The 57671-nt window shown below is 65.4% G+C and carries 52 protein-coding genes (1 of these 52 running past the window's edge); 20 read left to right on the forward strand and 32 right to left on the reverse strand.

Annotated features, from left to right (window positions below):
* Positions 1–575 (reverse strand): amidase family protein (locus E3T47_RS13480; RefSeq protein WP_134556575.1); only part of this gene is annotated, 575 nt, incomplete at its 3' end.
* A 77-nt stretch (positions 576–652) separates the two neighbouring features.
* On the opposite strand from E3T47_RS13480, the gene E3T47_RS13485 reads away from it, so the two are divergent.
* Positions 653–1468: an SDR family NAD(P)-dependent oxidoreductase gene (locus E3T47_RS13485; protein WP_134556576.1), complete on the forward strand. Its 816-nt coding sequence runs from the start codon at positions 653–655 to the stop codon at positions 1466–1468.
* Between the two features lie 65 nt (positions 1469–1533).
* Here the strand turns inward: E3T47_RS13485 and E3T47_RS13490 are convergent, their stop codons facing one another.
* From E3T47_RS13490 to E3T47_RS13525, 8 genes are all read right to left on the reverse strand, one after another.
* Complete coding sequence (locus E3T47_RS13490; RefSeq protein WP_174844681.1) at positions 1534–2112, reverse strand: GNAT family N-acetyltransferase; 579 nt, start codon at positions 2110–2112, stop codon at positions 1534–1536.
* Entirely contained in the window at positions 2105–2827 is a 723-nt protein-coding gene (locus E3T47_RS13495) for a uracil-DNA glycosylase (protein WP_134556577.1), read from the reverse strand. Before E3T47_RS13495 ends, E3T47_RS13490 begins: the two co-directional genes overlap by 8 nt.
* A 93-nt stretch (positions 2828–2920) precedes the next feature.
* Positions 2921–3628 (reverse strand): Type 1 glutamine amidotransferase-like domain-containing protein, encoded by a 708-nt coding sequence (locus E3T47_RS13500; protein ID WP_134556578.1) that lies wholly within the window; start codon positions 3626–3628, stop codon positions 2921–2923.
* Positions 3625–4200 carry a phosphoribosyltransferase gene (locus E3T47_RS13505; protein ID WP_134556579.1) on the reverse strand — a complete coding sequence of 192 codons (576 nt, stop codon included), beginning with the start codon at positions 4198–4200 and terminating at the stop codon, positions 3625–3627. The genes E3T47_RS13500 and E3T47_RS13505 overlap by 4 nt, the downstream gene beginning before the upstream one ends.
* Positions 4201–4288: 88 nt before the next feature.
* Positions 4289–5428 carry a bifunctional 2-methylcitrate synthase/citrate synthase gene (locus E3T47_RS13510; protein ID WP_134556580.1) on the reverse strand — a complete coding sequence of 380 codons (1140 nt, stop codon included), beginning with the start codon at positions 5426–5428 and terminating at the stop codon, positions 4289–4291.
* A gap of 8 nt (positions 5429–5436) precedes the next feature.
* Positions 5437–6366, reverse strand: a complete 930-nt coding sequence (prpB, locus tag E3T47_RS13515) for a methylisocitrate lyase (protein WP_134556581.1) — start codon at positions 6364–6366, stop codon at positions 5437–5439.
* A complete protein-coding gene (locus E3T47_RS13520) occupies positions 6366–7901 on the reverse strand; it encodes an MmgE/PrpD family protein (protein ID WP_134556582.1) in 1536 nt (511 codons plus the stop codon). Before E3T47_RS13520 ends, prpB begins: the two co-directional genes overlap by 1 nt.
* A gap of 14 nt (positions 7902–7915) precedes the next feature.
* Positions 7916–8611 (reverse strand): GntR family transcriptional regulator, encoded by a 696-nt coding sequence (locus tag E3T47_RS13525; RefSeq protein WP_134556583.1) that lies wholly within the window; start codon positions 8609–8611, stop codon positions 7916–7918.
* Between the two features lie 106 nt (positions 8612–8717).
* On the opposite strand from E3T47_RS13525, the gene E3T47_RS13530 reads away from it, so the two are divergent.
* From E3T47_RS13530 to E3T47_RS13540, 3 genes are all read left to right on the forward strand, one after another.
* Positions 8718–10643 (forward strand): AMP-binding protein, encoded by a 1926-nt coding sequence (locus tag E3T47_RS13530; protein ID WP_134556584.1) that lies wholly within the window; start codon positions 8718–8720, stop codon positions 10641–10643.
* 85 nt (positions 10644–10728) lie between these two features.
* Positions 10729–11076: a DUF485 domain-containing protein gene (locus E3T47_RS13535; RefSeq protein WP_134556585.1), complete on the forward strand. Its 348-nt coding sequence runs from the start codon at positions 10729–10731 to the stop codon at positions 11074–11076.
* Entirely contained in the window at positions 11073–12689 is a 1617-nt protein-coding gene (locus tag E3T47_RS13540; RefSeq protein ID WP_134556586.1) for a solute symporter family protein, read from the forward strand. Before E3T47_RS13535 ends, E3T47_RS13540 begins: the two co-directional genes overlap by 4 nt.
* Before the next feature lie 68 nt (positions 12690–12757).
* On the opposite strand, the gene E3T47_RS13545 is transcribed toward E3T47_RS13540, so the two are convergent.
* Positions 12758–13537, reverse strand: coding sequence for an SDR family NAD(P)-dependent oxidoreductase (locus E3T47_RS13545; RefSeq protein WP_174844682.1), 780 nt, complete (start codon positions 13535–13537; stop codon positions 12758–12760).
* 29 nt (positions 13538–13566) lie between these two features.
* On the opposite strand from E3T47_RS13545, the gene E3T47_RS13550 reads away from it, so the two are divergent.
* The 6 genes from E3T47_RS13550 to E3T47_RS13575 all read left to right on the forward strand — a co-directional run bounded on the left by E3T47_RS13550 (position 13567) and on the right by E3T47_RS13575 (position 20692).
* On the forward strand, positions 13567–14697 hold the full coding sequence (locus E3T47_RS13550) for an acyltransferase family protein (RefSeq protein ID WP_241982273.1): 1131 nt from the start codon (positions 13567–13569) through the stop codon (positions 14695–14697).
* A gap of 112 nt (positions 14698–14809) precedes the next feature.
* Positions 14810–16141 (forward strand): bifunctional o-acetylhomoserine/o-acetylserine sulfhydrylase, encoded by a 1332-nt coding sequence (locus tag E3T47_RS13555; protein WP_241982274.1) that lies wholly within the window; start codon positions 14810–14812, stop codon positions 16139–16141.
* A 72-nt stretch (positions 16142–16213) separates the two neighbouring features.
* Positions 16214–17416 (forward strand): homoserine O-acetyltransferase MetX, encoded by a 1203-nt coding sequence (metX, locus tag E3T47_RS13560; RefSeq protein WP_134556588.1) that lies wholly within the window; start codon positions 16214–16216, stop codon positions 17414–17416.
* A 70-nt stretch (positions 17417–17486) separates the two neighbouring features.
* Positions 17487–18656 carry a sensor histidine kinase gene (locus E3T47_RS13565; protein WP_134556589.1) on the forward strand — a complete coding sequence of 390 codons (1170 nt, stop codon included), beginning with the start codon at positions 17487–17489 and terminating at the stop codon, positions 18654–18656.
* The gene (locus E3T47_RS13570; RefSeq protein ID WP_134556590.1) at positions 18653–19990 is read left to right on the forward strand and encodes a hypothetical protein; all 1338 of its coding nucleotides are present in this window, start codon (positions 18653–18655) and stop codon (positions 19988–19990) included. The genes E3T47_RS13565 and E3T47_RS13570 overlap by 4 nt, the downstream gene beginning before the upstream one ends.
* 45 nt (positions 19991–20035) lie before the next feature.
* On the forward strand, positions 20036–20692 hold the full coding sequence (locus E3T47_RS13575) for a response regulator transcription factor (protein ID WP_092111590.1): 657 nt from the start codon (positions 20036–20038) through the stop codon (positions 20690–20692).
* A gap of 57 nt (positions 20693–20749) precedes the next feature.
* Here the strand turns inward: E3T47_RS13575 and E3T47_RS13580 are convergent, their stop codons facing one another.
* Entirely contained in the window at positions 20750–22027 is a 1278-nt protein-coding gene (locus E3T47_RS13580; RefSeq protein WP_134556591.1) for an MFS transporter, read from the reverse strand.
* Positions 22028–22215: 188 nt separating this feature from the next.
* A complete protein-coding gene (locus E3T47_RS13585; RefSeq protein WP_134556592.1) occupies positions 22216–22500 on the reverse strand; it encodes a helix-turn-helix transcriptional regulator in 285 nt (94 codons plus the stop codon).
* Positions 22501–22640: 140 nt separating this feature from the next.
* On the opposite strand from E3T47_RS13585, the gene E3T47_RS13590 reads away from it, so the two are divergent.
* Entirely contained in the window at positions 22641–23585 is a 945-nt protein-coding gene (locus E3T47_RS13590) for a sodium-dependent bicarbonate transport family permease (protein WP_134556593.1), read from the forward strand.
* A gap of 29 nt (positions 23586–23614) precedes the next feature.
* On the forward strand, positions 23615–23893 hold the full coding sequence (locus E3T47_RS13595; protein WP_241982275.1) for a P-II family nitrogen regulator: 279 nt from the start codon (positions 23615–23617) through the stop codon (positions 23891–23893).
* A gap of 103 nt (positions 23894–23996) precedes the next feature.
* Here the strand turns inward: E3T47_RS13595 and E3T47_RS13600 are convergent, their stop codons facing one another.
* Entirely contained in the window at positions 23997–24497 is a 501-nt protein-coding gene (locus tag E3T47_RS13600) for a universal stress protein (RefSeq protein WP_241982276.1), read from the reverse strand.
* 205 nt (positions 24498–24702) lie between these two features.
* Here E3T47_RS13600 and E3T47_RS13605 point away from each other — a divergent pair, with 205 nt between their 5' ends.
* Entirely contained in the window at positions 24703–25707 is a 1005-nt protein-coding gene (locus E3T47_RS13605; RefSeq protein ID WP_134556595.1) for a TerC/Alx family metal homeostasis membrane protein, read from the forward strand.
* A 37-nt stretch (positions 25708–25744) separates the two neighbouring features.
* Here the strand turns inward: E3T47_RS13605 and E3T47_RS13610 are convergent, their stop codons facing one another.
* The 7 genes from E3T47_RS13610 to guaB1 form a co-directional block, all read right to left on the reverse strand.
* Complete coding sequence (locus E3T47_RS13610) at positions 25745–26059, reverse strand: thiamine-binding protein (RefSeq protein WP_134556596.1); 315 nt, start codon at positions 26057–26059, stop codon at positions 25745–25747.
* Positions 26060–26106: 47 nt separating this feature from the next.
* Complete coding sequence (locus tag E3T47_RS13615; RefSeq protein WP_134556597.1) at positions 26107–28905, reverse strand: cation-translocating P-type ATPase; 2799 nt, start codon at positions 28903–28905, stop codon at positions 26107–26109.
* Complete coding sequence (locus E3T47_RS13620; RefSeq protein ID WP_198416640.1) at positions 28902–30140, reverse strand: glycosyltransferase 87 family protein; 1239 nt, start codon at positions 30138–30140, stop codon at positions 28902–28904. Before E3T47_RS13620 ends, E3T47_RS13615 begins: the two co-directional genes overlap by 4 nt.
* 162 nt (positions 30141–30302) lie before the next feature.
* Positions 30303–31178, reverse strand: a complete 876-nt coding sequence (locus E3T47_RS13625; RefSeq protein WP_134556598.1) for an ADP-dependent NAD(P)H-hydrate dehydratase — start codon at positions 31176–31178, stop codon at positions 30303–30305.
* Between the two features lie 133 nt (positions 31179–31311).
* Positions 31312–32382 carry a hemolysin family protein gene (locus E3T47_RS13630; RefSeq protein WP_134556599.1) on the reverse strand — a complete coding sequence of 357 codons (1071 nt, stop codon included), beginning with the start codon at positions 32380–32382 and terminating at the stop codon, positions 31312–31314.
* Entirely contained in the window at positions 32379–33716 is a 1338-nt protein-coding gene (locus E3T47_RS13635) for a hemolysin family protein (RefSeq protein WP_134556628.1), read from the reverse strand. Before E3T47_RS13635 ends, E3T47_RS13630 begins: the two co-directional genes overlap by 4 nt.
* Positions 33717–33902: 186 nt before the next feature.
* Positions 33903–35342, reverse strand: a complete 1440-nt coding sequence (gene guaB1, locus E3T47_RS13640) for a GMP reductase (protein WP_134556600.1) — start codon at positions 35340–35342, stop codon at positions 33903–33905.
* Positions 35343–35523: 181 nt separating this feature from the next.
* On the opposite strand from guaB1, the gene E3T47_RS13645 reads away from it, so the two are divergent.
* Both E3T47_RS13645 and E3T47_RS13650 read left to right on the forward strand, forming a co-directional pair.
* A complete protein-coding gene (locus E3T47_RS13645) occupies positions 35524–39252 on the forward strand; it encodes a multifunctional oxoglutarate decarboxylase/oxoglutarate dehydrogenase thiamine pyrophosphate-binding subunit/dihydrolipoyllysine-residue succinyltransferase subunit (protein WP_134556629.1) in 3729 nt (1242 codons plus the stop codon).
* A 163-nt stretch (positions 39253–39415) separates the two neighbouring features.
* Positions 39416–40198, forward strand: a complete 783-nt coding sequence (locus E3T47_RS13650) for a VOC family protein (RefSeq protein ID WP_134556601.1) — start codon at positions 39416–39418, stop codon at positions 40196–40198.
* A gap of 22 nt (positions 40199–40220) precedes the next feature.
* On the opposite strand, the gene E3T47_RS13655 is transcribed toward E3T47_RS13650, so the two are convergent.
* Both E3T47_RS13655 and E3T47_RS13660 read right to left on the reverse strand, forming a co-directional pair.
* Positions 40221–40463, reverse strand: coding sequence for a zf-HC2 domain-containing protein (locus E3T47_RS13655; RefSeq protein ID WP_134556602.1), 243 nt, complete (start codon positions 40461–40463; stop codon positions 40221–40223).
* Positions 40460–41140, reverse strand: a complete 681-nt coding sequence (locus E3T47_RS13660; protein ID WP_134556630.1) for a sigma-70 family RNA polymerase sigma factor — start codon at positions 41138–41140, stop codon at positions 40460–40462. Before E3T47_RS13660 ends, E3T47_RS13655 begins: the two co-directional genes overlap by 4 nt.
* 105 nt (positions 41141–41245) lie before the next feature.
* Between E3T47_RS13660 and aroA the strand changes: the two genes are divergently transcribed.
* From aroA to bcp, 3 genes are read left to right on the forward strand one after another with little or no spacing between them, the layout of a single operon-like run.
* Positions 41246–42607, forward strand: coding sequence for a 3-phosphoshikimate 1-carboxyvinyltransferase (aroA, locus tag E3T47_RS13665; protein WP_134556603.1), 1362 nt, complete (start codon positions 41246–41248; stop codon positions 42605–42607).
* Positions 42608–43804, forward strand: coding sequence for a ribosome small subunit-dependent GTPase A (gene rsgA, locus E3T47_RS13670; protein ID WP_134556604.1), 1197 nt, complete (start codon positions 42608–42610; stop codon positions 43802–43804). It begins immediately after the preceding gene.
* A 37-nt stretch (positions 43805–43841) separates the two neighbouring features.
* The gene (gene bcp / locus E3T47_RS13675) at positions 43842–44321 is read left to right on the forward strand and encodes a thioredoxin-dependent thiol peroxidase (protein ID WP_134556605.1); all 480 of its coding nucleotides are present in this window, start codon (positions 43842–43844) and stop codon (positions 44319–44321) included.
* 66 nt (positions 44322–44387) lie between these two features.
* Here bcp and E3T47_RS13680 read toward each other — a convergent pair whose 3' ends face one another.
* Positions 44388–44837, reverse strand: a complete 450-nt coding sequence (locus E3T47_RS13680) for a hypothetical protein (protein WP_134556606.1) — start codon at positions 44835–44837, stop codon at positions 44388–44390.
* Positions 44838–45030: 193 nt separating this feature from the next.
* Between E3T47_RS13680 and E3T47_RS13685 the strand changes: the two genes are divergently transcribed.
* Positions 45031–45279, forward strand: a complete 249-nt coding sequence (locus tag E3T47_RS13685) for a WhiB family transcriptional regulator (protein ID WP_035837005.1) — start codon at positions 45031–45033, stop codon at positions 45277–45279.
* 200 nt (positions 45280–45479) lie between these two features.
* Here the strand turns inward: E3T47_RS13685 and E3T47_RS13690 are convergent, their stop codons facing one another.
* From E3T47_RS13690 to E3T47_RS13705, 4 genes are all read right to left on the reverse strand, one after another.
* Positions 45480–46973 (reverse strand): sensor histidine kinase, encoded by a 1494-nt coding sequence (locus tag E3T47_RS13690; protein WP_134556607.1) that lies wholly within the window; start codon positions 46971–46973, stop codon positions 45480–45482.
* A gap of 446 nt (positions 46974–47419) precedes the next feature.
* Positions 47420–48346 (reverse strand): regulator, encoded by a 927-nt coding sequence (locus E3T47_RS13695; protein ID WP_134556608.1) that lies wholly within the window; start codon positions 48344–48346, stop codon positions 47420–47422.
* Entirely contained in the window at positions 48343–48978 is a 636-nt protein-coding gene (locus tag E3T47_RS13700; protein ID WP_134556609.1) for a hypothetical protein, read from the reverse strand. The genes E3T47_RS13695 and E3T47_RS13700 overlap by 4 nt, the downstream gene beginning before the upstream one ends.
* 51 nt (positions 48979–49029) lie before the next feature.
* Positions 49030–49629: a hypothetical protein gene (locus E3T47_RS13705; RefSeq protein WP_134556610.1), complete on the reverse strand. Its 600-nt coding sequence runs from the start codon at positions 49627–49629 to the stop codon at positions 49030–49032.
* 132 nt (positions 49630–49761) lie between these two features.
* Here E3T47_RS13705 and E3T47_RS13710 point away from each other — a divergent pair, with 132 nt between their 5' ends.
* Positions 49762–50190 (forward strand): Rv3235 family protein, encoded by a 429-nt coding sequence (locus E3T47_RS13710; RefSeq protein ID WP_134556611.1) that lies wholly within the window; start codon positions 49762–49764, stop codon positions 50188–50190.
* A gap of 93 nt (positions 50191–50283) precedes the next feature.
* Here the strand turns inward: E3T47_RS13710 and secA are convergent, their stop codons facing one another.
* The 5 genes from secA to mtrB form a co-directional block, all read right to left on the reverse strand.
* Positions 50284–53091: a preprotein translocase subunit SecA gene (secA, locus tag E3T47_RS13715; protein ID WP_134556612.1), complete on the reverse strand. Its 2808-nt coding sequence runs from the start codon at positions 53089–53091 to the stop codon at positions 50284–50286.
* 137 nt (positions 53092–53228) lie between these two features.
* A complete protein-coding gene (gene hpf / locus E3T47_RS13720; protein ID WP_134556613.1) occupies positions 53229–53933 on the reverse strand; it encodes a ribosome hibernation-promoting factor, HPF/YfiA family in 705 nt (234 codons plus the stop codon).
* 122 nt (positions 53934–54055) lie between these two features.
* Positions 54056–54730: a ComF family protein gene (locus E3T47_RS13725; RefSeq protein ID WP_134556614.1), complete on the reverse strand. Its 675-nt coding sequence runs from the start codon at positions 54728–54730 to the stop codon at positions 54056–54058.
* 96 nt (positions 54731–54826) lie between these two features.
* Positions 54827–56521 carry an LpqB family beta-propeller domain-containing protein gene (locus tag E3T47_RS13730; protein WP_134556615.1) on the reverse strand — a complete coding sequence of 565 codons (1695 nt, stop codon included), beginning with the start codon at positions 56519–56521 and terminating at the stop codon, positions 54827–54829.
* Positions 56514–57671 carry the 3' portion of an MtrAB system histidine kinase MtrB gene (gene mtrB, locus E3T47_RS13735; RefSeq protein ID WP_174844683.1) on the reverse strand. It continues 483 nt past the right edge of the window, so the window shows 1158 of its 1641 coding nt (coding positions 484–1641); its start codon lies beyond the right edge, outside the window; the stop codon is at positions 56514–56516. The genes E3T47_RS13730 and mtrB overlap by 8 nt, the downstream gene beginning before the upstream one ends.

Raw genomic sequence — 57671 nt, forward strand, 5'->3', positions numbered from 1 at the left:
CTGGGCTTGAGCCCGACGAGCCCGCAGGCGGCCGCGGGAATGCGGATGGACCCCCCGCCGTCAGAGCCCGGCGCGAACGGCAGGAGCCGGGCGGCGACCGCCGCTGCGGCGCCGCCGCTCGATCCGCCGGCCCCGAGCGCGAGGTTCCACGGAGTACGAGCGGGCGGCGAGGCGTGGCTTTCGGTGTAGGAGGCGAGCCCGAATTCGGGGGTGTTGGTTTTGCCGAGGCTGACTCCCCCGGCATCGTCGAGGGCCTGCACGAGGTCGTCCGACTCATTGGGCACGTAGTCGGTGAACAGGCGCGACCCGAACCCGGCGCGGACCCCGGCGCGCAGGTGCAGGTCTTTGTCGGCGAACGGGAGGCCCCAGAGCGGCGCGGTACGCGGCATCCGCTCTTCAACAGAGCGGGCCCGGGCGCGGGCGGCATCGGCGGTCACGGTCACGAAAGCGCCCAGTGCCGGGTTGAATTTCTCGATGCGGGCGAGGTAGTGATCCGCGAGCTCGATCGGGCTGATCTCGCGGTTCTGCAGGGCCTGCCATTGTTCCAGGGCAGTCAGTTCGTGTGGATCAGCCATATCCCGAGCCTAGTTCGACCGGGCCAGGCCACCGGCCACCTCTGGTGATGCCGGCCCTGGGAGGCTAGCCTCGAGCCATGGCCAGTGCTTTGTACAATCCCATCGGCACCACCGCGCTCATCACCGGTGCGTCGAGCGGACTCGGGGTCGGGTACGCCCACGAGCTCGCCCAGCGCGGCGCGGATCTCGTGCTCGTCGCCCGCCGGCAGGCCCGCCTCGAAGCCCTCGCGGTGGACCTGGCTGAGAAATACGGAACGGTCTCGACCGTCATCCCCCTCGACCTCAGCAAAGCGGATGCCGTTCTCGAGCTGGTCAGCGACCTGCGCGAGCGGGCGATCACCATCGGCACCCTCGTGAACAACGCGGGCTTTGCGACGTTCGGTACCGTGCTTGACTCCGACGAGGAGCGGGAACGGGAGCAGGTTGCCCTCAACGTGCATGCTTTGACCGCGCTGACCCACGCCTTTCTGCCCGACCTGGTCGAGACCGCGTCACTGCAGCCGCACACCGCGGCGCTCGTGAACCTCGCGAGCACGGCGGCGTTCCAGCCGGTGCCGCGCATGGCGGTCTACGGCGCGACGAAGGCCTATGTGCTCAGCTACACCGAAGCGGTGAGCTACGAAACCCGGGCGAGCGGCCTCAAGGTGACGGCGATCTGCCCGGGCCCGGTTGATACCGAGTTTTTCGAGGTCGCCCAGACCAGCGGCGGCAAGAAGGGCACGCCGCTCACGGTCGAGGAGGTCATGCGGGCGTCCTTCGCTGCGCTCGACCGGTCGGTGACGCCCTCCGTCGTTCTGGTCGGCGCCCGCAACGCACTGCTAGCCCGGTTCGCGAGCATCTTTCCCCGCCGGGCCGTGTTGAACGCCGTAGGCCGCCTAAACACCCCCCGATGAGCGCGAGAGCGCAAAAAGTGCCCGTTTGACGGTGTCAAACGGGCACTTTTTGCGCTCTCGCGTGGTTACTTGAGGCTTTTTTGGAGCAGAATGGTGCCGAGCCAACGCTCGAACTTGAACCCGACCTTGCCCATGCGGCCGATCTCCTCAAACCCGAAGTCGCGGTGCAGCTTGATCGAGGCATCCGCTCCCTGGTCGGCGATGACGGCGATGATCTCCTTCAGGCCGGCCGTTTTGGACCGTTTGATCAGCTCGGCGAGCAGCTCACGCCCGAGTCCCTTGCCGGTCGACGCGGCGCCGAGATAGATCGAATTCTCCACCGTAAATCGGTAAGCCTTCTTCTGCTTCCACGGGCTGACCAAGGCATAGCCGAGAATCTGACCGGCCGGCGACACGGCCACGATGAAGGGCATGCCCTGCTTATTCAGGTAATAGAACTTGTCGCGCCACTCGGTGAGCGTCATAGCATCTTCGTCAAAAGTTACGGTGCTGTTGGCAACGTAGTAGTTGTAGATCTCGCGAATGTGCGGCAGGTCGGTTGCCCGCACCTCGCGCATCTCGTATTCGAACGGCGCCTCGGCCGCGATCTCCGGCCGTAGGTGGCGGGGCAGCCGACGACGAGGCTCGTATTCTTCCTCAAGCACCGGGCACTCCCCTTTCTGGTTGATTCCAGATTACCGGAAGCGCCCAGTCAACCGGCGCAGCCCCCTGCTCGGTCAGCAGCCGGTTGGCCCGGCTGAACGGCGCCGATCCGAAGAATCCGCGGCGGGCCGAGAGCGGGCTCGGGTGCGCCGACTCAAGCACGGGTGTGTCGCCGAGCAGGGGCTTCAGCGCGCCGGCGTCCTTGCCCCAGAGAATCGCCACGAGCGGATGCTGCCGCTGCACCAGCGCACGAATCGCCTGGTCGGTCACGGCTTCCCAGCCGTGCCGTCGATGCGATCCGGGCGCGCCAGCGCGCACGCTGAGCACCCGGTTGAGCAGCAGCACGCCCTGCTCGGACCAGGCCGAGAGGTCGCCGTGCTCGGGGCGCAGCAGTGCGAGGTCGACGCCCAATTCGGTGTAGATGTTGCCGAGGCTGCGCGGCAGCGGCCGCACGTCGGCGTTGACCGCGAAGGCCAGGCCGATCGGATGCCCCGGGGTCGGGTAGGGATCCTGTCCGACGATGAGCACCCGCACGGCGTCGAACGGCTGGCGAAACGCGCGCAACAGGTGCTCCGGCGCGGGCAACACTGTGTGCCCGGCCGCCCGTTCGATGGCCAGGAACTCGCCGACCCTGGCCAGGTCACTGGCCACCGGGGCGAGTGCGGCGGCCCAGCCCTGATCGATCTCGCCACTGGCGGCGAGGGCATCGAGGTTCACGCAGTCACCAACCGAAATATGCCGGGGCGGCGGCACGCAACACCACGCGATAGCGCGTGCGGCGGCATCCGTTCAGTGGCTGTCACGGGCAGGTCAGGCGCCGATGGTGCTCACGAGCACGCCGCCATCGGCCTGGCTGACCCGCCAGACGCTGCCGGCGCCGAGCACGCGCAGTGCACCCTCGCCGACCACGAGCACGGTGTTCTCGTCGATGGCCAGGCCGCCGTCGACAAGGCCGGCCTCGGTCGCGGCGATCAGCCGGGACAGGCTGCCGGACTGGGCGGCGTGCACGTCAACCGTCACATCGAGCAGGCCGATGCCTTGGGCGAGGGTGATCTCGTCGAGCCCCTCAGAGACGTGCTCGGGCGTGACCTCGACGCCGCCGATGCGCCAACCGCCGATCAGGGCGCGTTCGGCCGCGATCATGGCCCCGGCCGAGAAGCCGAGGTAGGGCACGCCAGCCGAGACCTGGCGGCGAATCTCACCGGCGATCGAAAGCAGGGCGGCAAGGTAGTCGGGCGTCACTCCGCCACCGATGATGATGCCGTCGACCGCGCCCAAAGCGGTCAGGGCGGCCGTGTCGCCGGGCGCGAGCACGGTGCGGCGGGTCTGCACGCCGGCGCCGAGCGATGTGGCGAGCTCTTCGGCGTGCGCACTGCCCGGGCCGACGGTGATGATCGACACGATCGGTTCATCGCGGCCGGCCTGGCCGGCATGAGCGGTCACCTCGGACCGGAAGCTCGCGAAGACCGGAATGTCGTGTGCGAGGTCTCCCCCACCGCCGACGAGGTGCACGCTCACGCTGCAACCTCAGCCGTCACGTCGGCAGGCAGATCGGCGAGCGCCTCGGGCGCGATGTTCTCTGGCGAGCCCGGCACCGGCGGCAGCGCCGACCAGGGAAACACGATCCACTTGTCGGTTTCACGCCAGGTGAAATCGGGCACGTGCACGGTGCGCGGCTTGGTGTAGAGCGTCGCGGTGCGCACCTCCATCGCGGTCTCGCCGAGCAGGCGCATGACCAGCGCGAGGGTGTGGCCGGAATCGGAGACATCGTCGACGAGCAGCACCCGCTTGCCGGCGAGGGCCGGGGCGTCGAGCATCGGCGCCGACAGAACGGGCTCGGGCAGGCGTTCGTCGATGCCGGTGTAGAACTCCACGTTGATGGAGCCGCAGTTCTTGGTGCCGAGCGCGTACGACACGGCGCCGGCCAGCAGCAGCCCACCGCGGGCGATGGCGATCACGACATCAGGGTGAAAATCGCTCGCCCGAACGCGTACGGCCAACTCGCGCGACGCCGCGGCGAAGTCGGTCCACTGCAGAATCTCGCGATCGGTCACGGATGGTGTGGGCAAAGCCTCGGCATCAAGTGTCATCCGTCAATGCTAGCGACGATCCACACGGCACAAAACGGATGCTGCGCAGGCAGCTGGCCGCGCGGCATCCGCTCGCACGGAAAGAACGCTATGGAACCTGGCGCTGGTCGACGCCATTGTAGGCCGACAGCGGACGAATGAGCGCGTTGCTCTTCTTCTGCTCGATGATGTGCGCGGTCCACCCGGTGATGCGCGCCGCAACGAAGATCGGCGTGAACGTGAGGGTGTCGAACCCCATCAGGTGATAGGCCGGGCCCGAGGGGTAGTCGAGGTTCGGCAGGATGGCCTTGCGCGTGGTCATCGCCGTCTCGAGGGCCTCGTAGAGTTCGAGCAGTTCCGGCTTCTGGTAGTGCTCCGTCAGGGTGACGAGCGAGGCACGCATCGTCGGTACCCGCGAGTCCCCGCTCTTGTACACGCGGTGGCCGAAGCCCATGATCTTGCGCTTGTCGGCGAGCGCCTGCTCGAGCCACGGCTCGGCCCGCGCGGCCGAGCCGGCTTCGAGGCCGATCTCGGTGAAGGTGTGCATGACGGCTTCATTGGCGCCGCCGTGCAGGGCTCCCTTGAGCGCCCCGACCGCGCCGGTCACCGCCGAATACAGGTCGGACAGGGTCGAGGTGATGACCCGAGCGGCAAACGTCGACGCATTGAAGGAGTGCTCTGCATAGAGGATCATCGACACGTCGAAGGCGTTGACGACGACGAGCTCCGGCACCTCGCCGAAGGCCATATGCAGAAAATTCGCGGAGTAGCCGAGGTCGTCGCGCGGTTCGACCAGGTCGAGTCCGTGACGGCGACGCTGGTCGTAGGAGACGATCGCGGGCAGCTGGGCGTACAGGCGAATCGACTTGGCGAGGTCGGATTTCGCCGAGGGGTTCTCGGCCTCCGGATCGCTCGCGCCGATAACGCTCACCGCGGTGCGCACGACGTCCATCGGGTGGGCGGTCAGCGGCAGCTCGTCGATGATGCGCTTGATCACCGGGCTGAGGTGACGCAATGAGCGTTCGAGGGCTTCGAAGTCGGCGAGCTGCTGGTCATCGGGAAGTTCGCCGTGCCAGAGCAGGTAGGCGACCTCTTCGAAGCTCTTCTTCGCGGCGAGCTCCTGCACCGGATAGCCCCGGTAGAGCAGGGAGTTGGTCTCCGGGTTGACCTTGGAGACCGCGGTCGTGTCGACGACGACGCCGGTGAGACCTTTATACACGTGGGGTTCCACAGTTTGGGTGTCAGACATAGTGCTCCTTAGACCTGCGTCGAACTGGGCGTCGAAATGTGCGGGTGCAACGTGAAGTCGAAGATACCCGAATCGAACTGGCTGTACGACTCATAATCGAGCAGTTCGTACAGGTCGGCCCGGTGCTGCATCTCGGGCAGCATCGTGGCGAGCGAACCGTGCTGTTCGATCGCGTCGAGTCCGCGTGCCGCCGAGCCCATCGCGAGGCGCAGCAGCGACACCGGAAAGATCACCAGGTTCATACCCACGTTCTCGAGCTGATGCACGGTGTACAGCTCGCCCTTACCGAACTCGGTCATGTTCGCCAAGATCGGCACCGACACGGCCGCCCGAATCGCCTCGAACTCGGCCAGGCTGCCCATCGCCTCGGGGAAGATCGCGTCGGCCCCGGCGTCCTGCAACTGCTTGGCGCGCGTCACAGCGGCGTCCAGCCCGTCAACGGCACGGATGTCCGTGCGCGCCATCACGAGAAAGTTAGAGTCGCGGCGCGCGTCGACGGCCGCGCGGATGCGCTTGATCGCGGTGTCGGCATCCACTACCTGCTTGCCGTCGAGGTGGCCGCAGCGTTTCGGGTTGACCTGGTCCTCGATGTGCATGCCCGCCAGGCCGGCATCCTCGAGGGTCTGGATCGTGCGTGCGACGTTCATCGGCTCCCCGAAACCGGTGTCGGCGTCGACGATCGCCGGCAGATTGGTCATGCGGGCGATCTGCTGCGACCGACCGGCCACCTCGGTGAGGGTGGTCAAGCCGATATCGGGCAGGCCGAGGTCGGCCGAGAGCACGGCGCCTGAAATATAGACCCCCTCGAACCCCTTCTGCTCGATGAGCTTGGCCGAGAGCGGGTTGAACGCGCCCGGGTAGCGCAGGATCTTGCCGCTCGACAGGCCGGCCCGCAGGGCAATGCGCTTGGCGGCGGCGGTCGTGCCGGCGTACAGCATTAGAAGATGCCGTTCGGGGTAGCGATCGACGCGAGCAGTCCAGGCTTTGCCACGATGGTCAGGCCGCCGAGGTCGGCGGGCCTGAGCTCCGGCAGGCGCTGGGCCAGGGCGAGGAAGCGTTCGATCTCTGCCTCCTCCATCACCGGTGCGGCTAGGGTGCGGAACTTGTTGATGTACTCGGCGCGGGCGAACGGGCGAGCGCCAAGCGGATGCGCGTCGGCCACGGCGATCTCGTCGACCAGGCGGGTTCCGTTGGCCAGCTCGATTTCCACGCGACCACCGAAGGCTTTCTCGGCCGGGTCGAGGGAGTGGTAGCGACGCGTCCACTCCTGATCTTCGGTCGTGGTGACGGTATTCCACAGGGCGATGGTGTCGGGGCGGCCGGCACGCTCGGGGCTGTAAGAGTCGACGTGGTTCCACGTACCGTCCTGCAGGGCCACCGTGAAGATGTATGGAATGGAGTGATCGAGGGTTTCGCGACTCGCGGTGGGGTCGTACTTCTGCGGGTCGTTGGCGCCCGAGCCGATCACGTAGTGCGTGTGGTGGCTGGTGTGGATGACGATGCTCGTGATTGCACCGGCCACCAGCAGTTCAGGGTGTTCGTTGTGCAGCTTGCGCGCGAGGTCGATCCAGGCCTGCGCCTGGTACTCGGCCGAGTGCTCCTTGGTATAGCTGTCGAGGATGGCGCGCTTAACGCTGCCGGCGGCCGGCAGTGACACGTCGTAGGAACCGTCTGGCCCGTCGAGCAGCCAGGCGATGACGCCGTCCTCGCCCTCGTAGATCGGGGTCGGGCTGGTCTCGCCGCGCAGCGCCCGGTCAACGGCTTCGACCGCCATCTTGCCGGCGAACGCCGGGGCGTGGGCCTTCCAGCTGGAGATTTCGCCCTTCCGCGACTGGCGGGTCGCGGTCGTGGTGTGCAGCGCCTGGCCGACGGCCTGAAAGATGGTCTCCTTGTCGAGGCCGAGCAGGGTTCCGATGCCGGCGGCGACCGACGGGCCGAGGTGGGCGACGTGGTCGATCTTGTGGGCGTGCAGGCTGATCGATTTCACGAGATCGATCTGAATCTCATAGCCGGTGGCGATGCCGCGAATCAGGGCGCTGCCGGTCAGGCCGCGCGACGCCGCGAGATGCTGGGCGACGGCGGTGATCGGCGGAATATTGTCACCGGGGTGCGAGTATTCCGCGGCAAGGAAGGTGTCGTGGTAGTCGAGTTCACGCACGGCAACACCGTTGGCCCAGGCCGCCCACTCCGGCGACACCCGGCGGGCCGGCGCGAGACCAAACACGGTCGCGCCGTCGCCACCGTTGGATCGCGGGTGCGCGAGCGCCTGGGATCGTGCGGCGATCACCGGGCGCCGGGTCAGGCTCGCCGCGGCCACGGAGGCGTTGTCGATCACACGGTTGATGACCATCTCGGTCACTTCCTCGGAGACTAGGGCGGGGTCGGCGGCGACCTCGGCGATCTTCCAGGCCAGCTGGTCCTCGCGGGCCAGATTCTCGTCGCTCTTGTGAACTCGAACGTGGTGAAGCTGCACTGTGGATCCCTTCGTTAGTCGGCCGTAGTCGTTGATCGACTAGTCGCCGAGCCCGCATCGATCGCCGCAAGGACGCTCAGTAGGCTTTGGTGAAGATGAATATGGGTGGCATGGCCGGCCAGCAACGGATCGCCGGCGATGATGGCATCGATGATCAACAGGTGCTCCCCCGCTGCGGCACGCAGACGCAGCGGATTCCTCCGGGCGAGCCGACGGATCCGAGCCAGGTGGGTGCGTACGGCGTGCAGGGCGCCGACGAGAAAGGGGTTCTCGACGGCAGCATCGACAGCGTCCTCGAGCTCGTCTATCAGCACGTAGTAGCGGTGCACGCCGATGTCGCCCTGGTCCAGAAGATCCGGCGCGGTAAGAAAAGCGTCGCGCAGCTTTAGGAAAGGTGCGGGATCACGCCGAGTCGCGGCCAGGCGACTGGCCTGTACCTCGAGCGCCTGCCGCAACTCGTACAGCTCGGAGATGCTGTCAACGGAGATGTCGGTCACTTCGAAGCCGCGCCCACGACGGCCGACGACGAGTCCGTCGGCGATCAATCGGGCTACCGCTTCCCGCAGCGGGGTGCGGGACACGCCGATGCGCTCCGCCTGTTCCACTTCGAGCAGGGCGGCGCCCGGGGCGAGGAGTCCGTTGAGGATCTCCCCGCGCAGTTGACGGTACGCCCGCTCACTGGCGCGGAGCGGTACGTCTAACCCCAACATTGCGGTTTCTGTATACACAATAGCGATCCTATTCCACGGTGCCGGGTTATATGCAATACTTCAACCACTCTTTGTATACAGAGACTCTTCGATGGAGAAGGTAGACATGAACGGCGAATCAGGTGGGGGCTATCGGGAGGCCTGGCGACGCAGCATTTCGTCGCCCGATGACTTCTGGCTGGAAGCAGCCGAGGGCATTGACTGGGTCGTCCCGCCCGTGTCGGCGCTGGACCCGGCCGGTCCGGCTACCGGCAGCTGGTTTCCGGGAGGGCGGCTCAACACGAGCTACAACGCCCTCGACCGGCATGTTCTCGCCGGCCGCGGCGCCCAGACCGCGCTGATCTACGACTCTGCAATGACCGGCACCCGGGTTCAGCTGAGCTACCTCGACCTGCTGGGGCGCGTCGCCAAGTTTGCCGGAGCACTGCGAGCCAACGGCGTCGGCACCGGCGACCGCGTCATCATCTACCTGCCCATGATTCCCGAAGCCGTCGTCGCTATGCTCGCCTGCGCGCGCATCGGCGCGGTGCACTCGGTCGTATTCGGAGGTTTCGCGGCCGCGGAGCTGGCCGTGCGCATCGATGACGCCCAACCGAGTGTCATCGTCACGGCATCCGGTGGGCTCGAACCGGGTCGAGCCGTCGAGTATCTGCCGCTCGTCGACAAGGCCATCACCCTCAGTCAGGGGTCGGTGCACACCGTCATCGTGCGCGATCGGGACAGTATTCCGGGGTCAGCGGCCGACTACCAGGACCGCTCCACCGACACGGTCTGGCTGGACTGGGCCGACGAAGAAGCCAAAGCCGCGCCCGCCGACCCGGTTGCCCTCCGTTCCGACGACCCGCTGTACATCCTCTACACCTCCGGCACGACCGGCAAACCCAAAGGCATCATCCGTGACAATGGCGGCCACGCCGTCGCGCTGAACTGGTCGATGCGCCACGTCTACGACGTAGGGCCGGGTGACGTTTACTGGGCCGCCTCGGACGTCGGCTGGGTGGTCGGGCACTCCTATATCGTCTACGCACCGCTGTTGGCCGGGGCGACCACGATCATTTACGAGGGCAAGCCGATCGGAACCCCGGATGCCGGCGCGTTCTGGCGCGTCGTGGATGACTACAAGGTCAAGGTGCTGTTCACCGCGCCGACCGCCATTCGCGCGATCCGCCGCGTCGACCCAGACCTGCTCGAACTGAAGAATCACGACGTGTCGAGCCTGACCAGCCTGTTCCTGGCCGGCGAACGCCTCGACCCCGAAACCTTCCACTGGGCCAACGACGGGCTCCACTGCCCGGTGGTCGACCACTGGTGGCAGACCGAGACCGGTTGGGCCATCTGCGCCAACTTGCTCGGCATCGAGGAGTTGCCGACCAAGCCGGGCTCGGCCACCGTTCCGGTGCCCGGGTATGACATTGCCATCCTGGATTCCAGGGGCAAACCGATCGACAAGGTCGACAGGGACGGCAACATCGCTATTCGGCTTCCGTTGCCACCGGGAACCCTGCTCGGGGTCTGGGGCAGCACGGAACGATTCACTAGTTCCTACCTCACCGCGTTTCCCGGCTACTATGCCACCGGAGACTCCGGCCATTTCGACGCCGACGGCTACCTCTTCGTGATGGGCCGCACCGACGACGTCATCAACGTGGCCGGGCACCGCTTGTCGACCGGCTCGCTCGAAGAGGTCCTCACGCTGCATCCGGCAGTCGCCGAGTGTGCGGTGCTCGGCGTGCACGACCCGGTCAAAGGTCAGCGTGCCGCTGGTTTCGTCACCCTCAAAGCCGGTAGCAACGTTGACCGCAACGTTCTCGCCGCAGAACTCGTCGCCCTCGTCCGGGAGCATGTCGGCCCGGTTGCAGCATTTCGCGACGTCACAATACTCGACCGACTGCCCAAAACGCGGTCGGGCAAGATTCTTCGCAAAACCATTCGGCAGATCGTCGACGGAGAAGAACATACCGTTCCCCCCACCATCGAGGACCCCACCGTTCTCGACGACCTGAAACGGGCGCTGTCAACATCCGTTTCTTAACCCGGTCGAGACCACGCCTTACCCGACCGCGCACCCAAATTTTTCTTGACACCCCTATTTTTCGTCCCTGAGGCAAGGAGGCCCCATGAGTGAAGCAGTGAAAGACGCCCCACCGAACTCCCGTATTGATTACGAGGCGTATGAGAAGACGCCTCAGTTCTTGCACATGAAGAAGACCCGCAACCGTTTCGTGGTGCCGCTCTCGATCTTCTTCCTGGTTTGGTACATCGCCTACGTTCTCGCCGCAGCGTACCTGCGCGATTTCATGGCGACGCCGGTCTTCGGCAGCATCAATATCGGTCTGCTTCTCGGCCTCGGGCAGTTCGTCACCACCTTCGTCATCACGATGAGCTACGTGACCTTCGCCAACCGCAAGATCGATCCCCTGACCGAAGAACTTCGCGGCGAACTTGAGCGGATGGAACAGCGATGAACGCTTTGCAGATTCTGGCCGAAACGGTCAAGCCGGTCGAGAACAACCCGGTATTGAACATCTCGATCTTCCTCGCCTTCGTGGCGGTGACGCTGATCATCGTGATCCGTTCGGGGCGCAACAACAAGACCGCCGCAGACTACTACGCGGGCGGCCGCTCCTTCACCGGGCCGCAGAACGGCTTCGCCATTGCCGGCGACTACCTGTCGGCGGCGTCGTTCCTCGGTATCGTCGGCGCGATCGCCGTCACCGGCTATGACGGTTTCATGTACTCCATCGGATTCCTCGTTGCGTGGCTCGTGGCCCTGCTCCTGGTCGCCGAGCTGATGCGCAACACGGCCAAGTTCACCATGGCCGATGTGCTCTCCTTCCGGCTGAAGCAGGGCCCCGTGCGCATGGCAGCAGCCACGACCACACTGGCCGTCTGCTTCTTCTACCTGCTCGCCCAGATGGCTGGTGCCGGCGGACTCGTCTCACTGCTCCTCGGCATCAACGACAAGCTCGGCCAGTCCATCGTGGTCACCGTCGTCGGTGGACTGATGATCGTCTACGTACTCGTGGGAGGCATGAAGGGCACCACCTGGGTGCAGATTGTCAAGGCATTCCTACTCATCATCGGTGCGTTCGCCATGACCATCTGGGTACTCGCGATCAACGGCTTCAGCCTGTCGAGCCTGCTCGACAGCGCGGTTGCGGTCTCCGCTGCCGGCACCGACATCCTCGCGCCGGGTCTGAAGTACGGCGCCAACCCGCTCGACTTCGTCTCGCTCGCCCTCGCCCTGGTTCTCGGAACCGCCGGCCTGCCGCACGTGCTGATGCGTTTCTACACGGTTCCGACCGCGAAGGAAGCTCGTCGCTCGGTGGTCTGGGCCATCTGGCTCATCGGCGCGTTCTACATCTTCACCCTGGTGCTCGGCTTCGGTGCCGCGTCGCTTGTCGGTGCAGAAACGATCGAGGCCGCTCCCGGCGGCGTGAACTCGGCCGCCCCTCTACTCGCGCTCGCTCTCGGCGGACCGCTGCTGCTCGGCTTCATCTCGGCCATCGCCTTCGCGACGATCCTGGCCGTGGTGGCCGGCATCACGATCACGGCGGCAACGAGCTTCGCGCACGACATCTACGGCTCGGTCATCAAGAAAGGCAAGGGAAACCCCGACGACGAGGTCAAGGTCGCCCGTCGCACCGTTGTCGTCATCGGAGTTTTGGCCATCGCCGGTGGCATCGGCGTGCAGGGGCAGAACATCGCCTTCCTGGTGGCACTGGCCTTCGCCGTCGCGGCGAGCGCCAACCTGCCCACCATTCTCTACTCCCTGTTCTGGCGTCGTTTCACCACGCGGGGCGCGGTGTGGAGCATGTACGGCGGACTGTCGTCGGCTGTACTGCTGATCATCTTTTCGCCCGTGTTCTCGGGCACGCCCACCTCCATGTTTGGCGAAGGTGTCGACTTTGCGTTCTTCCCACTGAGCAACCCGGGCATCGTCTCGATCCCGCTCGGATTCTTCCTGGGCTGGCTCGGATCGGTCACCAGCACCACGAAGGAGAGCCCGAAGCTCGCCGCCGAAATGGCCGTGCGCTCACTCACCGGACACGGTGCCGAGAAAGCCGTCGAGCACTAACCCGCATAGCAATGAACGGGCCGGCCAGGATTTCACTCCTGTCCGGCCCGTTTTTGGTGTTTCTTTGACTACTCGCGCACCTTCAGCTCACCGCGGGCGATTCGGGTCGGAGCCGCCTGGGCGACCGGCTTGATCACGATCAGGTCGAGGTTCACGTGCGCCGGCCGCTCAACGCTCGACACGATTGTCTCGGCGATATCCTCCGCCAGCAACGGATCGGGCACGTTATCGTACGCTGCGATCGCCTTGTCGGCGTCACCGTTGAAGCGAACCAGGCCGAACTCATCCGTTTTGACCATGCCCGGCGCGATCTCGATCACCCGGATCGGTTCGCCCGAGAGCTCGAGGCGCAACACCTCGGTCATCGCGTGCGCGGCAAACTTCGCCGCGTTGTACCCGCCACCACCGAGGTAGGCGACATGGCCCGCAATCGACGTGACGGTCACGATGTCCGCCGACCCGGCACCCGAGTCGATGCCGGCGCGCAGCAGCGGCAGAATGGCCGTGGTGACCCGTTTGACCGCGAGCACGTTGATCTCGAACATCCAGGCCCAGTCTTCAATGCTGCCGGCCTCGACGGTATCGAGTCCCTTGGCACCGCCGGCATTGTTGACGAGGGCGTGCACCGGACCCGTCTCAGCGAGGTAGTCGCGCAGCGCGTCGACATCTGCTTGCACCGTGAGATCGGCGGTGTAGACATCCGCTCCCGTTTCTGCCTGCAGCACAGCCAGGCGATCGGCACGCCGGGCGACCCCCACCACGTCCCAGCCGTGCTCGCGGAACAGGCGCACGCTCGCCCGTCCGATTCCTGAACTTGCTCCGGTCACAACCACTCGTCGAGTACTCATTTCTCCATTGTGGCGGGAGAATGGATTCAATGAGCACCGCACCGACGAACTCAGTGGGCATGACCACCACTCACACGCACAAGCGACGCGTACCCCTCTGGGACAACGCGCGCTGGATCGCGATCACCCTCATGGTGATCGGTCACGCGATCCTCAAACTCATCGCCGAAGCGGATGCCGCGTACACGCTGTACCTGTTCATCTACGCCTTCCACGTGCCGGTTTTCGTGGCCGTGAGCGGCTATTTTGCCAAGTCCGGGCCGCCCGACGCGCGGCAGATGCACCGGCTGCTCACCGACATCATCCTTCCGTATGTCATCTTCGAGACGATCTGGACCGGCGTGCGCTGGCTTCTCAGCGGCAAGCTCGTGCCGGAGAAGTTGGTGCCCGACTACTCGACCGCGAGCTGGACCCTGTGGTTCCTGCTCGCCCTGCTGGTCTGGCGCATCGCCCTGCCCTACCTCGTGCTGCTGCGCTACCCCCTGCTGATCAGCATCATGATCTCCATCGGCGCCGGCTACCTTCCGAATATCGACGGAACCTTCACCCTGGCCCGCGCGCTCGGGCTGTTGCCGTTCTTCGTGTTCGGCTGGAAGCTGCGCCAGTGGCTGCTGACCGACACCTGGCTGGAGCTGCGCGCCGGTATCATCTGGCGCTGGCGGGCAGGGGCAATCGGGCTGTTCGCGCTGATCTACCTGATCATTGCGCTGAACATCGAGACCCTGCGCGACCTGCAGGTGCGCCGTTTCCTGCTGTACAACGAGGCCTACGGGGTCTTCGACTATTCCGAGTTCTGGGCCGGCGGCATCCGCTTGGCGGTCATGCTGCTCGCTTTCGTGCTCATCGTGGCATTCCTGATGCTGGTTCCGCGGCGCACGACCTGGTTTACCGACCTGGGCGCAGCGACGATGTACATCTACCTGCTGCACACTTTCGTGCTCTACCCGCTGCGCGAAACCGGTGTGCTCGACGGCCCGCAGCCGGGGTGGGTGCTGCCGGGCATGATCGTACTGAGCGTAGCCATCTCGATCGCGCTCTCGCTCCCCGTAGTCCGACGGGTGTTTCGGCCGATCGTCGAGCCGCGGGCGCGGTGGCTGTTCCGGTCAACGGCGGCCACGCCGACCGATACCATCGTGGTGCCGAGCCGCGATAATAGGTGACCATCCGCACAACATGACGTTGTGTTTCGCCGCCTGTTGCACGGCCATTCAGGCCTCCTTAAGCTCGGGCCAAAGCGCTGGAGAGTCCGCGCTGTTTGAGCCGGAGGCTATCGTGACCGACAATTCTTCATCGTGGAAGTTTGAAACCAAGCAGGTTCACTCCGGCGCTCATCCCGACCCGGTCACCAATGCGCGGGCCACTCCGATCTACCAAACCACCTCCTACGTGTTCAACAGCTCCGAGCACGCCCAGAACCTGTTCGCGCTGGCCGAGTTCGGCAACATCTACACCCGCATCCAGAACCCCACTCAGGCGGTCGTCGAAGAGCGTGTCGCCGCCCTCGAGGGCGGCACCGCGGCACTGCTGCTGTCGAGCGGCCAGTCGGCATCCACTTTCGCGGTGTTGAACATCGCGCAGGCCGGCGACCACATCGTGTCGTCGAGCTCGATCTACGGCGGCACCTACAACCTGTTCAAGTACACCCTGGCCAAGCTCGGCATCGAGGTCACCTTCGTCGAGGACCAGGATGACGCAGCCGAGTGGGAGCGCGCGGTACGTCCGAACACCAAGCTGTTCTTCGCCGAGACCATCGGCAACCCGCGCATCAACGTGCTCGACATCTCCCTTGTAGCGGATGTCGCCCACGCCGCCGGCATCCCACTCATCGTCGACAACACCATCGCCACGCCGTACCTGATTCGCCCGTTCGAGCATGGTGCCGACATCATCGTGCACTCGGCCACTAAGTTTCTCGGCGGTCACGGCACCATCATCGGCGGCGTGCTCGTCGACGGTGGCAAGTTCGAGTGGTCGAAGAACGTGGAGAAGTTCCCCGGGCTGACCGAACCGGACCCGTCCTACCACGGCGCGAGCTACACCACCGCCGTGGGCGACGGCATCGCCTACGTCATCAAGGCACGTGTGCAGCTGCTGCGCGACCTCGGAAGCGCCATCGCCCCGGCAAGCGCCTGGCAGCTCATCCAGGGCATCGAGACGCTCAGCCTGCGCATCGAACGCCACGTGCAGAACGCCCAGGACATCGCCGAGTGGCTTGACAACCACGACGACATCGCCTCGGTCAACTACGCCGGACTGCCGTCGAGCCCGTGGTACGCCGCCGCTAACAAGTACGCGCCGCTCGGCGTCGGCGCGGTGCTCTCCTTCGAGCTCAAGGGCGGGGTCGCGGCTGGCCGCGCCCTCGTCGACAACCTGAGCCTGTTCAGCCATCTCGCCAACATCGGCGACGTACGCTCCCTCGTGATCCACCCAGCCTCGACCACGCACGCCCAGCTCACCCCGGAGCAGCAACTGACCGCCGGCGTCACGCCTGGTCTGGTGCGCCTCTCGGTTGGCATCGAGAACGTCGCCGACCTCAAGGCCGACCTCGAGGCCGGCCTTGCCGCCGCCCGCGCCGTCGTCAAACGCGACCGCGCCGACGCCTAAAGCCGGCCTTCGCCCGGGCGCACAACGTAACATGCGCCCGGGCCGTTCATTCCGCCGCCAGAATGGACGTGTATGGAATGGCAATCATCAGCAGACACGGTCCCGTCGAGCTTCATCACCGAAGCCCAGGCGCGCTCGGTCCTCGGCAAGCCTCCGGCTACCGGTGCCTGGCGCGACGGCGACCCGGTCGGCCACCGCCAGTTCCTGAACCTTGGCCCGCTCACCTTCGAAGCCGGTGGCGGCCTGCCGGCGAGCCGCCTCGCCTATGAAACTTGGGGCTTACTCAGCCCGGCCGGCGACAACGCCGTGCTCGTGCTGCACGCCCTCACCGGTGACAGCCACGTGGTCGGTTCCCCCGGCCCCGGCCATGAAACCGGTGGCTGGTGGGACGGCATCGTCGGCCCCGGACTGGCCATCGACACCGATGTCTGGTTCGTCGTGGCACCGAACATGCTCGGCGGCTGCCAGGGCAGCACCGGACCGGCCTCGCTCGCGCCCGACGGGCTGGAATGGGGCATCCGCTTTCCGTACCTGACCATTCGGGATCAGGTCACGGCGCAGCGCGTGTTCAGCGACCGGCTTGGAATCGACCGCTGGGCGGCCGTCGTCGGCGGGTCCATGGGCGGCATGCACGCCCTCGAATGGGCGATCGAGACCCCCGACCGGGTCGACCGCCTCATCATCCTGGCCGCGCCGCCCCGCACGACCGCCGACCAGATCGGCCTCAACTCGGTGCAGATCCAGGCCATCCGCACCGACCCGGCCTTTCGTGCCGGCGACTATTACGACGAAGCGGATGGCGACGGCCCGACCCGCGGGCTTGCCCTGGCTCGTCGCATGGCCCTGCTCAACTACCGCAGCCCGGCCGAACTGAACGCCCGCTTCGACCGCGGCTGGCAGAGCGGCATCAGTCCGCTCGGCGCCAACGGCCGCTTCGCCGTGGAATCGTACCTGGACTTTCACGGCAACAAGTTCACCCGGCGTTTCGACGCCAACAGCTACATCGTGCTCGTCGAGGCGATGAATTCCCACGACGTCGGTCGCGATCGGGGCGGTGTTGCCGCCGCCCTCGGCCGGGTCAGCGCCCGTTCGGTTGTCGTCGGAATCGACAGCGACCGGCTGTTTCCGGTCGCCGGTCAGCGCACCATCGCAGCCCACCTGCTCAACAATATCGACGGCCCCACCGCGGTGGTGTTGGAATCCGGATATGGTCACGATGGTTTCCTCATTGAGAACGCAGCAATCGGTGTCCAGATTCGGCGGGTGTTGCACTAGGGCAATCGCGTACGTGTGGCGCCCGGTATGGTGCTGATAGACACGTTCAACTCCAACCGGACAGGCATCCATGCAACGCATTCTCAAGGAGCGCGACCGGCTCCTGCGAAGAGCGGTGCAGGCGGCCGGGCTCACCGGCTCGGCGACGACACTCGCGTGCCTGCTCGTGCCGGGTGGTCTGGAGGCCGACGCCCGTCTGTGGGCCGTCGTGCTCGTGCTCTTTCTGGCTGCCGGCCAATACCTGCTCGGCAGCACCGGGGCACTGCGCTGGGCAGTGCTGACCGTGCTCAGCGGTGTGGCCATCATCCTGATCGTCGGCTTTGCCAGCCATCCCGGCGTTCCCCCGAACCTGATCGAGGAAAGCGTCATCGGCATGGTCTCCACCGCACCGGTGTGCGCGGTCGCGGCCGTGTTGCTGACCAGCCTCCGCCGGCTGCTGCTGCTCGTGTTTTTCTTTATACTCACCATTTCGAGCGTGGCCGTGGTCACGGTCGATGCACCCGACCGCACGGTATTGTTGGCCCTGACCCTGAGCATGTGGCTGGCCTTCACGCTCGCGTCCTGGTGGATCGCGCAGAGCGTGCCGCGCGTGATGCACCGTATCGCTGCGATCGGCCGCGCCCACCGGGCCGAACGGCACGCGAGCGAGCTCGAAGCGCAGCGCCGCCAGGACGCCCGCCTGCTGCACGACACCGTGCTCGCCACCCTGACCCTGCTCGCCCACTCCGGCGTCGGCGTGAGCCCGAATGCCCTGCAGAAGCAGGCCGGTGATGACGCCCGGCTGCTGCGCCAGTTGCGCCTCGGCGGCCTGCCAACCCCGAGCCGTTCCGGGGTGTACAGCCTGGAAGCGGCGACCGCGCTCACCCTCGGCGACACCCTCGACGCCGTGCGCCAGCGGTTTGAACGCATGGGCCTCACGGTCAACTGGCACGGCAGCGGCCAGGTGCAGCTGCAGAGCACCGTGCTCGATTCCTTCCTGCTGGCGCTCTCCGAATGCCTCGAAAACGTGCGCCGTCACTCCGGAGTCAACCACGCCGACGTGACCATAACGGATGACGACACCACCGTTCGCGCGATGGTCACCGACACCGGGGTCGGCTTCGATCTCGGCCAGGTCGGCTCTGAGCGACTCGGCGTTGCCGAATCCGTCATCGCCCGGTTGCGGGACGTTGGCGGCAACGCTCGCCTGTTCTCCTCGCCGGGCGCGGGAACGACAGTTGTCCTGGAGGTTCCCAAGTGAGCCAGTTCAGCGACACCGCGCCCACCGCCACCCAGCCGCGGGCGCGCGGTGTCGGTTTGCGTCTGCTCGGCGGCCCCTCCGAACGCAGCTGGCCGCCGGCATCAGCAGGTCGGCGCAGCCGCGCCGACCTGCTGCCGCTGCGGTTTCCGCGCACGATCCTGCGAGGCGACGGCCGCATCATCGTTTTTCGGTCGGACCAGAGCGGTTTGGGCGCGCGCCACCTCGGCATCGGCATGAGCATCAGCGGCGCCTGCATCGCGGTGTTCCTGCTCGTGCGGCTGCTCATTCAGTCCGACCCGGGGCGTATTCCGGTGCTCAGCGTTCTGGCCTGGGTGATCCTGCTGGCGACCGCCGTGGCCGTGAATCTCGCCGTGCGCAAACTGGCGTCCCGCCTGCCGCTGTGGTTGTTCCTCGCAGCCCTGGGTGCCTGTACGGTCGTGGTCGCACTGGACCTGGCCGGATCGTGGGCGGCCGCCGGCGCGGCGGACTTCCCCACCGCGGCACCCGCTGTCGGCGCTTTTCTACTGTCGATCGTGACGCTGCGAGAGACCGGTGATATCGCCATCGCCACCGTTGCCCTCGGCCTGGCCATGAGCGCGGCGACCCTGTTCGAAAAGCGCACCGACCTGTTCTCTCTCGGCCCGGACATCCTCGCCATCGCCCTCGCCGTGGCGCCGCCGCTCGTCGGTGCCAGCATCGTGCAGGCGTTCCGGCGCATGGTGCAGCGCGAACTCGACCTCGTGCTGGTGCAGAGCACGGTGTCCCAGCCGCGATTCGCGGTCGGTATGCTCGCCTCCGAGCAGCTGGCCCGGCTCGACCTCGACGCCGAGACCCTGCTCGATGATGTGGCCCAGGGCCGCACCGCCCTTCCGCTCGCACCGTTGACGGCTACGACGGCGGCTTCCCTGGCCACCCAGCTGCGTTTGCACCTGATCGAGGGCCGCACCGAAACCTGGCTGCACCACGCCATCACCGAGAGTGAATTCCTCGGTCCGGTTGTCGCGCTGAGCGACCCCGCCGGCCTTGCCGGCCTGCTGTCCCCGCCGCAACGCGACGGGCTGCTGCTGACGATCTGGTTGCTGATCGGGGATACGGCCCGGTCGGGGACATCCGTTTCGCTGCGCCTTGGACCGATTGCCCCCACACATGGGGTGGGTCCGCACCGCAAGGTGCGTTTTCCGGTCGAATTGACCACAACTGGGGTCGCCCGGCGGCGTGTCGATCCGGAAACCTGGCAGGCGATTCGTGCGGTTGGCCCGCATGTGGACTCAAATCGGTCCGGAAGCCTGCGGGTAGACATCGAGTGCAGCGTGGACAACCCCGCGGATGCCTAGTATTGGGGATTTTGACGATAAGGTGCAGGCAGTAGGAGGCAAAAAATGACGACAACAGACCGTCCCATTCGTTTGGCCCTGGTTGATGACCACAGGATGCTCCTGGGGGCGCTCACCGAGTGGATCCGCAGCGCCGCTGATGACATCGAGATGGTAGCGGCGGTGACCACCTGGCCCGAACTACTCACGCATCCCGAATTTCCAGTGGATGTCGTACTGCTCGACCTCGATCTCAAGGACAACATTCCGGTGTCCCTGAAGATTTCCACGCTCAAGACGACCGGCGTGAAGACGGTGCTCATGAGCACCTACTCCGAACCGGCGCTGGTGCGCGAAGCCCTCGCGGCCGGCGCGCTCGGCTACCTCGTGAAGAGCGAGGAGGCGAGCATGATCGTCGACGCCATTCGCGCCGCGTACAACGGCAAGTCGTACATCTCGGCCGAGCTGGACTATGCGCTCAACTCCACCGAGAATGTCGAAGGGCCGCGCCTCAGCGCGCAGGAACGCCGAGTTATGGCGCTCTACGGAGCCGGCGAGCCGGTCAAGGCCGTCGCCTACCAGCTCGGCATCTCCGAGGAGACTGCCAAGAGCTACCTCAAGCGAATTCGCGAGAAGTACCGCCTCGCCGGGTACGACGTGGGAACCAAGGTCGCGCTGCGCAAACGTGCCATCCACGACGGCATCCTGTTGCAGACGGACTAGCGCTCAGCATCCGCATGATTGACCGGCCCGTGTTTCGACACGGGCAGGTCAATTGCGTTAGCGCGAGCGCAAGACCGGGATCAGCTGGGTTCCGTATGGCACGTGCTGGCCGGTCTGGCGACGCCGTCGATCGATGCTGAAGGTGAGCAGCGTCAGGAACACGCCGATCACGCTCAGGCCGACGCCGATCCAGACCGGGGCGAGATAGCCGAGCCCCGCCGCGATCGCGATTCCGCCGAGGGCCGCGCCGAGTGCGTTGCCGACGTTGAGCGAGGAATGGTTGAGCGCCGCGGCGAGGGACTGGCTCTCGTGGGCGACGTCCATCAGCCGGGCCTGGATGGTGGGTGAGAGAGCGGATGCCGCCGCACCGACCAGGAACATGCCCACCAGCAGCCCGGCCAGTAACTGCGCCGACAGGCCCAGCGTGACGAGCGCGATGATGAGCACGCCGAAGGCGATGTACATGGTGCGGCGCACACTCCAGTCGGCCAGCGCTCCCCCGGCAAAATTGCCGGCCGTCATGCCGAGGCCGACGACCACCAGGATGAGCGGCACTGCGGCGGCGGCGAGCCCGGTGATCTCGATCACGAGCGGCGCCACGTAGGTGTACACGGCGAACAGCCCACCGAAGCCGATCGCGCCGATCGACAGGGTGATCCACACCTGCAGTTTGCGAAATGCCCTCAGCTCGGCGCGCATGGTGGCCTTGGGATTGCCGGCCTGGAACGGCACGAACACGGCGACGGCCACGAAGGTGAGCGCGAAAATAGCGGCGACAACGAGGTAAGCGACGCGCCATCCGCTCAGTTGTCCGATCCAGGTGATCGTTGGCACCCCGATCACGTTGGAGATGGTCAAGCCGGAGAGCACGATGGCGATGCCGCGGGCCCGTTTGCCGGGGCCCATCAGGTGGGCAGCGACGAGCGACGCAATGCCGAAGTAGGCGCCGTGCGGCAGCCCGGCGACGAACCGAGCGGCAAGCACCGTCTCGAAGGTGGGCAGCAGCGCCGAGGCGATCGTGCCCAGGGTGAACGCGGTCAACAGGCCGAGCAGCAACTGTTTGCGCGGCCAGCGGGCAGCGGCCGCGGCGATGGTCGGCGCACCGACGACAACACCGAGGGCGTAGGCCGAGATGAGCCAGCCGGCCTGTGCGTTGGCAGCATTTGGTGCACTCGCGTAGAGGCCGGGCAGCAGGTCCGCGGCGAGGTTGGGCAGCAGGCCCATGGCAACGAATTCGGTCGCACCGATGCCAAACCCGCCCAGGGCGAGGGCAAACAGGGCAAGACGAATGCGGGTCGACGACGGCTTCGTCGACCCGTCAGGAGTGAGGGGCATGCGTAAAGCCTAATCCCCATGGGGCTCTCCTGACCTGCCTGCCTGCGCATCATCCGCGCGACCGGCGTTGCGGGCAGGAGCGAGGTCAACGCTTGAGGTGTCGCAAGATCGTGGGACGGCGTAGCTTCAGGCGGTGAACTCCGGAGTGCAGCGATGCAGGCAGCGGCTGGCAGTTTCAACCTCGGTGGCTACTCACGATCTACGGATCCGAGCGCTCTGAGAAGCTCACCAATTTGGTGGTGGCGTTCCAGGGGATGCCGAAGAGGAAGCTCGGGGTAGATCTGGTAGATATTGCGCCGCCCGTCGCGTTGACGCGTGAGATAGCCATCCGCGACGAGTTCGGCGATGATGCGCTGGGCGGCGCGTTCGGTGATGCCCACCTCTACTGCAATATCGCGCAACCGCATCCCAGGGTCTTGAGAAATACAGAGCAGAACGTGAGCGTGATTAGTGAGAAAGGTCCAGTCGGCCATCTGCTCATCATAAACGACACACGCTCCGCAATACACGCTAGTGTTGTCACGTATTAATTAGCGCATGTTGACGGGATGTTCACTTCTGGAGTCGCGCTTCTTTTTCGGACTACGCGCAGAACAAATCAGAGAGCCACAATGTGATCGATCCCATCATTCTTTTTTTTCTGCTCGGGGCCGTTGCCGGCCTGTTGCGATCAGAGTTGCGCCTTCCAGCGGCGATTTACGAGTTCGTCAGCATCGTGCTGTTGCTCGCCATCGGCCTCAAGGGCGGCGTGGAACTCGCCAGGCAGCCCTTCACCAGCCTGCTGCCACAGATGCTTACCGTGGTGGCCATGGGTTTTGGCCTCACCCTGCTCGCGTTCCCCGTACTGCGTTATCTGGGCCGATTCAAGCGAACGGATGCGGCATCTATCGCCGCCCACTACGGTTCCGTGAGCGTGGGCACCTACGCCGTGGCCGTCGCCTACCTCGGCAGCCAACAGGTCTCGTTCGAAGAACACATGCCGCTGCTCCTGGTTCTGTTGGAAGTGCCGGCAATTCTGGTGGGAATCGTTCTCGCGCGAGGCATCTCGCGCCAGACACGGTGGAAGTCGATCGCCCATGAAGTGTTTCTGGGGAAAGGCATCGTGCTACTCCTGGGCGGACTGCTCATCGGCTGGGTGGCTGGCCCGGACGGGTTGTCGTCGATCGAACCGCTGTTCGTTGATCTCTTCAAAGGAATTCTTGCCCTCTTTCTGCTGGAAATGGGCTTGATCATGGCGACACAGATGGGAAGCCTGCGCAGACATGGCCCATTTCTCGTGGTCTTTGCAATCGCAATGCCGCTCTTTTCGGCGCTGGTGGGAACGTGGCTGGGGTGGTTCTTGGGCCTCTCCATCGGCGGGACGACCATCCTGGCCACCCTGGCCGCTAGTGCGTCCTACATCGCGGTACCGGCGGCCATGCGCATCTCTGTACCCGAAGCCAACCCCACCCTGTCCCTGGCCGGTGCGCTCGGGATAACATTCCCCTTCAACGTCCTGATCGGAATCCCGCTCTACCACGCACTCGCCGTGTGGGCTCAAACGTTCGCGAAAGGTTGAACCCGATGCACAGCCATACACGCAAGCTCTTGACCGTCATCACCGAAGCCGCCCTTGAAAGCACTCTCGTGCGGGATCTCGATCAGCTTCACGCCCACGGCTATACCATCACTGACGCTCGCGGCAAGGGGAGCCGCGGCACTCGCAACGCCGGCTGGGAAGCGAATGGGAATATCCGCATCGAGGTGGTGTGCGACACAGTGACGGCTGTGAATATCACCGCCTATTTTCAGGAGCATTACTACGACGACTACGCCATGATCCTCTTCGTGAGCGATATCGAAGTACTCCGACCTGAAAAATTCTGAGAAGCAACTCGGGTTCCTTCGGTGATTTGCCGCAGATATCGGTGTCTGTCCGTTCGATCTGCACCCAATGCACGGTGCCCGGAAAAACCCGTGTCGGTCACGTTCACTCGTGTTCCACCTTGCGTCCCCGCTGCCGCACGACCAAGACGGGGCATGTCGCGTGCCGCACGCACTGCTCACTCACGGAACCGAGCAGCATCCCCGCGAGGCCGCCACGACCGCGAGATCCGACCACGAGTACACGAGCGTCTCGTGAGAGGGCAATGAGGCTCTTCGCGGCGCTGGCATGAACCACCCGGTAACTCACCACGACCGCGAGATGGTTCTCGACGCTGGTCCGCGCGTCCCGCACCAGTTCATCGTGGACCGCTGAATGGTACTCATCGAAGGACGAAACATATCCGAACTCCCAGCTTGACGGCCGCGGAGCTGTCGCGATGGACCACGCCCGCACAACAACGACGGGAACGTGCAACTGGTCGGCGAGTTCAAGGGTCATGGCCAATGCATAATCGGCACAGTCTGAGCCATCGTGTCCGACCACGATGCTCATGCTCGGGGCCGGTACCAGTTCAACGATGTCGATTGCGCCGTCAACACTCATGTGGAGTTCTCCTCATCGGTAACGCAGGTGACAGCGCTGCCGGGCCGCAGGCCAATAAATGGCACCTAATTGGCTCTACCGACGGCAAATGCTGTGAAATGACAGGTCTAAAGCACGCTTTCAGATTACCGAATTATGTTTCATACGTCTATCCTTGTCCGAAGAACCGCGGATGCACCCACTCACGACGACAGGAAGGTCACCGATGCTCGAAGTTACTGCGCTCCGCTGGACGCTGACCATCGCACTCATTCTCGGGCTGCTCGCGCTGGACCTGGGCCTGGCCGCCGCTCGGCCGCACGTTGTCAAGTTCCGCGAAGCTGCGATCTCGTCGATCCTCTACATTGCTGTGGCGATCGTCTTCGGCCTGGTTTTCGCCGCCCAAGTGGGCTGGGGTTTCGGTTCGGAGTACTTCGCTGGCTATATCGTTGAGAAGAGCCTGTCCATTGACAACCTCTTCGTTTTCGTCATCATCATGTCGACCTTCGCCGTTCCGGCACAGTATCAGCAGAAGGTTCTCATCTTTGGAATAGCACTAGCCCTGCTTTTGCGCGCGATCTTCATCGCTCTGGGGGCAGCACTGCTCTCGCTGTTCTCTTTCATGTTCCTGATCTTCGGCCTGGTGTTGGTCGTTACGGCCGTACAGCTCTACCGGCACCGCAACGTCGACCCTGACGTGCACGACAACGTACTGGTCCGTGTGGCCCGTCGCGGCCTGACCGTCACGAAGGAGTATGACGGCGGTCGATTGTTCACCCGCAGCGCCGGCCGTCGTGCGGTGACGCCACTTTTTATCGTGCTGCTGGCAATCGGCAGTACCGATCTATTGTTCGCGCTGGACTCGATCCCAGCGATTTTCGGTATTACCGAGGAGCCGTACATCGTCTTCACCGCCAACGCCTTCGCCCTGCTCGGGCTGCGTGCACTTTTCTTTCTCGTCAAGGGACTTCTCGACCGGTTGGTCTACCTCTCCACCGGTCTGGCGCTCATCCTCGCTTTCATCGGCGTGAAACTTGTTCTGCACTGGGGTCACGGCATCGACGACCGCGTTCCGGAGATCAGCACCAACCTGAGCCTTATCGTCATCGCTGTCGTCTTGACGGTGACCACGATCGCCAGCCTGATCAGGGTGCATCTGGACCCGACCATACGCGCCCACTCCGGCTCACTGACTGCCGAGGACCGGCCCGACTCCGAACGGAGAAGCTAATCGCCCAACGGGACCCGACGCCCGTGTGGTATTTGGCTTAGTCGGATTCCCCTTGCCGCATGGCCTTCTCCAGTCGCTCGAGCTTGCCGATCAGTTCTTCGGAGTGACCCGGACGGATGTCGGCCTTCAGCACGAGGGAAACGCGCGGCCCGAAAGCGCCCACCGCCTCGGTCGCCGCCTTGATCACGGCAAAGACTTCGTCCCAGTCGCCCTCGATGGTGGTGAACATGGAATCGGTGTGGTTGGGCAGGCCGGAGGCGCGCACGATGCGCACGGCGGCGGCGACCGCCTCGTGCACTGAACCCTGCGAGTCGGCGGCAACGGACGGTGCGACAGAAAATGCTACGAGCATTGGTGGCTCCCTGGGTTTGATGACCTGAACTTTACTAGTGACCAGTTTTACTCGGCCGGGCCGAGCCGGCGGCGGCGGCCGAACGACCGCACGATGACCTTACCTATTTCCTCGACGCCGAGGGCGGAAGACCCCACCAGGACCGCCAAACCCCATTGGGGTGCGGTCAGTGCGGTGGTGTCGAAGAGCCCCTGCAGAACCTCGAGTTGCACCACGCAGATCTGCAGGATGATGACGGCGACCAGTGCCACCCAGATGCTCCGGTTCGTCAAGGTCTGGATCGAGAATACGGAGTTCGTGTCGGAACGCACGTTGAGCAGGTTGAAGACCTGGTAGAACACAAACGTGGTAAACGCCAGAGTGCTGGCAAAAGCAGCGTCAGTGGCGCTGTCCGGAAACAGGTATGGAGCACAGGTCAGGACGGCGATGGTACCAGCGGCCATGACGATACCCAACCCGAGGATCCGGAGGAGCCGGCGACCGGTCAGCAGCCGTTCATTCGCCGGGCGAGGCTGTTTCTGCATCGTGCCCGGTTCCGGCGAATCTACGCCGAGGGCGAGGGCGGGCGGGCCGTCCATGATGATGTTGACCCAGAGAATCTGCAGAGCGGTGAACGGCGCCCCACCGGCCAGCCCGGTGATACCCGCGATCAGGAAGATGAGAACAAACCCCCATGCTGTAGTGAGCTGGAATCTCACGAACTTCAGGATGTTGGCGTAGATTCCGCGGCCTTCCCTGACCGCGGACACGATGGTGGCAAAGTTGTCGTCCGTGAGGATCATATTCGCTGCACCCTTGGATACATCCGTGCCGGTAATGCCCATGGCAATACCGATGTCAGCCTGTTTCAGGGCTGGAGCATCGTTGACACCGTCCCCGGTCATGGCCACGATATTGCCCTTCATTTGCAAAGCCTTGACCATTCGCATTTTGTGTGTGGGAGTGACCCGAGCCAGCACTCCGTATCCGGCAGCGCGTCTACTCAGCTCGCCGTCGTCCAGTTCGTCCAGGTCGAGGCCGGACGCGGCGTCGCCGGAGATTCCTAAATCCTTTGCGATGGCGGAAGCCGTGACCAGGTGGTCTCCCGTGATCATATGCACTTGGATGCCGGCTCCACGCGCCACGGCAATGGCCTGGGCAGCCTCGGCACGGGGAGGATCAACGATTCCCACGATTGCGTAGATCGTCAAACCGGTGACCAGCGCTTGCAACGATTTCTCGTCGTCCGGGAGAACCGTGTCCAGTCGCCGCCCAGCGATCATGAGTGTGCGCAGGCCGTCTCCGGCCAGGTCGTGGATGGCATCGTGGATACGTCGACGATGCTCATCGGTGAGCGGCTGGATACCGTCCGCGGTGAGTACCGAGTCGGTCAGCTGCATCAGCGCGACGGGGGCCCCTTTGGCCAGACACCGGTAGACCGTCACCGGCGCGGAGAGGTTCGAATGCGGCTTCATCACCGCCAGCCGATGGAAGGTAGCCATGTATTTGTACTCTGAATCAAAAGGAATCTCAGCCACGCGCGGATAATCTCGCCGGGCTCCGGCGACGTCGAGACCGCCCTTTTCGGCCAATACGGCCAGCGCCCCCTCCGTCGGATCTCCCACGAGACGACCGTCACCGATGACGGCATCGTTGCAGAGAGCCATCGTCAGTAGTGCCTCGGTCAAATCCGGCACCGGCAAGGTCTCCGGGATCAGGATTTCTCCGTCGGTGGAATAACCCGTGCCGGTGACCCGAAAGTCATGTCCATGAATGTGCAGGCGGAGCGCAGTCATCTCGTTCATGGTCAGCGTGCCGGTTTTGTCCGTGGCGATATGGGTCACGCTGCCCAAAGTTTCCACCGCCGAGAGCTGCTTGAGGATTGCTCCCCTGCCGGCCAGCCGCACGGCGCCCATCGCCAGGGTGAAGGCCACGACCGCCGTGAGTCCCTCCGGAATGGTCGCCACGGCCAGCGACACCGAGGTGATCAACAAATCGGACCACGACTGCCCACGCAGCAAACCCAGTATGAAGACAACAGAGACCACGATCAGGGCCACCACGGTCAGCTGTTTTGCCAACTGGTCGATCCGTCGTTGGAGAGGCGTGCGTTCGGCTTTCACCTCACCGATCAAAGCCGCAATTGCGCCGACCTCCGTTCGCATTCCGGTAGCGGTGACGACCATGGTCGCCCGGCCGCGGGTGACTTCGGTGTTCATGAAGAGCATATTGTCACGGTCGCCAATGGGCAGGTTCAGAGCCGCGAGTGGCTTCGTCGACTTGGCGACGGGTTCGGATTCTCCGGTCAGCGTGGCCTCGGCCACTTGTAACCGCGATTCTTCGATGATTCGACCATCGGCCGGAATGGAGTCCCCGGCATCCAGCAGCACGATGTCTCCCGGCACCAGCGCACGCCGGGGTACTTCGAGCTCGATACCGTTCCGGCGAACCACCGCCGTACCCGCAGACATGATTCGCAGCGCCTGGAGGCTGTTTTCGGCCCGTCGTTCCTGCAGATAATTCAAGGCCGTATTCAGGATGATCACGACCAGGATCACAGCGGGCGTCTCCCATTCCCGTGACACAGCGGCGCTCACCGCCGCCGCGATCACCAGCACGAGCGTCATCTTCTCCGCCAGCAGCCCGATGATCTTGCGCCAAGCCGGTACCTTCCTCGGTTCGAGGAGAAGATTGGGTCCATATTCTTCCTGTCGGGCCTCGACCGACGCGTTCGGCAGACCGGCGGCAGGTTCCACGTCCAGCCGTGCGGCGACGACCGAGGCGGAGAGGGTGTGCCACGCCACCAGTGGGACCGGAGACTCTGTACCGGCACCGGGAGCGTCTGACGGGTGGGATTTCACACTCATAGCAACGCTCCTGAAGTCGAGCGGTATAGTTCCCGGAGCGCCCAGCCGAGCAGCACGAATTCCAGCAGGTTGCGCCCGGTCAGCACGAGCACCATCAACGGGTGCGCCGAAATCACCCAGTCGTACAGGGAGGGGTAGACCACCTGGGTGAGCGCGGCGAGCGCAAGGCCGAGCAGCGCGGGCGTGCGCCACGCCCGACCGTTCAGCACGAGTCCCAGAATAATCGGTGCGGCGAGCCAGCTGATGAACTGCGGCGATCCCACCTTGTTGAACGCGATCAGGGCCACCGTCAGCGCGAGGGTCAATGGCGGCAGTACGGCCAGGGCGCCGACCCCCCGATGCTGGGCGCGCATACCGAGCAGCAGCACGCCGGCGGCGGCGAGCGCCAGCAGCGGGGTCATTGCGGCGCTCAGGGCGGTGACCCCGGCGCCAGCCACCTGAAAGGTGAGAATCTGCTGGTCATAGTAGATGAAACTTCCCGGCACGCCGAATGCGGCCTGCCAGAGCCACGGCACGGCGACGGGCGATTCGATCTGGATCCCCCGACCCTCCTGCTCGCCCACGAAACTCAGCACGTGCACGCTGCTCCCTCGGCTGAGGCTGAGCGCCGCGGCCACCCCGATAACCGTCGCGCTGACCGCGACGGCGACTCCGAGCATCCGCCAGCGCAGTTTCGACGTGACGAACAGCGCGGCGAGCGCGGCGACCGGCCAGATCTTGATCCAGGTGGCGATCGTGAGAAGCACTGTTCCCCAGAGGGGTTTGGTGCGCAGCCAGAGCAGGGCGACAATGCACAGCGGCACCGAGACCGCGTCGATGCGCACCAGCGCAATCGGGCCGAGCAGGGCCAGGAAGGCGAGCCACCACCAGGCCGCGGTTCGGTGTGAGCGCGTCAGCACGACGAATGCGCCGATGTTCAGCCCGATTACCAGTAGGTACCAGGTGGCAAGGTAGGACGGCCCGCCGAGGGCGAATGCACTCAGAATGGGAATGAGGGCGAGCACCGGGTAGACGAAATCCTCGGTGATGCCGACGATACCGCCCGCCGCCGCAGTTTCGGCCCAGTCTCGGTAGACGACCTCGACGTCGCCGAGCGGATACCCCGGCCCGAACAGGGCCACAGCGATAAGCAGCAGGTGCACGAGCGCGAAAGTCGACCACAGCGCGGCGAGTGGATGCCGCAGCACCGTTCGCGCAGGCCCGGTTCTGGCCGCGCTCTCATTGTGAATTCGCACGCTTTTACCTTTGCACAACAGGGCGCCTCGCGCGCCGTCCGTCGCTCGAGCAGATCAGACAGTGCAGGCAGGTCAGGTCGGGCCAGGCAGGCAGGTCGGGCCGGGCAGGCAGGCAGGTCGGGCCGGGCAGGGCAGGGCAGGGCAGGGCAGGGCAGGCCGGGCCTACCTGGTCGGGCGGGGCCCCGGATCGATCCCGTGATCGAGGAACGCGGCGACCGCCCGCGGCACGGCATCGGCAATGTCCAGGGCCGCTATCGGGCCACCGGCCGAGGCCAGCTGAGCGGCTTCGGCGTGGAGGAGCGCGGCGGTCGCGGCGAGTGGGGCGAGGGAGGTCACATCCGCTTCGAGCTGGTCGGAATGCGTGGCGAGGAGCGCCCCGAGAATGCCGCCGAGCACATCGCCCGATCCGGCCGTCGCCAGCCAGGCCGGCCCGATCGAGACGGTCAAGCGGGCGCCCGACGGCGAGGCAACGTGGGTGACGGCGCCCTTCAGCAGCACCGTCACGTCGAACAGTCGGGCCGCGCGAACAGCCCACTCCCCCGGGTTCGCCGCGATCTGCGAAGCGGAGCCTGGCTTTGCTTCGTCGGCGAGCATCGCCGCGAGCTCACCGGCGTGCGGGGTAATCACGGTCGGGCCGATCGCGCGCGATACTAGGTCGAGGGCGCCCGCGTCGATGACGGTGGGCAAGCCCTCGGCGAGGGCCGCTTCAAGGGCGGTCGTGACTGCATCCGTTCTCGTGGTGGCGTTGATGCCGGAGCCGAGCAGCCAGGCTTGCACGCGGCCGGGCACGGTCACGATCTCGGGGCGGCGCTGCAGCACGAGGGTGGCGGCGCGGCGCGGACCGCGGTAGCGCACCATGCCGAGACCCGTGCGCACGGCCGCTTCGACGCCGAGCACGGCGGCGCCCGGGTAGTCCTTGGAGCCGGTGCGCACGCCGAGCACGCCGCGGGAATATTTGTCGTCGCCGGCTTGGGGCCGGGAGATCCAGTCGCGGGCCTGTTCGGCCTCCCATTCGAGCCAGCCGCGCGGTTTCACCATTCCTCCACGATAGGTCGTTTCAGACCTGGGCGCGGCCTCCGACTTTCGCGAGTGCGCCCAATCTCGGTGGTCGCTACGGTAACCGTACGAGCGAGCACCCAGCCGGGCGCGGCCTCGTTCAGTAGCAGTGGGGCTACTCGCGGCGGGTGGCGTCCTGCACTTCGCCGACGAGTTCCTCGATGATGTCCTCCAGGAACAGCACCCCGGTGGTCTCTCCCTCGGCGGTGAACGACCGGGCCAGGTGCGCCCCCGAGCGACGCATGGTCGCCAGGGCGTCCTCGAGGTCGGTATCTTCGAAGATCGAGATTAAGGCCCGAACGCGTTTGGCCGGGATCTGCCCCGCGTAACTGTCCGGCGCCGCCAGCGTTGCAGCACCGGCCGAGGCGATATCGAGGTCGAGCACATCCTTCAGATGCACATACCCGGTGAGGTACCCCTCGGCGTCGGCGAGCACGTAGCGGGAGAACCCGTGGCGAGTAACGGCCTTCTCCACATCGGCCGGCGTGGCCGACTCCGGCAGGCTGACCAGTTTGCCGAGGCTCACGGCCACGTCGCGCACCTTGAGGTTGGTGAACTCGAATGCCGCGCTGAGGGCGCCGGTCCCGTCGCTCAACACACCCTCTCGGGTGGACTGGGTGACAATCGTGGCGACCTCATCGAGCGTGTAAGCGCTCGTCGCCTCGTTCTTCGGCTGCACTCCGAACAGGCGGAGCACCCCGTTGGCGCAGGCGTTGAGGGTGACGATGAGGGGCTTGAAGACACGGGCGACAAACACGAGCGGTGGCGCGAGCAGCAGCACAGCGCGGTCCGGCACGGAGAACGACAGGTTCTTCGGCACCATTTCACCGAACACGACGTGCAGGTAGGAGACCAGCAGCAACGCGACAATGAACGCGATGGTGCCGATCACGCCGTCGGGCAGGCCGGTCAGCCCCAACGGCACCTCGAGCAGGTGGTGGATCGCCGGCTCGGACACGTTCAGAATGAGCAGCGAGCACACCGTGATGCCCAGCTGGGAGGTCGCGAGCATGAGCGTCGCGTGTTCCATCGCCCACAGCGCGGTCTTGGCGCTGCGTTTACCGGCCTCGGCGAGGGGTTCGATCTGGGAGCGGCGGGCCGAGATAACGGCGAATTCCGCCCCGACGAAGAAGGCGTTGGCGGCGAGGAGCACGACCAACCAGGCAAGTCCGGCCCAGTCGCTCATCTGTCGCTCACCTTCCTGCGATCGGTCTTGGTCCCTACACTCAGAACGGGCTCCGTAACGGCTTCGGGGGTGAAGCGCAGCCGGTCGATGCGGCGGCCCTCGAGCCGCTCGACGGTGAGGAATCCGCCTCCCACCGGCACTCGGTCACCGATCACCGGGAGTCGGCCCAGCTCGCTCATGACGAAACCAGCCACCGTCTCGTACGGACCCTGCTCCGGCACGACGACGCTGGTACGTTCGAGCAGTTCATCGGGACGCAGCATGCCGGGAAAGGTCAGCGAGTCTGGGGAACGCACCACGCCGGCACGAGCCCGGTCGTGCTCGTCAGCGACCTCACCGACGAGCTCTTCAACGAGGTCTTCGAGGGTGACGACGCCCGCAGTGCCGCCGTACTCGTCGACGACGATCGCCATCTGATAGCCCCGGCCGCGCAGTTCACCGAGCAAATCGTCGAGTTTCATCGTCTCGGGCACGCGAACCGGATCGGTCTGCAGGGCCGACACCGGGACATCCGCTCTTCGGGTGCGGGGCACGGCCACCGCCTGCTTCACGTGCACGATGCCCACGACGTCGTCGACGCTTTCGTCGACGACCGGAAAGCGCGAATAACCGGTGGCGCGGGTGAGGTCGATGACGGCCTGCGCCGAATCGGTGCGGTGGATGCTCGCGACGCGCGGCCTGGGCGTCATGACGTCGGAGGCTGTGTGACCGGAGAACAGCAGTGTGCGATGCAGCAGGGTCGCGGTGTCTTTTTCGAGCAGTCCGGCGCTGGCCGACCGACGCACGAGCGAGGAGAGTTCTTCGGCGGTGCGGGCGCCGGAGATTTCTTCTTTCGGTTCGATGCCGATGGCGCGCAGCAGGCCGTTGGCGCTGTTGTTCAAGACCAGCACGGCCGGTTTGAACACGGTCGTGAACACGGTCTGGAACGGGATCACCAGGCGCGCGGTCTGGATCGGCAGGGCGAGGGCGAAGTTCTTCGGGACCAGTTCGCCGATGACCATCGATACCAGGGTCGCCATCACGATGGCGATCGTGCTGCCGAACACCGGAACGAGGTCGACGGGCAGGCCGACCGAGGTGAGAGGGCCGCGCAGTAGCGACGACAGAGCCGGTTCGATCGTGTACCCGGTGAGCAGCGTGGTGAGGGTGATGCCCAGCTGCGCGCTTGACAGGTGCGTCGATGTGATCTTCAGCGCGGAGATGGTGAGTGCGAGGCGAGTTTCCCCACGATCGCGTCGAGCTTCGAGGTCGGCGCGGTCGAGATTCACCAGAGCGAACTCGCTGGCGACGAAGAGGCCCGTTCCGACGGTGAGGATAAGGCCGAACCCGAGCATGACCAGCTCAGACAAGAAGTTCACCGCCAGCGACTACGGGCGAGGGCCGATCTGATAAACAAAGGTGTTCAAGAGATGAAAATTCAGCGGTGGGAGGGTCATCCATTATTCCCCCGAGTATACCGGGAGCACCTGTCCGCGCGCCCGTTACCCAGCGGATGCGGCCCCCGCGAAATACCGCCGGCGCTACCAGGAGACTGGCAGCGCCTTGCCCTCCTCATAACCGGCCGCCGATTGGATGCCCACGAGCGCCATCTCATGAAAATCGGCGACGGTGGTGGCCCCGGCGTAGGTGAACGAGGAGCGCACCCCCGAGGTGATCATGTCGAGCAGGTCCTCGATCGACGGCCGCAGCGGATCGAGGTAGATCTTCGAGCTCGAGATTCCCTCCGCGAACAGGGTCTTGCGGGCGAGTTCGTAGGCGTCGAGGCGCTCAAACCGCGCCTGAACGGCCTTGGTCGAGGCCATTCCCCAGCTTTCCTTGTAGAGCGCGCCGCGGGCATCCGTATTGAGTGTGCCGGGCGCTTCGGCCGTTCCGGCGAACCAGGAACCGATCATGACGGATGCCGCGCCAGCGGCCAGTGCCAGCGCCACGTCCCGCGGGTAGCGCACTCCGCCGTCGGCCCAGACGTGGGCGCCGAGTTCGCGGGCCGCGGTGGCCGTTTCGAGTACGGCCGAGAACTGGGGCCGACCGACGGCGGTCATCATGCGCGTGGTGCACATGGCACCGGGGCCGACTCCGACCTTGACAATGGTGGCGCCGGCGCCGACCAGGTCGCGCACGGCGTCCTTGGTCACGACGTTGCCGGCCACAATCGGCAGCCCAAGGTTCAGGTCGGCGACGATGCCGAGCGCGCGCAGCATTCCGGCCTGGTGGCCGTGTGCGGTATCGATCACCAGAATGTCGACGCCGGCCGCGGCGAGCGCGCGCGCTTTCGCAGCGACGTCGCCGTTGATGCCGATCGCCGCCGCGACCTTGAGCCGCCCGTGCTTGTCGAGGGCGGGCTGGTAGAGGGTGGAGCGCAGGGCGCTCTTGCGGCTGAGCGTTCCGACGACGACGCCGTGGTGCAGCACCGGGGCGAAGTCGATGTCGGCCTCGGCCATCAGGTCGAATGCGCGGCGCGGTCCGTCGACGTCATCGGCGTCGAGGGCGGTCAGCTCACCGTGCAGCAGGTCGCCGAGGCGAGCGTCGGGGAGGGCGGTCGCCAGGCGACTCGCGACGATGCAGCCGAGGTAGTCCCCACCGCTGGAGTGGATGACGATTCCCTGCCCTGGAACGGCCGGAACCTGCCGCAAAGCCAACTCGACGGTGTCGTCCGGCGCGAACACGAACGGCGTGTCGAAACGAACCGACTGATCCTTTACCCAGCGGATTGCCGCATCCAGGTCTTGCAGGTGCATGTCCTGCGGCAGCACCCCGAGTCCGCCTCGCCGGGCGAGCGAGGCCGCCAGTCGCGGCCCCGTGACCGAGTTCATGTTCGCCGACACGATGGGGATAGTGGCACCGGTGCCGTCATTCGGTGCCAGTGAGACATCCAAGCGACTGGTGACGGCCGATTGGCCGGGAACCAGAAACACGTCGGAGTAAGTCAAATCATGGCGGGGCGTCGTTCCATAGAACTGCATATCAAGAACGCTAGCCGTTCATCAGGGTGTTTATGGTCGTGCGGGATGGGATTAGGCTAGATGGCAGACTGACCTGGCGGTCAAGATCGTCAGCGTCATGCTCAATGAAAGCGCAGATTGACCCGGCGATGGACTATGCCGAGGGCATCCAAATTCAAAGCAGAGAGTGGGCGATCCCACGGTGTCAAGCCAGGTAACCGGTGGAGCTTCTGACGAGACAACGTCGGGCGAATTCGGAGCAAACGAGTGGCTCGTTGACGAACTGTACGAACGATTTTTGATCGACAGGCAGTCGGTGGATGAATCGTGGTGGCCGGTGCTTGAGAGTTACCACCAGACCGCGAACACCCCGGCAGCTGCCCCGGCACCCGCGCCGGCACCCGCGCCGCTAGCACCCGCCCCGGCACCCGCAGCACCGGTCACCGAGAACCAGCCGACCGCCCGCACCACCTCGAGTGCGCCGAAGCCGGCCCCGGTACCCGCCGACGCTCCCGTCACGAGCCCGCTGGCCGTCGTCGTCGACGAATCCGCGCCGGTCAAGCAAGACAAGGTCTCGCCGCTGCGCGGCATGGCCAAGTCGCTCGCGACCAACATGGTCTCCAGCCTGACCGTACCGACCGCCACAAGCGTGCGCACCATTCCAGCCAAGCTGCTCATCGACAACCGCATCGTCATGAACAACCACATGAAGCGGGCTCGCGGCGGCAAGGTCTCGTTCACCCACCTGATCGGGTGGGCGCTGATTCGCGCGCTCAAGATGTTCCCCAGCCAGAACGTGTACTACGACGAGGTCGACGGCAAGCCGTCCGTCGTCGCCCCCGCCCACGTCGGTATGGGCCTGGCCATCGACATGCCCAAGCCCGACGGCACCCGCGCCCTGCTCGTTCCGGCGATCAAGCGTGCCGACACGATGACCTTCGGCGAGTACCTCGCCGCCTACGAAGACCTCGTCACCCGGGCCCGCCAGAACAAGCTCACCGCCGACGACTTCGCCGGTGCGACCCTGTCGCTGACCAACCCGGGCGGCATCGGCACCGTGCACTCGGTGCCGCGACTCATGAAGGGCCAGGGCTGCATCATCGGCGCCGGCGCCCTCGACTACCCGGCCGAATTTCAGGGCTCGAGCGTCAAGACGCTCACCGGCCTGGCCATCTCGAAGACCATCACCCTCACAAGCACCTACGACCACCGCGTCATCCAGGGCGCCGGTTCGGGCGAGTTCCTCAAGATCGTGCACGAACTGCTGATCGGCCAGCACAACTTCTACGAGGAGATCTTCTCGGCGTTGCGCATTCCGTACGACCCGATCCATTGGGCACCGGACATCAGCGTCGACCTCGCGAGCGCCGTCGACAAGACCGCTCGCGTGCAGGAACTGATCAACTCGTTCCGCGTGCGCGGCCACCTGATGGCCGACATCGACCCGCTCGAGTACTCGCAGCGCAGTCATCCCGACCTCGACATCGCCACCCACGGACTCACCTTCTGGGACCTCGACCGCTCCTTCGTGACCGGCGGTTTCGGTTCCCAGCGCCAGATGCTGTTGCGCGACATCCTCGGTGTGCTGCGTGACTCCTACTGCCGCACGACGGGCATCGAGTACATGCACATACAGGACCCGGCCCAGCGTAAGTGGGTGCAGGAGAAGATCGAGAAGTCCTACGTCAAGCCCACGCACCACGAGCAGATGCGCATTCTTGGCAAGCTCAACGAGGCCGAAGCCTTCGAGACGTTCCTGCAGACCAAGTACGTCGGGCAGAAGCGGTTCAGCCTCGAGGGCGGCGAGTGCACCATTCCGCTGCTCGACACCATTTTGCAGGGCGCTGCCGAGCAGGGCCTCGACGAGGTCGCGATCGGAATGGCCCACCGCGGCCGCCTGAACGTGCTTACCAATATTGCCGGCAAGACCTACGGCGAGATCTTCCGCGAGTTCGAGGGAACGCAGGACCCGCGCACCGTGCACGGTTCCGGCGACGTGAAGTACCACCTTGGCACCACGGGCATGTATCGCGGTGAAGACGGTGCCGAGATTCCGGTGTCGCTGGCTGCCAACCCGTCCCACCTTGAGGCTGGCGACGGCGTACTCGAGGGTATCGTGCGGGCCAAGCAGGACCGCAAGCCGATCGGCACCTTCTCCACTCTGCCGATCCTCATCCATGGCGACGCCGCGATGGCCGGCCAGGGCGTCGTGCTGGAAACCCTGCAGATGTCCCAGCTGCGCGGCTACCGCACCGGCGGGACCGTGCACATCGTCGTCAACAACCAGCTCGGCTTCACGACCCTTCCCCAGGATGCCCGCACCAGCGTCTACGCGACCGACGTCGCCAAGACCATCCAGGCACCCATCTTCCACGTCAACGGGGATGACCCTGAGGCCGTCGTGCGCGCCGGTGAACTCGCGTTCGCCTACCGCCAGGAGTTCAAGAAAGATGTCGTCGTCGACCTTATCTGCTACCGCCGTCGTGGCCACAACGAGGGTGACGACCCCTCGATGACGCAACCACTGATGTACAACCTGGTTGAGGCCAAGCGCAGCGTACGCAAGCTCTACACCGAGGCGCTCGTCGGTCGTGGTGACATTACCGAGGAAGAGTACGAAGGCGCCCACCGCGACTTCCAGGACCGCCTCGAGCGCGCCTTCATGGAGACGCATGCCGCGCAGACTGCGTCGATTCCGATCATCACTCCCGAGATGGCCGCCGCGGCCAAGGCCGAGTCTGAAGCGCAGGCCAGGGAGGACGCCGCGGGCGAGCCCGAGACGACCGGTGTTCCCGAAAGCGTCATCCAGCTCATCGGTGACGCGTTCAACAACAAGCCGGCCGGGTTCACCGTGCACAGCAAGCTACAGCAGCTGCTGCAGAAGCGCCTCGACATGAGCCGCAACGGCAACATCGACTGGAGCTTCGGCGAACTGCTCGCACTCGGCTCGCTGCTGATCGAGGGCACCCCGGTGCGCTTCGCCGGTCAGGATGCCCGACGCGGCACGTTCGTGCAGCGTCACGCGGTGCTGCACGACCGCGTGAACGGCCAGGAATGGCTGCCGCTGGCCAATCTGAAAGACAACCAGGCCCGATTCTGGATCTACGACTCCCTGCTAAGCGAATACGCCGCCATGGGCTTCGAGTACGGCTATTCAGTGGAACGCGCCGACGCCCTGGTGCTCTGGGAAGCTCAGTTCGGTGACTTCGCCAACGGCGCGCAGACCATCATCGACCAGTTCGTCTCGTCCGCCGAGCAGAAGTGGGGGCAGCGGTCATCCGTTGTGCTGCTGTTGCCGCACGGCTACGAGGGGCAGGGTCCCGACCACTCGTCGGCCCGCATTGAACGGTTCCTGCAGCTGTGTGCCGAAGAGAACATGACCGTGGCGCGCCCGTCGACTCCCGCGTCATACTTCCACCTGTTGCGCCGCCAGGCGTACATGCGCCCGCGTCGCCCGCTGATCGTGTTCACACCCAAGTCGATGCTGCGCTTGCGCGGCGCGACAAGCGCCGTGGCCGAACTCACGAGCGGTAAGTTCGAGACGGTCATCGACGATGCCCGAATCTCCGACAAGAGTGCGGTCAAGCGGGTTCTCTTCATGGCCGGCAAAATCTACTACGACCTGCTGAACGAACTCGAGAAAAACCCGAACCCCGAGATCGCCCTCGTGCGCGTCGAGCAGTACTATCCGCTGCCCGCCGTCGATTTGAAGAACGTGGCCGCCCAGTACCCGAACGCCGAACTGGCCTGGGTGCAGGACGAACCCGAGAACCAGGGCGCCTGGCCGTTCTTCTACCTGGAGACCAACAAGCTCGGCCCGCGCGCCATGCGTCTGTTCTCCCGTCCGGCTTCGGCCTCGCCGGCCGCGGGTTCGGCCAAGCGCCACGCGATCGAGCAGGCCAAGCTGCAACGCGAGGCTCTCACTCTCTAACGGTGACGGTGTGGCAATGGAGGGTGGCTCGCGTCACCCTCCATTGCTGTATCCGGGCCGGCAGGGCGGCATCCGTTTGCACGCGTGCGACGTGTACAGCAGCACGCGCGTTGCCAGGGCAGGCCGACGGTTCTAGGCTCGGGTCAACCCGAGGAGAAGACCCATGCCTATTCGCACTGAAAACCAGCTCGGGGAGCCGTGCTGGATCGACTTGATGACGAGCGACCCGGCTCGCTCGATCGCCTTCTACGCCGCCCTGCTCGGCTGGCGGGCCGTTGATACCGGAGCCGAATCGGGCCGGTACACGATGTTTTTCCACGGTGACGCCGCCGTCGCCGGTTTGACCGCACAGGACCCGTCGAGTGGAAACCGGGATTTTTGGACCACCTACCTCGCGAGCGAGAACGTCGCTGAGTCGGTTCGGGCCGCGACCGCTGCGGGAGCCGCCGTGCTCGTTCCGCCACAGACCGTGGGAAATCAGGGGCGGCTGGCTGTGCTGACCGACCCGGCCGGAGCGGCTGTCGGCGTGTGGGAAGCCGCCAGCCACAGTGGGTTCGGCGCCGATAACGAGATCGGCACGCCGGTATGGCACGAACTGATCACCCGAGACTTCGCCGGAGCGATCGCCTTCTACAAGGAGGTGTTCAATTGGGCCCCGGTTCCACTGAGCGACACGACCGATTTTCGGTATAGCACCTTCGGCCACGACGAAGCGATGACCGGCGGGGTCTACGACGCCGATGGCATGCTGCCGCCGGGCGTACCGTCACTTTGGCAGGTCTACCTCGGCGTCGCCGACGTGCGGGCGTCCGCAGTGAAAGTGCGCGAACTGGGCGGCACCGTGCTGCGGGAACCGTGGGACTCCGACTTCGGAACTTTCGCTCAACTAGCGGATGCGACCGGCGCGGCCTTCCTGCTGGGGCAGGTCGAGTCCGCGGCGTTCTGAGTCGTCAGTGCCGGCCTGGTCGTCAGTGCGAGGCCTGCAGGGCACGCAGCTTGAGCAGAACCTGATCGCGCAGGTCTTCTGGCGCGGTCTCCTTGCAGGCACGCTGCATCACATCGGTGAGGGTTCGCCCGATGAGGTGTTCGCTGCTGCAGTCCGGGCAGCTCGCGAGGTGCTCTTGGATGTCGGCCGCATCATCTTTGCGAAGTTCATTGTGCAGGTATTCTTCGAGTTCGGCCTTGGCCTTCTCGCAACCACAGTCGGTCATAAATCTGCGCTCCTGGATGTTTTCTGGACCTGGCCCGTACCCAGCCCGCGCTCGGCCGCGTAGCCGGCCAAAAGCTCGCGCAGGAGTCGCCGGCCACGGTGCAGGCGGCTCATGACGGTGCCAATGGGGGTTTTCATGATTTCGGCAATCTCCTGGTAGGAGAACCCTTCGACGTCGGCGAAGTACACGGCGAGTCGGAAGTCTTCGGGAATGGACTGCAGGGCGTCTTTGACGGCGCTGTCGGGAAGGTGGTCGATGGCCTCGGCCTCGGCCGAGCGCCCCGCCATTGCCGTCGTCGATTCGGCGCCGCCGAGTTGCCAGTCTTCGAGCTCATCAATCGTGCCCTGATAGGGCTCGCGCTGCTTCTTACGGTACGCGTTGATAAAGGTGTTGGTAAGGATGCGGTACAGCCACGCCTTGAGGTTGGTGCCCTGCTCGTACTGCGCGAACGCGGCGAAAGCCTTGACGAAGGTCTCTTGCACGAGGTCCTGCGCGTCGGAGGGATTGCGCGTCATGCGCATGGCCGCGGCATACAGCTGGTCGAGAAAAGGCAGCGCCTGCTCCTCGAACAACCCGCGGGTCAGCTCGCGCAGTTCGGCCTTAGTCGGCGCTCTGGGCGTGAGTTCCGGGTCGCTGCTCGACGAGTCTTTCGAGTTCACGGGCGTGTCTGAAGTCATCACGGACAATTCTAGGCTGTTACCCACAGCCGGGGGTCGTTCTAACAGCATTGACACCGCTACGGATCTCCCTCAGATTGTTATCACCGACTATTCTGATAACCGATGTTGATCTCGAGATATTCCAAGCCGGAGTTCGATCCGTACGGCGATAATTCACCGACCGAAGCGGATGCCTGGTGGCCGGCGCCCACCATGGACGCGCCCGTGCAGGCGGTTCTCGCTTTGCCGGGCTCGAAATCCCTGACCAACCGGGAGCTTGTCGCATCCGCTTTGGCGAGCGAACCGTCGCTGTTGCGGTCACCGCTGCACTCGCGCGACAGCGACCTGATGGTCGACGCGCTGCGCCAGCTCGGCGCCACGATTGAGGCCGTGGCCGGCACCGGCGCGTTCGGCGCCGACCTGCGCGTGACCCCGCCGGTCGAACTGCTCGGCTCCACCACGATCGACTGCGGCCTGGCCGGCACCGTTATGCGCTTTCTGCCGCCGCTCGCCGCCCTGGCCCTCGGACCGACGACGTTCGACGGCGATGCCGGTGCACGCCGACGCCCGATGGGTCCCATCATCGGGGCGCTGCGCGACCTCGGCGGCGACATCAATGACGATGGCAAGCGGGCCCTTCCGTTCACCGTGCACGGCCGAGGAGCGGTCACCGGCGGCGCCGTGACCATCGACGCCGGCACGTCCAGCCAGTTTGTCTCCGGGCTGCTGCTGGCCGGCGCACGGTTCGAGCAGGGGCTGCACCTCACCCACTCCGGCGAACGACTGCCCAGCCTGCCGCACATCGAGATGACCATCGAAGTGCTGCGCGCTCGCGGAGTCCTCGTGGCCACCCCGAAGGTCGGCGAATGGATCATCGAACCCGGTGAGCTCGCCGGGCGCACGGTCGACATCGAACCCGACCTCTCGAACGCCGCGCCCTTTCTCTGCGCCGCGCTCGTCGCCGGCGGCAGCGTCACGATCACCGGCTGGCCCGAGCACACTACGCAGGTCGGCGCCGACCTCGAGCACCTGCTGCCGCTGTTCGGTGCGACCGTCACCCGGGTCGGCGACCGCCTCACGGTCACCGGCGGCGAGCACATTCAGGGCGTCGAGCTCGACCTCTCCACCGGCGGGGAGCTCGCGTGCACGCTCGTAGCACTGGCTGCCCTGGCAGAAACGCCGAGCACGATCACCGGCATCGGGCACATTCGCCACCACGAGACCGATCGCCTCGCCGCACTGGCCACCGAGATCAACCGCCTCGGCGGTCGAGTCACCGAATTGCCCGACGGCCTGCAGATCGAGCCGGCCCCCCTGCACGCCGGCCAGTGGCTCAGCTATGACGACCACCGCATGGCCACGGCGGGCGCGCTGATCGGCCTGCGGGTGGCCGGTGTCGACGTGGAGAACATCGGCACGACCGCCAAGACCCTCCCCCAGTTTCCCGAGCTGTGGCACGCGATGATTACGGAAGCGGCGCTGTAGATGCCGGTGGAACCCCCGGCCGGAGACCCGGCGTTCGTGAACCGGGCCAGCGACGACCGTGATTGGCCGTCCGATTCGCGCGGCGCGGATGCCGGCACCAGGACCGACAAGGACACCGGAACGGGCACCGAGGATCTGGCCGGCGATCCCGGCGACACCTGGTGGGCCTCCGCCGAGGACGACGAGCCGGAGTTCGACGAGGCGAGCGTGCGCGTGCGTCCCGGCCGCAAGGGCAGTAAACCCCGTTCCAAGACCAGGCCGAGCCATCAGGACGCTTTGACCGGGCGGATCCTCTCGGTGGACCGCGGGCGCTACACGGTGATGCTCGACGAGAACCTATCTACCGAGCGGCGCATCACGACCGCCCGGGCAAGCGAGCTGCGCAAGCAGGCCGTCGTCAATGGCGACCGCGTCGACATCGTCGGCGATACCACCGGCGCCGAGGGGAGCCTGGCCCGCATCGTGCGCATCGTGCCGCGCGACACCCTGTTGCGGCGCAGCGCCGATGACACCGACGCGGTCGAGCGGGTGATCGTGGCCAATGCCGACCAGATGCTCATCGTCGTTGCGGCGGCCAACCCGGAGCCTCGCATCCGCTTGGTGGATCGGTATCTGGTCGCGGCCTACGACGCCGGCGTGAAGCCAATCCTGTGCATCACCAAGACCGACCTCGCCGACCCGGCCGCGTTCCTGGCCAACTTCGCTGGGCTCGACCTGCCCGTGTTCCAGAGCGGCGAGGGCGGCATGCCGATCGAAGCCATCTCAGCTGCCCTGGTCGGTCACGACACGGTCTTCGTTGGGCACTCAGGCGTCGGCAAGTCCACCCTCGTGAACGCGCTCGTGCCCGGCACCAACCGTGCCATCGGTGTCGTCAACACCGTCACCGGGCGCGGACGCCACACCTCGTCGTCGACGGTGTCGCTGCGCCTTCAAACGGATGCCGGCCGCGGCTGGGTCATCGACACTCCCGGCGTGCGGTCCTTCGGCCTGGGCCACATCAACACCGACAACATCCTCAAGGCGTTCACCGACCTCGCACGCGTGGCCGAGCGCTGCCCGCGTGGCTGCACCCATCTACCCGACTCGCCGGACTGCGCGATCATCGAGGCCGTCGAGGCGGATGAACTCGGCGAGACCGGTCGGGTGCGCCTGGATTCCTTGCAACGCCTGCTCGCGACGTTCGCCCCCGCCCGCTGACCCGGTTCGCTGGGCCTGCCGCAGATACGATGGAAGCATGACGGAATCAGCACGCCTTGCAGTCGGCGACACGGCCCCCCAATTCACCCTGACCGACCAGGATGGGGCATCCGTTTCACTGGCCGATTTCACGGGCAGCAAGGTCGTCGTCTATTTCTACCCGGCGGCGATGACCCCCGGTTGCACGACCCAGGCCTGCGACTTTCGGGACAACCTCGGGTCGCTCAAATCGGCCGGTTATCAGGTGCTCGGCCTGTCGAAGGATGCGACGGACAAGCTCAAGAAATTTCAGGAGCATGACGCCGTGAACTTTCCCCTGCTGAGTGACACCAATTTGGACGTGCACCGTGCCTACGGTGCCTGGGGCGAAAAGAACCTGTACGGCAAGATCGTGACCGGCGTGCTGCGGTCCACATTCGTGCTCGACGAGGCCGGCATCATCACTCACGCCCTCTACAACGTCAAGGCCACCGGCCACGTCGCGAGCCTGCGCAAGAAGCTCGGCGTCGACGCCTGAGGTTCGGCCCGATCGGCCCGTCAGCGCCCGCACAGGCTCTCTCGGCGCCGATCGGTACAGGGCTGGTCAGTCGGCTTCTGGCTCGGGTTCGTGACTGGTCGCGGCGACCACGCGCGGATTGAAGACCAACACGAGCACGATGATCGAGGGCAGCAGCAGCGCCCAGCCGACGTCGGGCCGGGCGTAGGACCCCTGAAAACAGCCGATGGCGATCATTATCTGCACGAGCTGCCAGGTGACGGCGGCACCGCGAATCCACGGACGTCGGCGCAGCGCCCCGACAGTGATCGCGCTGACCCACACGGCAGCGACCACGGTGAGTGCCACCAGGGCGAGTGACGCGCCCACCGAGTTCGGGGTTTCCACGAGTAATTCGAGCACCCACCAGGCGCTGAGGAACCACAGGGCGAGGGCCTCGATCGCGAGGAGCGCGATGAACACCCCCAACATGGGGGCGCGGCGAAGCGCCCGGAGGTCAATCCAGGCCGGACGCCCTGCACCAGAGCCGCTGTTCACAGCGAAAAGCCATACAAAACTATTGATTTGATACCTCTATTATGGGACGATATTTGAGGCCCGGTTGACGCTCACAGGGACGTGAGCTGTTTCAACGCGGTTATCGCGCAGATCCCACTTCCCTGCAACCGGCCATCACCCCTGAAACTCTGGCCAATCGGCCGTGCACTCATGTAATAAAAGGAGCATCCCTATGGACTGGCGCGATAAAGCTGCCTGCCTCACCGCCGACCCGGAACTTTTCTTTCCGGTCGGCAACACTGGACCCGCTGTGGACCAGATCGAAAAGGCAAAGTCGGTGTGCGCCCGATGCAACGTCACCGAGGTGTGCCTCCAGTACGCACTCGAGACCGGACAGGACTCCGGAGTCTGGGGCGGCCTGAGCGAAGACGAGCGCCGGGCGCTCAAACGCCGCGCTGCACGTGCCCGCCGCGCCTCCTAGCGAGCGCGCACAACGATAGAACGCGAGCCTGCGGCCATCCGGTATTCCGGAGGCCGCGGGCTCGTTTTTTTGTGCCCGCCAGCCAGGCCTCGCGACCGAGCGAAACCGCGTCCGCTCGCGGGCCCACCTTTAGACGTGGGCCACGTCTAAAAACTGAGCCCTCGTTTCGGTTCCGGGTTCCATCCAGAAGAAAGCGGGGGCTAGCCTTCCTGCATGAACCGCAGGGGGATCTCGATCGTGACCTCGGTGCCGCTGCCCATCATGGTGTGCCAGTCGATGGTGCCGCCGAGTTCACCCTGAATGAGCGTGCGCACGATCTGCGTGCCGAGGCCCGAGCCGACCTTGCCCTCTGGCAGACCGGCGCCGGTGTCACGCACCATCACGGTGAGGGTCTCATCGCTGCGCTGGGCCTCGATCGATACCTCGCCCTCACGCCCCGCGAGACCGTGCTCGACCGCGTTGGTCACGAGTTCGGTCAGCACGAGGGCGAGCGGAGTCGCATAGGCGCTCGGCAGCGTGCCGAAGCTTCCAAAGGACTTCGGGTGCACGGTCGTATTGTGAGCGGATGCGACCTCCACCGTCAGCAGCAGCACCCGTTCGAACACGGCGTCGAAGTCGACGATCTGGCTGAGCCCCTCCGACAGGGTGTCGTGCACGACAGCGATGGCCGCGACCCGCCGCATCGCCTGGGTCAGCGCCTCGCGCGCCCGATCAGATTGGGTCCGCCTCGCCTGGATGCGCAGCAGTGACGCCACGGTCTGCAGGTTGTTCTTGACCCGGTGGTGGATTTCCCGGATGGTGGCATCCTTGGTGATCAGTTCGCGTTCCTGATGCCGCAGTTCGGTGACGTCACGCGACAGAATAATGGCACCGACCCGTTCGCCGCGATTACGGATGGGAATCGCCCGCAGCGACACTGTCACCCCGCGCGCTTCAATGTCGGTGCGCCACGGCGCGCGTCCCGTGACCACGAGGGGCAGGGACTCGTCGACGACGGCGGTGCCGGTGAGCAGGCCCGTGGTGACTTCGGCGAGCGATTCGCCCTCGAGTTCCTCAGCGAAGCCCATGCGGTTGAACGCGGAGAGAGCATTGGGGCTGGCAAAGGTGGTCAGGCCGTCTCCGGAGAGCCGCAGCAGGCCGTCCGACGCGCGCGGGGCACCGCGGCGCGGTCCGGTCGGGGCGCCAAGGTCGGGAAAGTCGCCGGAGGCGATCATGGCGAACAGGTCGTTCGCGCAGTCGTTGAACGTGAGCTCCTGGCGGCTCGGCGTGCGCGCCTCGCTTAGATTGGTGTGGCGGGTAAGCACCGCCACGGGGGTAGGCGCCACTTCGGAACCGGTCGTGCTCAGGCGACGCAGCACCGGAATGGCACGCACCCGGGTAGGAGTCTCCTCGTACCAGTCGGGAGCGTCACGGTCGACGATCTTCGCGGTCTCAAAGGCTTCGGTGACCTGGTTGCGCCACTCGGCCTTGATGTGCTGGCCGACGAAATCCCGATAGAACAGGGTGGCCGCACTCGACGGGCGCGCGTGCGCGACCGCGACGAAGCCGCCGGAGGTCGTCGGAACCCACACCACCATGTCTGCGAAGGCAAGATCGGCCAGCAGCTGACCATCCGCGACGAGCATGTGCAGCCAGTCCACATCTTCCGCGCTGCTGCGGCCCTGGGCAAGTACGAGATCACTGAGAGTCGACACCCTCACTAGCCTAGATCCCCGCACGCACCCACAACGCCCGCTGTGGTTACGCCACGACATTGGATCCATGATGTGCTCAGGCAGACTGTGATCAGGCATACTCTCGATGTCGGGCCTCAGAGTGCCGGGACGGTTCTGCGCCTCCAGCGAAGCAACCGCCGGTGCGGCTCTGGTTCCGGCTCGGGCAGGAGTACCGTGTGAACAAAACGACGGATGCTGACACGAGCTGGGGACTTCGGGCTCGAATCGCGTAACGTCAGTCCCGACTGTCGGGCTCGGTCGAGTGCGGTCTGGTCGTGCGGGACCAGGATCGATGCGTGGCTGCTGCCCAGTCTGAGCAGCGCGGATGCTATCTGCCGTCGCGGATTGGGCCCGACGGCGCTCGCGCGCACCTGATTGATGACGATGCTGGCCGAACCTCCATCCCTGACCTGGGCGAGGTCGATCTACGCGTGCAGAAACCGTGTCAGGCCAACCGGGTCAGCAAGCCCACAGGCGACGACATGATCGGCCGCCCGCAGGGCTGCGATGGTGGCCGCGTTGCGGCGGGGAGCCATCAGGTCGCTGCTTAGCTCTTCGTCGGTCTCCAGATTGAACCCGGTGTCCACCACCACGTAGTCCACCCAACGCCGCAGTGCATCGATGGTGCGGGCCACTCGTTCGGTCGATAGCTCGGGCCAGCGCGATGGTCGACCGAGGCCGGTGAGAACCCAGAAGGCACCCCGGGGCGAGTTGTAGCGTTGCGCAATGCGCTCGAGTTCTGACTGGTTGAGGCTGTCACTCCCGGCCAGCCGGCACGCGGCCGCAAAGCCCGGTGCCTCGTCGATCATGCCAAGGTTCGGCGCGATCGAGGCGCTGTAGGTGTCGACGTCGGCCAAGACCACGGTGTGGCCGGCTGCGGCGATTTCCGCGGCGATGTTGATGGCGAGGGTCGTGCGCCCGGGAGCGCCGGACGGCCCCCACACCGCGATCACGGAACCGGTGTTGAGCGCGCCGCCGGTGAAATGCCGCTCCCCCACACGTAAGGGAATGACGACGCCCGACACGAGCAGGTCCTCAATCTCCGACCAGTTGCAGGGGATCGCGACCGTTTCGTGGAGGCCGAGCGAGCCGGCGTGACGCCGCTCCTGTTCCGTCGCAGTGACGGCGACCACCTTGATTCCGCGATCGTCGCAGGCCAGGATCAACTGGCCGGTCAAGGATTCCCGTCGGCCGCTCACCACGACGACGTGCGGCTGCCCGTGGGAGAGGGTATCCAGAAATTCCCGGGCGGTGTCAACGCGCGTGACCACGCTGTGACCACAGTCGATGATGTCGGCGAGCATGTTTTGTTCGGTGGCCCGGTCCAGCACGAGCGCGATCCGGGCCATCATGACCCCGCCGGGGCGTTCACGGGCACGATCGCGAGGGCGTCCCCGTTCATGATCGCTTCGAGCACGGCGCCCACGTTTCCCTTCGGCACGAGCATCTCGACCGATTGGCCGTTGTCTGCGGCGATGATGCCGGTCGGTTCGACGATCCGCACGACGACGGCTTGCCCCACGAGAATCGTCGGCGGCGCGAATTCACTCGGCCCGGCAGCTCGCGCGGACCAGATATCAACGAGGGAGCCTGCCGAGATGGACAGGGCCAGTCGACCGGGAACATCGACGACGACACTGGTCACGTCGCTTCCCGACGAGTCCCCGACCGCCGATCGGGCCACGAGTTCCCCGGCCAGAATCGTTTGAGTGACGAGCAGCCCGTCCTTTAGGTCGGGTGCGGGCACGAGGTACAAATCGGCGGCGCCACCGAGCTGCACACGGCTTTCAACGAGGTCGGTCGGCTGGAGCTGGTCGCCGACGATCAGCGTATGCCGTGCGGTGTAGACCGCCGTGGTGCGATCGCTGCCGGCAACAATCGCCCCGACTCCCGCGATCGAAGCGACGACGAGCACCAGACCGATGACGAATCGAGGGTCGACCCAGAATTGGCGGCGGGTGCGTGTGGGACGGGGTGTTTTCATCCGTTGCCTCGTTTGTCGGAATCAGGTAGCTGGTTGGGGGCTGATCGAGCTCTAGCGCAGCCGAACGACATGAATCTGCCATAACGCTACGAGGCGGTAGTGCAGAATCTCGGGCGTGCGGCGAAAGGTTCCAAGCGGATGCACGGCCAGATCGAGGTGGTCACGCGCCACCCGGTCGATGGTGCCGGTCAGGACACCGCCGTAGGTGTCGAGCTCCAGGGTGCGCCTTTTTCGGCACAGGGTTCGCAACACAAAAGGAAACCCATAGCGTTCGGTCTGCTTGGCGGTCGACTCGGACTCGACGGAGAGGGAGGCCAGGATCTGCTCCTCAGTGAGCAGCACGGCAGCGATGGCCGACAAGGGAATCACACACTCAACGCGCTTGCTGTCGGCGCCCAGCAGGTCGGCCGCAAGCCAGTCCAGCCCGAGCGTCGTCGGTCGCAGCGTAAGGGTCTCACCGGTGACGAGCACCACGCTCAGCCGCAGCGTGCCGCCCAGACCGACGGACCGCAGTACGCTGCTCAGCCGAGTGCGCATGGAGACCTGTTCCAGGCGCTGGCGTTCCTTCTGCAGGCGCAAGCCAGTGGCCTCGGAGTGCAACTCGCGTTCGAGTTGCCCTTCGAGGTCATCAAACAGATCATCCCAGCGCACAGGTTGAAAATAGCCGACGCCGGGCCTTCCCGCACGCGTTCTGCACAGGGTCTTTAAGCGCTCGACAGCCGGGGCACAAGGCTGGTTGGGTATGGCGCCACAAGAGTTGCACGGTCGATGCCTGGAGGAACGATGACGTTACCCAAAAACAAGGACTTGCTCGCCCGTCAACATCACGCGGACGAGCACAACCGGGACCCGCAGCCGACCCACCCCGTACTCCGGCCCGAGGTGAACCCCACGCTGCGGATCCTCGCCCTCCGCACCGTCGAGGTCATTGCCGGTGCCAGGGACCTTGAACAGCTCGCGCGCTGGGTGACCGACGACGTTTACGCCCGCCTGCAGATTCGGGTTACGATCGCGGCGCGGGCTCGAGCCGTCACGGGAATGGTCGCCGAACGGCCGCGACTGTGGATCGACCACGTCACGGTCGCGCCGACCGAGAACGACGGTTATGACGCCGTTATCCTGGTCCACGACCGGCGCCGACCGCACGTCGTCTGTTTAAAGCTGGAAGGCCGGGGACCGCGCTGGCTGGCCACCGTCCTCGTCGTGATGTGAGATGGAGCAGCGCCTTCGCCGACGGATGCCTGCAGGCGAAACGCGCGCCCACGGATGGACGCGCGTTACCGTTACCGGGCAGAATTTCAGCGGTTAGGTGGTCTTTTTGCCCTGGGCGCGGCGCTCAGCACGGTTCACCGGGGCGGCTCCCTCGGTTTTCTGCCCGAACGCTCCGCGCTGGGTCGGGCCGGTGGCTTCGGCCGGCTCATCTTCGCTCGACGCGACCGTGGCCGAGCGCCTGGCCCGGTCGGTGGCGGCCTGCTGAATCTGGCCGCGCTGGTTGCGCACTTCGACCCCACCGGAATCGCTCGGGGCGGTGTAGCTGAGCTTCTCCTCGCCGGCGTCGGCCGGGGCGAGCCCCTTGGCCGCGACGACCGGACCGGCGACGGCACCGGCACCGGCCGTCACCTCGACGTCGAGGTTGAAGAGGAACCCGACGGTCTCCTCACGAATCTGGCCCATCATCTGCTGGAACATGGCGAAACCCTCGCGCTGGTATTCCACCAGTGGGTCACGCTGCGCCATGGCGCGCAGCCCGATGCCGTCTTTGAGGTAGTCCATCTCGTAGAGGTGGTCGCGCCAGCGACGATCGATCACCGAGAGCACAACCCGGCGTTCTAGCTCCCGCATCGCGGGCGCACCGAGCGACTCTTCGCGGCGCGAGTAGGCGAGTTTGGCGTCGGAGAGGATCTCACGCCGCATGAAATCGCGGTTGATCTTGCCCTTGTCGCCGGCTTCGGAGACGACCTCGTCGATGGTCAGTCCCACTGGGTAGAGGGTTTTGAGTTCGGTCCACATGGCGTCGAAGTCCCAGTCGTCGCCGTTGCCGTCGCCGGCGTGCACGTCGAGCACTTCGTCGATGACATTGGTGAGGAAGGTCTGGGTGCGCTCGTGCAGGTCGTCACCCTCGAGAATGTGGCGGCGGTCACCGTAGATGGCCTCGCGCTGACGATTGAGCACGTCGTCATACTTGAGCACGTTCTTGCGGATCTCGGCGTTGCGGCCCTCGACCTGCGACTGGGCGCTGCGGATGGCGCGGCTGACGACCTTTGATTCGATCGCCATATCGTCCGGCACACCCTGGCGGCCCATGAGGGCCTCGGCGGCACCGGCGTTGAACAGGCGCATGAGGTCGTCGGTGAGCGACAGGTAGAACCGGCTCTCGCCCGGGTCGCCTTGACGCCCGCTGCGTCCGCGCAGCTGGTTGTCGATGCGGCGTGACTCGTGTCGTTCGGTGCCGAGCACGTAGAGTCCGCCGGCGGCGATGACTTTCTCGGCCTCGTCGAAGACGTCGGCCTTCACCGCGGTGAACACGTCGTCCCAGGCGAGCTCATACTCATCGGGGGTTTCGACCGGGCTGAGGCCCTTGGCGTTCATCTCCGCGACGGCGAGGAATTCGGCGTTGCCGCCGAGCATCACGTCGGTACCACGACCGGCCATGTTGGTAGCGACGGTGACCGAACCGAGTCGGCCGGCCTGCGCGACGATCGCGGCTTCCCGGGCGTGGTTCTTGGCGTTGAGCACCTCGTGGCGCACGCCCTTCTTGGCGAGCAGACGCGACAGGTATTCGCTCTTCTCGACGCTCGTCGTGCCGACCAGAACCGGCTGGCCGGCTTCGTGGCGCTCGACGATGTCTTCGACGACCTGACGAAACTTGGATTCTTCATTCTTGTAGATCAGGTCGGACTGGTCGATGCGCTGCATCGGCTTGTTGGTGGGAATGGCCACGACACCGAGCTTGTAGGTGCTCATGAACTCGGCGGCTTCGGTCTCGGCCGTTCCGGTCATGCCGGAGATTTTCGAGTACAAGCGGAAATAGTTCTGCAGGGTGACGGTGGCAAGGGTCTGGTTCTCAGCCTTGACGGCGACACCCTCCTTCGCCTCGATGGCCTGATGGATGCCCTCGTTGTAGCGGCGTCCCATGAGGATACGGCCGGTGTGCTCGTCCACGATGAGCACCTCGCCGTTCATGACCACATAGTCTTTGTCTTTCTTGAACAGGGCGTTGGCCTTGATGGCGTTGTTCAGGAAGGAGATCAGCGGCGTGTTGGCCGATTCGTAGAGATTGTCGATGCCCAGGTAATCTTCGACTTTTTCGATGCCGGGTTCGAGCACGCCGATCGTGCGCTTCTTCTCGTCGACTTCGAAATCCTCGTCGGTGATGAGGCGCTTGGCCAGGCTTGCGAACTCGTTGAACCAGCGGTTTGCTTCGCCCGACGCCGGTCCGGAGATGATCAACGGGGTTCGCGCCTCGTCGATGAGGATCGAGTCGACCTCGTCGACGATGGCGAAGTAGTGTCCGCGCTGCACCATGTCGCTGGCCTGCCATGCCATGTTGTCGCGCAGGTAGTCAAAACCGAACTCGTTGTTGGTGCCATAGGTGATGTCGGCCGCATACATTTCGCGACGCTGCGCAGGGGTCTGACCGGAGAGGATACATCCGGTCGTCATGCCGAGGGCGCGAAAGACGCGACCCATGAGCTCGCTCTGGTAGCTCGCCAGGTAGTCGTTGACCGTGATGACGTGCACGCCCCGGCTGCTGATCGCGTTGAGGTACGCGGCTGTGGTGGCGACGAGGGTCTTGCCCTCACCGGTCTTCATCTCGGCGATGTTTCCGAGGTGCAGGGCTGCTCCGCCCATGAGCTGCACGTCGAAATGACGCAGACCGAGGGTGCGGATGCTGGCCTCGCGCACGGCTGCGAAAGCCTCCGGCAGCAGGTCATCGAGCGATTCGCCGTTGGAATACCGTTCCCGCAGGGTGACGGTCTCGTTCTTCAGCTCTTCGTCGGTGAGCTCATGGAAGTCCTCTTCCAGGGCGTTGATAGCTTTCGCATAGTTATCCAGGCGGCGCAGAACGCGGCCTTCACCAACACGAAGAACCTTTTCAAGAATTGACGCCACGAATGTACTCCACTAGTCAAACGGTGCAGACACGCGCTGCAGCAGCCCAATCGGACTGTCGCAGCGCACGCCCGCGCCTCTCGTCTGGCAGATGCCAGAGCACCGACCTGGTCGGCGGCTAAGGCAATGCTAGTTGGTCAGTTGGCACGCCCGCTGGCAACGGGCATAGCCTCCTGCAGCTCACCGACCGAACCGTCGAGTTCGATGACTCCGTAGTCCCAGCCCTTGCGGCGGTAGACCACGCTCGGGCGCTTGGTCTCGACGTCCTGGAACAGGTAGAAGTCGTGGCCGACGAGCTCCATGAAGTAGAGGGCATCGTCGACGGACATGGGGGCCGCCGCGAAGACCTTACGACGGATGACGACAGGGCAATAGTCTTCCTCTTCGGCGGCAGCCGGAGCATCCGCTTGCACGATGGGAATCGCACCGGTGCGCACCCGTTCGAGCGTCTCGGGGTTGGCCGGCGTGATGTCGATGACGCTGAAACCGACCGAGGAAGCCTCGTGCAGCGAGGTGGGACGGTGGGCGCCGCCGCGATGCACCTTCTTGCGGTCCTTGGCGCGGCGAACCCGCTCGAGCAGACGACCAAGTGCCACATCAAAAGCAGCGTACTTGTCGGACCCGTCAGCTTCGGCCCGCACCAACGGCCCTTTGCCGATCAGGGTGAGTTCGACCCGATCGTTGCCGACAGCCGCGCCGTTCTTCTCATGGTGCCGACTGACTTTGATCTCGAGCGCGAGGGCCTTCTCGGCGAGGAGGGCGATTTTCTCGGCCTTCTCCGTCGCGTAATCCCGGAAACGATCAGTAATCCCAAGGTTGCGTCCGACGATGTTAGTTTCCATGACGACCTCCAGTTTGGCGGACCGCCCTCAAACTGGGCGATCAATGCGCGCCTTTGTCTCCACCGTAGCCGTGAGAGTCAGATAAGTCACAGAATTTGTCGATCAGTTTGCCCGGATTGCGACTACCGGGGCAGCAGACGGCGTGTTTCTGCCAGTGCCGCGAGGCCGACGACGATGCCGCCGGCAGCGAACACGGCGCGCCGCGCCTCGAGCAGGGTTGCGCCGGTGGTCACGATGTCGTCGACGAGAATGATCCGTACCTGGTCGAGCGGCCGCCTCGCAACGAGGGTGTTGCACTTGTTCGCGGCACGCTCCGCTCGGTTGAGGCCGACCTGGTCGACGGGCTCCCCGTGCTGCGCGAGCGCCGGGAACGGGTGCAGCCCGGCGCGGCGCAGCAGGGCATCGACCGGGTGATGCCCGCGCACGCGCCAGGCCCGCCGTGACGAGGGAACAGTGACGAGTTGAATGCCCGCTGGAGGTCCGTTCAGGCTCGGTACAGCTGCGAGCGCGGCCACGATGGCCGCTCGCAGCGGCGCGGCGAGCGCGGCGGCGGCATCCGTTCGCCCGCCGTCTTTGTACGCGGCGATCGCGTGGCGGGCCACCCCCTCGTAGGTCAGGGCCGCCCAGACGAGGGCATCGTCGCGGGTGACCGGGTGCACGGCGGGGAGCAGGGCCAGCCGGCAGCTGGTGCACAGTGCGCGGTCGAGGGCACCGCAGCCGCTGCACTCGGTCGGCAGCACGACCGCCCAGGCGTCCAGGCTCGCGGCGGCCAGTCGATCGCGCAGCAGTCGGTTCATTGGGCCAGTGTGCGCCCTGCTACCGGCTCGTACCGCCCGAGCCTGGAAACGGTGCAGAAGCGGGCCGTGACGCGTCCTAGGGAGGAAGCCGTCCGGCTAACCGCCGATGCCCTGCTGGGTGGCGAGCAGGGTCACGTCGCCGATGCGGGCCTGCCAGCCCGCTCCGCGCTGCACCTCGAGGCTTCCGGTGTCGGTGAGGACGCGCAGGTCGCGCACCGAGTTGCTGCCGACGATGTACCGGCTGCTCGCGGGGGATTCCAGAACAGAGCTGACACCGCCGATTTCTTGCGCGACGATGCGCGCCTCCCCGGTCGGCAGGATGCTAAGCGACGCGACCGTCAGTTCGTCTATCCAGGTCGCGTCGAGGCCGACCCCGCCGCCCGATGCCAGCAGCACTGGCGCGCCGATGCCGGCCGGGGCTCCCCCCGTGCGGCTGATAGACGCGACGACGAATCGGGTCTCCGACCCGGTGCCGAGCAGAGCAATCAGCCGGGCGCCGTCCCGCGAGATTTTCAGAGCCGTGATCGACGTGGCTTCGGGCCACGGTGTCGGCAGCACTGTTGCTTCCCCCGCGGGGCTATAGACGACCAGGGCGGTCGGATCGTTCGACGGCACCGACCATACGAAGCGTTCGTTGTCCATCGACGGCGCGATGAGCCCCGCTCGCGAATCGAGCAATTGGGGTTCGCCACCGTCGCGCACCATATAAACGCCGTCGTTGGTGAGCACGGCTGCCGACCCCTGACCCGATGACAGCGTCACCGCGGTCGGGGCCAGCTGGGCAATGGTGTCAGATAGTCCGTCCAGCGGTGTGACGCTCTCCCCCGTGGCGGCGAGAAAACCAAACTCCTGGCCGCGCAGCACGAGCGCCCGGGCATCCACGCGCGGATCGACGATCGGAGCAGCGGTCTCCAGGTCATCGATGGCCTGGGAATTCTGGTCGATGGTGATATCGACCGTCAGACCGGCCGGCAGGCTCGCAGAGAGCTGCGCTTTCATGCGCTGCAAGGTTTGCCGGTCGGCGTTGAGTGCTTCGCTGTTCAGGTCGACCATAGCCTGGCGCCCTACGACCTGCACGGCATCGGCCGTGAGCTTGGAGCCTTCCGGGAATGCCGTGGTCACGGCTCCGTTCAACCAGGCGCTCGGTCCGTTCAGGACGGCGTTGACGAGTTTGGTAGGAGCGGATGCCCCACGAGGGAACCAGCGCAGGTCCGGTACCAGAAACAGAAAGCCCGGATCGTAGAAGTAGACGGGCTGGGCGCTGAAGACGTCATTGAACGTGTTCTCGTCGATCACCGTGCCGTTCGGCGCCGCGCTGATGCGCCACTGGCCACCGATCTGCGTGAATTCGTAGCGCAACGGAACCGGGCTCGCGTCGACTTCGCGATACTCGCCGGTTTGATCGACTTCAGCGATCGGCGTGACCGCTACGAGGGTGGTGCCGTCGTCGACGACGGTCATGGTGCGCCCGGAGCCGTTGTCGACGGTGACCCCGGCGGTGGGATCCCAACTGGATCGAAACGCCGGGGCCAGGAACTGGCGGGCGATGTCATAGTTGTTCTCGGGGCTCGAGGAGGCATCGATGAAGCCGCGCAAAATGGAATCCGTCGAGGCACCCTCTTGCGGCAGCGCCGGCAAAAAGACCGGGGCTGGATTGTCGTCAGGGGCAATGTCATTACCGGCGTGCACCACGCCAGCGCGCGGGATGCCAGTGCAGCCGCCGAGACCGACGGCGAAGCTGACGGCTAGCAGCAGGGCCGCACCGACCCGCCAGGACCTGCGACTACGCATGCTGGGCTCCGCCTACTCCGGGGACATGGCCGGCCTCGCCGAGCGCGGCCGCCGCGTCGTCGGGCGGCAATGGGATGGGCGACGATTCGAGTACGGCTCCCGCCAGGCGCGGCAGGGTCAGCCGAAAACACGACCCTTCGCCCGGACTCGACCAGACCTGCAGCCAGCCATTGTGCACGCTCGCGTCTTCGCGGGAGATGGCCAGCCCGAGTCCAGTGCCGCCGATCGTGCGTTGGCGTGACGGATCGGCCCGCCAGAATCGGTCGAAGACGTGCGCCACCTCGGCCTGGCTCATGCCGAGGCCGTAGTCACGCACGGCGAGCGCGACCGCCTTCGCATCGCTGTCGACCGACACCACGACGGGTTTACCCTCACCGTGCTCGATAGCGTTGCCGATGAGGTTGTGCAGCACCCGGCGGATGCGCCGCGGATCGACGTCAGCGTTCAGATACCCGCCCGGCGCCACCAGCTGCAGGTCACTGCCTTTGGACTCAGCGAGGGAACGCAGGCTGTCGATCGCGTCTTCGGCCAGGTAGACCAGGTTGGTCGGCTCGCTCTCGAGTTTTACCGATCCGGCGTCGTAGCGGCTTATTTCGAGCAGATCGCTCAGCAGCAACTCGAATCGCTCGACCTGGGTGTGCAGCAGCTCAGCGGTGCGGCCGGTGGCCGGCGGAAAACTCGCCCGCTGGTCGTACAGCACGTCACCGGCCAAGCGGATGGTCGTCAGCGGCGTGCGCAGTTCGTGCGAGACATCCGACACAAACCGTTGTTGCACCTCAGACAGGTCGGCGAGTTCACGAATCTGGCTCTGCAGGCTGTCTGCCATGCCGTTAAAGGAACGGGCGAGCGTGGCGATGACATCTTCGCCCTTCTCCGGAATGCGCACCTCGAGGTCACCGGAGGCGAGTTTCTGGCTCGTCTCGGCGGCGACTCGCAGCGGTGTGACGACGAAGCGCACGACGATCCAGGACACGGCGCCGATCAACAGCACGAGGGCGACGCCGGCCACCCCGAGGGTCTGTTGCACGAAGAGAAGCGTCGCCTCCGCGTCTTGCAGGCTGTACGCGATGTAAAGCTCGTAGCGGCCGGCCACCGGAACCGTGATCTGCGACCCGACCACGATGCCGGGTACGGTCGTGGATTCGTCGCC

It is taken from the genome of Cryobacterium ruanii (genome assembly GCF_004404055.1).
GTDB lineage: Bacteria > Actinomycetota > Actinomycetes > Actinomycetales > Microbacteriaceae > Cryobacterium > Cryobacterium ruanii.

What these genes read in the sequence shown, in the direction of transcription:
- E3T47_RS13615 (WP_134556597.1), bottom strand. Translation starts at nt 28,905, where the DNA reads ATGAGTGTGAAATCCCACCCGTCAGACGCTCCCGGTGCCGGTACAGAG.
- E3T47_RS13610 (WP_134556596.1), bottom strand. Translation starts at nt 26,059, where the DNA reads ATGCTCGTAGCATTTTCTGTCGCACCGTCCGTTGCCGCCGACTCGCAG.
- E3T47_RS13530 (WP_134556584.1), top strand. Translation starts at nt 8,718, where the DNA reads ATGAACGGCGAATCAGGTGGGGGCTATCGGGAGGCCTGGCGACGCAGC.
- E3T47_RS13660 (WP_134556630.1), bottom strand. Translation starts at nt 41,140, where the DNA reads ATGACTTCAGACACGCCCGTGAACTCGAAAGACTCGTCGAGCAGCGAC.
- E3T47_RS13725 (WP_134556614.1), bottom strand. Translation starts at nt 54,730, where the DNA reads ATGAACCGACTGCTGCGCGATCGACTGGCCGCCGCGAGCCTGGACGCC.
- guaB1 (WP_134556600.1), bottom strand. Translation starts at nt 35,342, where the DNA reads ATGCAGTTCTATGGAACGACGCCCCGCCATGATTTGACTTACTCCGAC.
- E3T47_RS13700 (WP_134556609.1), bottom strand. Translation starts at nt 48,978, where the DNA reads ATGAAAACACCCCGTCCCACACGCACCCGCCGCCAATTCTGGGTCGAC.
- rsgA (WP_134556604.1), top strand. Translation starts at nt 42,608, where the DNA reads ATGCCGGTGGAACCCCCGGCCGGAGACCCGGCGTTCGTGAACCGGGCC.
- E3T47_RS13505 (WP_134556579.1), bottom strand. Translation starts at nt 4,200, where the DNA reads ATGACACTTGATGCCGAGGCTTTGCCCACACCATCCGTGACCGATCGC.
- metX (WP_134556588.1), top strand. Translation starts at nt 16,214, where the DNA reads ATGGAATGGCAATCATCAGCAGACACGGTCCCGTCGAGCTTCATCACC.
- E3T47_RS13630 (WP_134556599.1), bottom strand. Translation starts at nt 32,382, where the DNA reads ATGAGCGACTGGGCCGGACTTGCCTGGTTGGTCGTGCTCCTCGCCGCC.
- E3T47_RS13635 (WP_134556628.1), bottom strand. Translation starts at nt 33,716, where the DNA reads ATGCTCGGGTTCGGCCTTATCCTCACCGTCGGAACGGGCCTCTTCGTC.
- E3T47_RS13485 (WP_134556576.1), top strand. Translation starts at nt 653, where the DNA reads ATGGCCAGTGCTTTGTACAATCCCATCGGCACCACCGCGCTCATCACC.
- E3T47_RS13585 (WP_134556592.1), bottom strand. Translation starts at nt 22,500, where the DNA reads ATGGCCGACTGGACCTTTCTCACTAATCACGCTCACGTTCTGCTCTGT.
- E3T47_RS13545 (WP_174844682.1), bottom strand. Translation starts at nt 13,537, where the DNA reads ATGAGTACTCGACGAGTGGTTGTGACCGGAGCAAGTTCAGGAATCGGA.
- E3T47_RS13625 (WP_134556598.1), bottom strand. Translation starts at nt 31,178, where the DNA reads ATGGTGAAACCGCGCGGCTGGCTCGAATGGGAGGCCGAACAGGCCCGC.
- E3T47_RS13730 (WP_134556615.1), bottom strand. Translation starts at nt 56,521, where the DNA reads ATGCGTAGTCGCAGGTCCTGGCGGGTCGGTGCGGCCCTGCTGCTAGCC.
- hpf (WP_134556613.1), bottom strand. Translation starts at nt 53,933, where the DNA reads ATGGAAACTAACATCGTCGGACGCAACCTTGGGATTACTGATCGTTTC.
- prpB (WP_134556581.1), bottom strand. Translation starts at nt 6,366, where the DNA reads ATGCTGTACGCCGGCACGACCGCCGCCGCCAAGCGCATTGCCCTGCGG.
- E3T47_RS13605 (WP_134556595.1), top strand. Translation starts at nt 24,703, where the DNA reads ATGCTCGAAGTTACTGCGCTCCGCTGGACGCTGACCATCGCACTCATT.
- E3T47_RS13685 (WP_035837005.1), top strand. Translation starts at nt 45,031, where the DNA reads ATGGACTGGCGCGATAAAGCTGCCTGCCTCACCGCCGACCCGGAACTT.
- E3T47_RS13600 (WP_241982276.1), bottom strand. Translation starts at nt 24,497, where the DNA reads ATGAGTGTTGACGGCGCAATCGACATCGTTGAACTGGTACCGGCCCCG.
- E3T47_RS13565 (WP_134556589.1), top strand. Translation starts at nt 17,487, where the DNA reads ATGCAACGCATTCTCAAGGAGCGCGACCGGCTCCTGCGAAGAGCGGTG.
- E3T47_RS13580 (WP_134556591.1), bottom strand. Translation starts at nt 22,027, where the DNA reads ATGCCCCTCACTCCTGACGGGTCGACGAAGCCGTCGTCGACCCGCATT.
- E3T47_RS13550 (WP_241982273.1), top strand. Translation starts at nt 13,567, where the DNA reads ATGAGCACCGCACCGACGAACTCAGTGGGCATGACCACCACTCACACG.
- E3T47_RS13510 (WP_134556580.1), bottom strand. Translation starts at nt 5,428, where the DNA reads ATGTCTGACACCCAAACTGTGGAACCCCACGTGTATAAAGGTCTCACC.
- E3T47_RS13525 (WP_134556583.1), bottom strand. Translation starts at nt 8,611, where the DNA reads ATGTTGGGGTTAGACGTACCGCTCCGCGCCAGTGAGCGGGCGTACCGT.
- E3T47_RS13535 (WP_134556585.1), top strand. Translation starts at nt 10,729, where the DNA reads ATGAGTGAAGCAGTGAAAGACGCCCCACCGAACTCCCGTATTGATTAC.
- aroA (WP_134556603.1), top strand. Translation starts at nt 41,246, where the DNA reads ATGTTGATCTCGAGATATTCCAAGCCGGAGTTCGATCCGTACGGCGAT.
- E3T47_RS13695 (WP_134556608.1), bottom strand. Translation starts at nt 48,346, where the DNA reads ATGATGGCCCGGATCGCGCTCGTGCTGGACCGGGCCACCGAACAAAAC.
- E3T47_RS13540 (WP_134556586.1), top strand. Translation starts at nt 11,073, where the DNA reads ATGAACGCTTTGCAGATTCTGGCCGAAACGGTCAAGCCGGTCGAGAAC.
- bcp (WP_134556605.1), top strand. Translation starts at nt 43,842, where the DNA reads ATGACGGAATCAGCACGCCTTGCAGTCGGCGACACGGCCCCCCAATTC.
- E3T47_RS13575 (WP_092111590.1), top strand. Translation starts at nt 20,036, where the DNA reads ATGACGACAACAGACCGTCCCATTCGTTTGGCCCTGGTTGATGACCAC.
- E3T47_RS13655 (WP_134556602.1), bottom strand. Translation starts at nt 40,463, where the DNA reads ATGACCGACTGTGGTTGCGAGAAGGCCAAGGCCGAACTCGAAGAATAC.
- E3T47_RS13650 (WP_134556601.1), top strand. Translation starts at nt 39,416, where the DNA reads ATGCCTATTCGCACTGAAAACCAGCTCGGGGAGCCGTGCTGGATCGAC.
- E3T47_RS13710 (WP_134556611.1), top strand. Translation starts at nt 49,762, where the DNA reads ATGACGTTACCCAAAAACAAGGACTTGCTCGCCCGTCAACATCACGCG.